52 protein-coding genes, 1 rRNA gene, 1 other RNA gene, 1 pseudogene and 1 riboswitch are annotated in these 57,671 nt (G+C 37.9%); of the genes and pseudogenes, 13 read left to right on the top strand and 42 right to left on the bottom strand.

All coding sequences use genetic code 11. The features are described 5' to 3' along the window. From OS138_RS01565 to OS138_RS01575, 3 genes are all read right to left on the bottom strand, one after another. Positions 1 to 1,040: ribosomal RNA gene (locus OS138_RS01565) — 16S ribosomal RNA — on the bottom strand; the annotation flags it as partial. A 698-nt stretch (positions 1,041 to 1,738) separates the two neighbouring features. Then, a complete protein-coding gene (locus OS138_RS01570; RefSeq protein WP_002287172.1) occupies positions 1,739 to 2,101 on the bottom strand; it encodes a hypothetical protein in 363 nt (120 codons plus the stop codon). 73 nt (positions 2,102 to 2,174) lie between these two features. Next, complete coding sequence (locus OS138_RS01575; RefSeq protein ID WP_002287231.1) at positions 2,175 to 2,555, bottom strand: CvfD/Ygs/GSP13 family RNA-binding post-transcriptional regulator; 381 nt, start codon at positions 2,553 to 2,555, stop codon at positions 2,175 to 2,177. An 81-nt stretch (positions 2,556 to 2,636) separates the two neighbouring features. Between OS138_RS01575 and OS138_RS01580 the strand changes: the two genes are divergently transcribed. Continuing rightward, positions 2,637 to 3,812, top strand: a complete 1,176-nt coding sequence (locus OS138_RS01580; protein WP_002296072.1) for a MalY/PatB family protein — start codon at positions 2,637 to 2,639, stop codon at positions 3,810 to 3,812. Between the two features lie 76 nt (positions 3,813 to 3,888). Here the strand turns inward: OS138_RS01580 and OS138_RS01585 are convergent, their stop codons facing one another. Next, positions 3,889 to 4,473 carry a peptidylprolyl isomerase gene (locus OS138_RS01585; RefSeq protein ID WP_002287167.1) on the bottom strand — a complete coding sequence of 195 codons (585 nt, stop codon included), beginning with the start codon at positions 4,471 to 4,473 and terminating at the stop codon, positions 3,889 to 3,891. Between the two features lie 200 nt (positions 4,474 to 4,673). On the opposite strand from OS138_RS01585, the gene OS138_RS01590 reads away from it, so the two are divergent. Continuing rightward, positions 4,674 to 5,672 (top strand): NAD(P)/FAD-dependent oxidoreductase, encoded by a 999-nt coding sequence (locus tag OS138_RS01590; protein WP_002296073.1) that lies wholly within the window; start codon positions 4,674 to 4,676, stop codon positions 5,670 to 5,672. Positions 5,673 to 5,783: 111 nt separating this feature from the next. Then, positions 5,784 to 6,293 (top strand): phosphatidylglycerophosphatase A family protein, encoded by a 510-nt coding sequence (locus tag OS138_RS01595; RefSeq protein ID WP_002287163.1) that lies wholly within the window; start codon positions 5,784 to 5,786, stop codon positions 6,291 to 6,293. A gap of 29 nt (positions 6,294 to 6,322) precedes the next feature. On the opposite strand, the gene OS138_RS01600 is transcribed toward OS138_RS01595, so the two are convergent. The 6 genes from OS138_RS01600 to tadA all read right to left on the bottom strand — a co-directional run bounded on the left by OS138_RS01600 (position 6,323) and on the right by tadA (position 10,687). Continuing rightward, a complete protein-coding gene (locus OS138_RS01600; protein ID WP_002317806.1) occupies positions 6,323 to 6,982 on the bottom strand; it encodes a TIGR01906 family membrane protein in 660 nt (219 codons plus the stop codon). Between the two features lies 1 nt (position 6,983). After that, positions 6,984 to 7,748: a TIGR01457 family HAD-type hydrolase gene (locus OS138_RS01605; RefSeq protein ID WP_002287159.1), complete on the bottom strand. Its 765-nt coding sequence runs from the start codon at positions 7,746 to 7,748 to the stop codon at positions 6,984 to 6,986. A gap of 7 nt (positions 7,749 to 7,755) precedes the next feature. Further along, a complete protein-coding gene (locus tag OS138_RS01610; RefSeq protein ID WP_127821274.1) occupies positions 7,756 to 8,433 on the bottom strand; it encodes a YutD family protein in 678 nt (225 codons plus the stop codon). A gap of 36 nt (positions 8,434 to 8,469) precedes the next feature. Continuing rightward, positions 8,470 to 9,855, bottom strand: a complete 1,386-nt coding sequence (locus OS138_RS01615) for a bifunctional metallophosphatase/5'-nucleotidase (protein ID WP_002307275.1) — start codon at positions 9,853 to 9,855, stop codon at positions 8,470 to 8,472. Between the two features lie 208 nt (positions 9,856 to 10,063). Next, positions 10,064 to 10,150: signal recognition particle sRNA small type (gene ffs / locus OS138_RS01620), an RNA gene on the bottom strand. A gap of 21 nt (positions 10,151 to 10,171) precedes the next feature. Next, entirely contained in the window at positions 10,172 to 10,687 is a 516-nt protein-coding gene (gene tadA / locus OS138_RS01625; RefSeq protein ID WP_002298962.1) for a tRNA adenosine(34) deaminase TadA, read from the bottom strand. 106 nt (positions 10,688 to 10,793) lie between these two features. Here tadA and OS138_RS01630 point away from each other — a divergent pair, with 106 nt between their 5' ends. Continuing rightward, a complete protein-coding gene (locus OS138_RS01630; protein ID WP_002298960.1) occupies positions 10,794 to 11,651 on the top strand; it encodes a helix-turn-helix domain-containing protein in 858 nt (285 codons plus the stop codon). An 80-nt stretch (positions 11,652 to 11,731) separates the two neighbouring features. Here OS138_RS01630 and OS138_RS01635 read toward each other — a convergent pair whose 3' ends face one another. From OS138_RS01635 to OS138_RS01645, 3 genes and pseudogenes are all read right to left on the bottom strand, one after another. Next, positions 11,732 to 12,067 carry a hypothetical protein gene (locus OS138_RS01635; RefSeq protein WP_002287147.1) on the bottom strand — a complete coding sequence of 112 codons (336 nt, stop codon included), beginning with the start codon at positions 12,065 to 12,067 and terminating at the stop codon, positions 11,732 to 11,734. Positions 12,068 to 12,133: 66 nt separating this feature from the next. After that, positions 12,134 to 13,504, bottom strand: a complete 1,371-nt coding sequence (locus tag OS138_RS01640) for an RsmF rRNA methyltransferase first C-terminal domain-containing protein (RefSeq protein WP_325069602.1) — start codon at positions 13,502 to 13,504, stop codon at positions 12,134 to 12,136. A gap of 77 nt (positions 13,505 to 13,581) precedes the next feature. Continuing rightward, positions 13,582 to 14,115 (bottom strand): annotated as a pseudogene (locus OS138_RS01645) (TetR/AcrR family transcriptional regulator). A 309-nt stretch (positions 14,116 to 14,424) separates the two neighbouring features. Here OS138_RS01645 and OS138_RS01650 point away from each other — a divergent pair. After that, positions 14,425 to 15,906: a helix-turn-helix domain-containing protein gene (locus tag OS138_RS01650; protein ID WP_325069603.1), complete on the top strand. Its 1,482-nt coding sequence runs from the start codon at positions 14,425 to 14,427 to the stop codon at positions 15,904 to 15,906. 102 nt (positions 15,907 to 16,008) lie between these two features. Here the strand turns inward: OS138_RS01650 and OS138_RS01655 are convergent, their stop codons facing one another. The 7 genes from OS138_RS01655 to OS138_RS01685 form a co-directional block, all read right to left on the bottom strand. Next, positions 16,009 to 16,716, bottom strand: a complete 708-nt coding sequence (locus OS138_RS01655; protein ID WP_002287139.1) for a zinc metallopeptidase — start codon at positions 16,714 to 16,716, stop codon at positions 16,009 to 16,011. 78 nt (positions 16,717 to 16,794) lie between these two features. After that, complete coding sequence (locus OS138_RS01660; protein WP_002287137.1) at positions 16,795 to 17,133, bottom strand: zinc ribbon domain-containing protein YjdM; 339 nt, start codon at positions 17,131 to 17,133, stop codon at positions 16,795 to 16,797. Positions 17,134 to 17,243: 110 nt separating this feature from the next. Continuing rightward, a complete protein-coding gene (locus OS138_RS01665) occupies positions 17,244 to 18,206 on the bottom strand; it encodes a DHH family phosphoesterase (protein ID WP_325069604.1) in 963 nt (320 codons plus the stop codon). 14 nt (positions 18,207 to 18,220) lie between these two features. Further along, entirely contained in the window at positions 18,221 to 19,552 is a 1,332-nt protein-coding gene (locus tag OS138_RS01670; RefSeq protein ID WP_002287134.1) for a DRTGG domain-containing protein, read from the bottom strand. Positions 19,553 to 19,559: 7 nt separating this feature from the next. Then, complete coding sequence (locus OS138_RS01675) at positions 19,560 to 20,240, bottom strand: metal-dependent hydrolase (RefSeq protein WP_002287133.1); 681 nt, start codon at positions 20,238 to 20,240, stop codon at positions 19,560 to 19,562. Positions 20,241 to 20,458: 218 nt separating this feature from the next. Next, entirely contained in the window at positions 20,459 to 20,938 is a 480-nt protein-coding gene (locus OS138_RS01680; RefSeq protein WP_002287132.1) for an aminoacyl-tRNA deacylase, read from the bottom strand. Between the two features lie 126 nt (positions 20,939 to 21,064). Beyond that, the gene (locus OS138_RS01685; RefSeq protein ID WP_142652107.1) at positions 21,065 to 22,744 is read right to left on the bottom strand and encodes a ribonuclease J; all 1,680 of its coding nucleotides are present in this window, start codon (positions 22,742 to 22,744) and stop codon (positions 21,065 to 21,067) included. Positions 22,745 to 23,291: 547 nt separating this feature from the next. Here OS138_RS01685 and OS138_RS01690 point away from each other — a divergent pair. Then, complete coding sequence (locus OS138_RS01690; RefSeq protein ID WP_325069606.1) at positions 23,292 to 24,794, top strand: ABC transporter permease; 1,503 nt, start codon at positions 23,292 to 23,294, stop codon at positions 24,792 to 24,794. Between the two features lie 12 nt (positions 24,795 to 24,806). After that, complete coding sequence (locus OS138_RS01695; protein ID WP_002298949.1) at positions 24,807 to 25,469, top strand: ABC transporter ATP-binding protein; 663 nt, start codon at positions 24,807 to 24,809, stop codon at positions 25,467 to 25,469. A 99-nt stretch (positions 25,470 to 25,568) separates the two neighbouring features. Here OS138_RS01695 and OS138_RS01700 read toward each other — a convergent pair whose 3' ends face one another. From OS138_RS01700 to OS138_RS01765, 14 genes are all read right to left on the bottom strand, one after another. Beyond that, a complete protein-coding gene (locus tag OS138_RS01700) occupies positions 25,569 to 25,772 on the bottom strand; it encodes a CsbD family protein (protein ID WP_002287127.1) in 204 nt (67 codons plus the stop codon). Positions 25,773 to 25,882: 110 nt separating this feature from the next. Next, a complete protein-coding gene (iadA, locus tag OS138_RS01705; RefSeq protein WP_002287126.1) occupies positions 25,883 to 27,067 on the bottom strand; it encodes a beta-aspartyl-peptidase in 1,185 nt (394 codons plus the stop codon). Positions 27,068 to 27,224: 157 nt separating this feature from the next. Further along, positions 27,225 to 28,964, bottom strand: coding sequence for a putative basic amino acid antiporter YfcC (gene yfcC / locus OS138_RS01710; protein ID WP_002294022.1), 1,740 nt, complete (start codon positions 28,962 to 28,964; stop codon positions 27,225 to 27,227). Between the two features lie 771 nt (positions 28,965 to 29,735). Continuing rightward, entirely contained in the window at positions 29,736 to 30,350 is a 615-nt protein-coding gene (locus OS138_RS01715) for an SIS domain-containing protein (RefSeq protein WP_087626461.1), read from the bottom strand. A 606-nt stretch (positions 30,351 to 30,956) separates the two neighbouring features. Next, positions 30,957 to 31,334, bottom strand: a complete 378-nt coding sequence (locus OS138_RS01720; RefSeq protein ID WP_087626460.1) for a hypothetical protein — start codon at positions 31,332 to 31,334, stop codon at positions 30,957 to 30,959. 299 nt (positions 31,335 to 31,633) lie between these two features. Beyond that, positions 31,634 to 32,515: a UTP--glucose-1-phosphate uridylyltransferase GalU gene (galU, locus tag OS138_RS01725; protein WP_002287122.1), complete on the bottom strand. Its 882-nt coding sequence runs from the start codon at positions 32,513 to 32,515 to the stop codon at positions 31,634 to 31,636. 42 nt (positions 32,516 to 32,557) lie between these two features. Then, positions 32,558 to 33,577 (bottom strand): NAD(P)H-dependent glycerol-3-phosphate dehydrogenase, encoded by a 1,020-nt coding sequence (locus OS138_RS01730; protein ID WP_038809857.1) that lies wholly within the window; start codon positions 33,575 to 33,577, stop codon positions 32,558 to 32,560. 632 nt (positions 33,578 to 34,209) lie between these two features. Beyond that, entirely contained in the window at positions 34,210 to 35,214 is a 1,005-nt protein-coding gene (locus tag OS138_RS01735) for an SIS domain-containing protein (RefSeq protein ID WP_127821280.1), read from the bottom strand. 12 nt (positions 35,215 to 35,226) lie between these two features. Next, entirely contained in the window at positions 35,227 to 36,276 is a 1,050-nt protein-coding gene (locus OS138_RS01740) for an SIS domain-containing protein (RefSeq protein WP_127821281.1), read from the bottom strand. A 16-nt stretch (positions 36,277 to 36,292) separates the two neighbouring features. Continuing rightward, positions 36,293 to 37,114 carry a PTS system mannose/fructose/sorbose family transporter subunit IID gene (locus OS138_RS01745; RefSeq protein WP_002327235.1) on the bottom strand — a complete coding sequence of 274 codons (822 nt, stop codon included), beginning with the start codon at positions 37,112 to 37,114 and terminating at the stop codon, positions 36,293 to 36,295. Then, complete coding sequence (locus OS138_RS01750; RefSeq protein ID WP_002299096.1) at positions 37,101 to 37,880, bottom strand: PTS mannose/fructose/sorbose/N-acetylgalactosamine transporter subunit IIC; 780 nt, start codon at positions 37,878 to 37,880, stop codon at positions 37,101 to 37,103. Before OS138_RS01750 ends, OS138_RS01745 begins: the two co-directional genes overlap by 14 nt. A gap of 16 nt (positions 37,881 to 37,896) precedes the next feature. After that, entirely contained in the window at positions 37,897 to 38,367 is a 471-nt protein-coding gene (locus OS138_RS01755; protein ID WP_002287114.1) for a PTS sugar transporter subunit IIB, read from the bottom strand. 11 nt (positions 38,368 to 38,378) lie between these two features. Beyond that, positions 38,379 to 38,798 carry a PTS sugar transporter subunit IIA gene (locus OS138_RS01760; protein WP_127821283.1) on the bottom strand — a complete coding sequence of 140 codons (420 nt, stop codon included), beginning with the start codon at positions 38,796 to 38,798 and terminating at the stop codon, positions 38,379 to 38,381. Positions 38,799 to 38,877: 79 nt separating this feature from the next. Continuing rightward, positions 38,878 to 41,655, bottom strand: a complete 2,778-nt coding sequence (locus OS138_RS01765) for a sigma 54-interacting transcriptional regulator (protein WP_325069608.1) — start codon at positions 41,653 to 41,655, stop codon at positions 38,878 to 38,880. A gap of 190 nt (positions 41,656 to 41,845) precedes the next feature. On the opposite strand from OS138_RS01765, the gene OS138_RS01770 reads away from it, so the two are divergent. The 3 genes from OS138_RS01770 (at position 41,846) to OS138_RS01780 (ending at position 46,330) form a co-directional block, all read left to right on the top strand. Beyond that, positions 41,846 to 42,070, top strand: a complete 225-nt coding sequence (locus OS138_RS01770; RefSeq protein WP_002294014.1) for a hypothetical protein — start codon at positions 41,846 to 41,848, stop codon at positions 42,068 to 42,070. A gap of 778 nt (positions 42,071 to 42,848) precedes the next feature. Continuing rightward, complete coding sequence (locus OS138_RS01775) at positions 42,849 to 44,564, top strand: ABC transporter ATP-binding protein (RefSeq protein ID WP_002294013.1); 1,716 nt, start codon at positions 42,849 to 42,851, stop codon at positions 44,562 to 44,564. A gap of 2 nt (positions 44,565 to 44,566) precedes the next feature. Further along, complete coding sequence (locus tag OS138_RS01780; RefSeq protein ID WP_087626455.1) at positions 44,567 to 46,330, top strand: ABC transporter ATP-binding protein; 1,764 nt, start codon at positions 44,567 to 44,569, stop codon at positions 46,328 to 46,330. A 39-nt stretch (positions 46,331 to 46,369) separates the two neighbouring features. Here OS138_RS01780 and OS138_RS01785 read toward each other — a convergent pair whose 3' ends face one another. Together OS138_RS01785 and mgsA are read right to left on the bottom strand one after the other, a co-directional pair. Next, positions 46,370 to 46,906, bottom strand: coding sequence for a folate family ECF transporter S component (locus tag OS138_RS01785; protein ID WP_325069609.1), 537 nt, complete (start codon positions 46,904 to 46,906; stop codon positions 46,370 to 46,372). A gap of 37 nt (positions 46,907 to 46,943) precedes the next feature. Beyond that, positions 46,944 to 47,042, bottom strand: a riboswitch (THF riboswitch). A gap of 186 nt (positions 47,043 to 47,228) precedes the next feature. After that, a complete protein-coding gene (gene mgsA / locus OS138_RS01790) occupies positions 47,229 to 47,651 on the bottom strand; it encodes a methylglyoxal synthase (protein WP_002291069.1) in 423 nt (140 codons plus the stop codon). Positions 47,652 to 47,859: 208 nt separating this feature from the next. Here mgsA and OS138_RS01795 point away from each other — a divergent pair, with 208 nt between their 5' ends. Beyond that, positions 47,860 to 48,969, top strand: coding sequence for an ABC transporter ATP-binding protein (locus tag OS138_RS01795; protein WP_002289507.1), 1,110 nt, complete (start codon positions 47,860 to 47,862; stop codon positions 48,967 to 48,969). A gap of 121 nt (positions 48,970 to 49,090) precedes the next feature. On the opposite strand, the gene OS138_RS01800 is transcribed toward OS138_RS01795, so the two are convergent. The 5 genes from OS138_RS01800 to OS138_RS01820 form a co-directional block, all read right to left on the bottom strand. Next, on the bottom strand, positions 49,091 to 49,720 hold the full coding sequence (locus tag OS138_RS01800; protein ID WP_002294011.1) for a hypothetical protein: 630 nt from the start codon (positions 49,718 to 49,720) through the stop codon (positions 49,091 to 49,093). Positions 49,721 to 50,170: 450 nt separating this feature from the next. Further along, a complete protein-coding gene (gene rsmA / locus OS138_RS01805; RefSeq protein ID WP_086325022.1) occupies positions 50,171 to 51,055 on the bottom strand; it encodes a 16S rRNA (adenine(1518)-N(6)/adenine(1519)-N(6))-dimethyltransferase RsmA in 885 nt (294 codons plus the stop codon). Then, the gene (gene rnmV / locus OS138_RS01810) at positions 51,048 to 51,617 is read right to left on the bottom strand and encodes a ribonuclease M5 (protein ID WP_081156722.1); all 570 of its coding nucleotides are present in this window, start codon (positions 51,615 to 51,617) and stop codon (positions 51,048 to 51,050) included. Before rnmV ends, rsmA begins: the two co-directional genes overlap by 8 nt. After that, a complete protein-coding gene (locus tag OS138_RS01815; protein ID WP_002294001.1) occupies positions 51,610 to 52,386 on the bottom strand; it encodes a TatD family hydrolase in 777 nt (258 codons plus the stop codon). The genes rnmV and OS138_RS01815 overlap by 8 nt, the downstream gene beginning before the upstream one ends. A gap of 154 nt (positions 52,387 to 52,540) precedes the next feature. After that, the gene (locus OS138_RS01820; protein WP_002319648.1) at positions 52,541 to 53,863 is read right to left on the bottom strand and encodes an APC family permease; all 1,323 of its coding nucleotides are present in this window, start codon (positions 53,861 to 53,863) and stop codon (positions 52,541 to 52,543) included. A gap of 174 nt (positions 53,864 to 54,037) precedes the next feature. Between OS138_RS01820 and OS138_RS01825 the strand changes: the two genes are divergently transcribed. Next, a complete protein-coding gene (locus OS138_RS01825) occupies positions 54,038 to 54,625 on the top strand; it encodes a hypothetical protein (protein ID WP_127821284.1) in 588 nt (195 codons plus the stop codon). Between the two features lie 483 nt (positions 54,626 to 55,108). On the opposite strand, the gene metG is transcribed toward OS138_RS01825, so the two are convergent. Further along, the gene (metG, locus tag OS138_RS01830; protein WP_002289325.1) at positions 55,109 to 57,118 is read right to left on the bottom strand and encodes a methionine--tRNA ligase; all 2,010 of its coding nucleotides are present in this window, start codon (positions 57,116 to 57,118) and stop codon (positions 55,109 to 55,111) included. 267 nt (positions 57,119 to 57,385) lie between these two features. Here metG and OS138_RS01835 point away from each other — a divergent pair, with 267 nt between their 5' ends. Then, positions 57,386 to 57,664: a hypothetical protein gene (locus OS138_RS01835; protein WP_002289337.1), complete on the top strand. Its 279-nt coding sequence runs from the start codon at positions 57,386 to 57,388 to the stop codon at positions 57,662 to 57,664. The last annotated feature ends 7 nt before the right edge of the window (positions 57,665 to 57,671 follow it).

Raw genomic sequence — 57,671 nt, forward strand, 5'->3', positions numbered from 1 at the left:
CTCTATCTCTAGAGTGGTCAAAGGATGTCAAGACCTGGTAAGGTTCTTCGCGTTGCTTCGAATTAAACCACATGCTCCACCGCTTGTGCGGGCCCCCGTCAATTCCTTTGAGTTTCAACCTTGCGGTCGTACTCCCCAGGCGGAGTGCTTAATGCGTTAGCTGCAGCACTGAAGGGCGGAAACCCTCCAACACTTAGCACTCATCGTTTACGGCGTGGACTACCAGGGTATCTAATCCTGTTTGCTCCCCACGCTTTCGAGCCTCAGCGTCAGTTACAGACCAGAGAGCCGCCTTCGCCACTGGTGTTCCTCCATATATCTACGCATTTCACCGCTACACATGGAATTCCACTCTCCTCTTCTGCACTCAAGTCTCCCAGTTTCCAATGACCCTCCCCGGTTGAGCCGGGGGCTTTCACATCAGACTTAAGAAACCGCCTGCGCTCGCTTTACGCCCAATAAATCCGGACAACGCTTGCCACCTACGTATTACCGCGGCTGCTGGCACGTAGTTAGCCGTGGCTTTCTGGTTAGATACCGTCAAGGGATGAACAGTTACTCTCATCCTTGTTCTTCTCTAACAACAGAGTTTTACGATCCGAAAACCTTCTTCACTCACGCGGCGTTGCTCGGTCAGACTTTCGTCCATTGCCGAAGATTCCCTACTGCTGCCTCCCGTAGGAGTTTGGGCCGTGTCTCAGTCCCAATGTGGCCGATCACCCTCTCAGGTCGGCTATGCATCGTGGCCTTGGTGAGCCGTTACCTCACCAACTAGCTAATGCACCGCGGGTCCATCCATCAGCGACACCCGAAAGCGCCTTTCAAATCAAAACCATGCGGTTTTGATTGTTATACGGTATTAGCACCTGTTTCCAAGTGTTATCCCCTTCTGATGGGCAGGTTACCCACGTGTTACTCACCCGTTCGCCACTCCTCTTTTTCCGGTGGAGCAAGCTCCGGTGGAAAAAGAAGCGTTCGACTTGCATGTATTAGGCACGCCGCCAGCGTTCGTCCTGAGCCAGGATCAAACTCTCATAAAAAGTTCGAACAATCTTGCGATTGTTAAGCTCAATTTGTTTGCTAGCATATTGCTTGCTTGTTAAAAATGTTTGTTGCCTTGAATTGAATCAAGACGCCCTACACATTTGGTTTGTCTTACTTTGTTCAGTTTTCAAAGGTCTACTTCATCGAGAGTATTTCCCGATTCATTTTTGGCTGCCGTAGCAACTTTTATATCATATCAGAGAGACAAGTAATTGTCAACTCTTTTTTAAAAGTTTTTTTCGATTTCGTTTCTCGAAATCTTTCAGCAACTCATTTATCATAACTTATCGTTTGTTATTTGTCAAGAACTTTTTTGAAGTTTTTTTCGATAGAATCAAGCTTCACAAGTGGTCCTTTTTTAACGACTCAGTTATCTTATCATGTCATTTCTAACATGTCAACAACTATTTTTTAAATTTTTTTAGAAATGTGATATAACATCCACTTCAGAATCAACGCTGTTAAATTTATCATGTATTTCTTCCTTGGTCAACTATAAATTAAGCATTACTTTGTGAAATGATTTTTCGATCAATTATTATTATTCGTTATACAACCGTTTTTAACATATTTTGAAAATAAAATGCACTAAAAAACTATCTTTAGCAGAACATTTCATTGTATTTTTTGGACCAAACAATAAAAAAAGAAGTTTGAAAAAAATTCAAACTTCTTTGTTCGCTTAATCTGTATTTTAGAAGAAAGGCACTCCCTCTACTTCGTAAGTTCCAAGAACAGAGCGCATTTGACCTGGTTCTTCCCAAATATATCCTTCGCCTAATTCTTCTCTTTGATTCTTTTGTTCAGTTTCAAAGACAAACAACGGAACATTTTCCTCTTTAATATGTGTATTTGTCAATTCCATCAAACTAATCTTGCTAACATCGATATGAACTATTTCTTTTAAGAAATTAAGTATATTCGCTAAACCAGTCTTTCCTTCAGAAAGTTCCGCTAACGCAAATTCCAACTTGTCATCAATTGAATGGACCAAAAATTTTTTAGTACCATCCTCCAAATGCAACATAATTGTACCAGCAACTCTTTTGCTTGCCAAAATTTCCACCTCGATCAACTTGTTCTATGGCTTACATAAAAATTCTAGCACATTTTCAGAAAAAATACACTTTTTATTTCTTATTTTCTTTCCGTTCTAGTTCAGATAATGCTTCTTCTATCCAAATAGGTAACTGCTCCGCAATAGTGGTAAATCCGATCTTACGATTTTTATTCGTGAAATACCTTTTTCTGCGATATGGAACAGCTGGATTTGTTTTTTCTAACGTTCTTAAAGATAAACTGATTTTTTTGGAATATTCATCAATGTCGATGATCTGAACTGTTACTGGCTGCCCGACTTTTAACAATGAATGGATATTTTTCGTATAACCGGATTGTACTTCCGAAACATGAATAAGTCCTTGCGTCTCGTTATCAAGAGAAACGAATGCGCCATAAGGCTGTATCCCTGTCACTTTTCCTTCAATTATTTGTCCAATTTTATAAGTCATCTACTTCCCTCTCTTCGCATTTATCATTATACTGTAAATAGCTCAAAAAAAGAAGCGACGAAAATGACTGGAGGTCTTAAGATGATCGAATTTGATAAACAGATTTCAAGAAAAGATACAGAAAGTGTAAAATGGGACGCAATTGCTGAGACATATCAAATGGATGACTTACTTCCTTTGTGGGTAGCAGATATGGACTTCTTGTCTCCTGGTGGGGTAGCTAAAGCGTTTAGTGAATACATCAAACATGGAATCTTTGGTTATGCCACTCTGTCTGATAAACTATATCAGGCTATCATTCATTGGGAACGCCAACACCATGCTGTGGAGTTGACGAAAGAAAATATCGTTTTTACAAGTGGTGTGTTAACTAGTTTAGCTGCAGCAGTACAAACTTTTACAAAACCAGGCGATTCTATTTTGATTCATGACCCAGTTTATCCTCCATTTTCCTCTATTATAGAAACAAATCAACGTCACATCGTTCGAAGCTCTTTGCTAGAAAAAAATAATCATTTCATCATGGACTTGTCTGACATGGAGAAAAAAATCGAAGAAAACAATGTAAAAGCAATGATTTTATGCAATCCTCACAATCCTGGAGGGCGTGTTTGGAGCAAAGAAGAATTGAAACAGTTAAGCGAATTGTGTTTAAAACATCAAGTGATTCTGTTTAGTGACGAGATCCATCAAGATTTAACTTTATTCGATCATACATTTACTTCCATGCTAACGATTGATCCTAATTTAGATGATCTACTAGTTGCTTTTACTTCCGCAACCAAGACTTTCAATCTAGCTGCAATCAAAAATTCAATGGTATTTATCAAAAATCCAGAGATGAAAGCTGATTTTGAAAAACATTTAGTGATGAACCAACAGCACGAAATCAACACTTTTGGACTGATTGGAACCCAAGCGGCTTATGAGACGGGTGGAGAATGGTTAAGCCAACTGATTCCTTATCTAGAAAAAAATGTTCAAACAGTTAATCAGTTTTTTGAACAGTATCTTCCGAAAGTGAGAATAATGAACCCTGAAGGAACTTACTTAATGTGGTTAGATTTTACCGCCTATATTTCAGACGACCAAGAATTGGAGAACACTCTTGTTCGGAAAGGAAAAGTCGTATTAAATCCTGGCATCACGTTTGGTCCTTCCGGTCATGGGCATATGCGCTTGAATATTGCTTGTCCAGAAGAAACTTTACTGGAAGGACTTAATCGAATCAAGTATGCTTTAGAGACAATCGATTAAATCATTTATTCAAAATAAAAGGACGAGACCTTACTAGGTTTCGTCCTTTTTCATAATTACTCCGTACCATACCAAACTATTCTGAAATTTCAATTGTTTCAATCACTACATCATGTACAGGTCGGTCTTGTGGACCACGTTGTACATTTGCGATTTCATCTACTGTGTCCATCCCTTCTAGTACATGTCCAAAGACTGTATGTCGGAAATCTAGCCAAGGAGTTCCGCCACCTTTATACGCTTCAATGATTTCTGATGGGAATCCAGCACCTTCTAGTTGTCCAAGCATATTAGCTGGCACATTTGTGTTATTTACAATAAAGAATTGGCTTCCGTTTGTGTTTGGACCTGAATTTGCCATAGATAAAGCTCCGCGAAGGTTGAACAGTTCACGACTGAATTCATCTTCAAAACTTTCGCCATAAATACTTTCGCCACCCATTCCTGTTCCAGTTGGATCGCCGCCTTGGATCATGAAATCAGGAATAACGCGGTGAAAAATCACGCCATCATAATAACCTTTTTTGGAAAGTTCAATGAAATTTTGAACCGTCTTCGGTGCTAGTTCAGGGAATAATTGAACAGTAATGTCACCACGGTTTGTTTTGATAACAGCTTTTGGTCCTTTTTCACTTTTTAAATCTAGTTGTGGGAATGCCATATTGTTTCCTCCTAATATTTGCATACTTCATAATAATAATAACATAATACCTAACCTCTCGTAAAAATACTAGATTTGTTTTCTTTTATTTTTCATCACTAGATACATTCTATAACTTACCGTTTCGATTTCGAATTCAAACATTTTTGAGAAGCATTCTCAATTAAATTCTGCTATAGTGTGAAAAGGGAGGAATTTTTATGGAAATCTATGACATTACAATCATCGGTGCAGGTCCTGTAGGGATGTTTGCCGCTTTTTACGCAGGAATGCGCCAAGCTAAAACAAAAATCATTGACAGTCTACCTCAACTTGGTGGTCAATTAGCAACTTTGTATCCCGAAAAATATATTTACGATATTCCTGGGTATCCAGCAATAAAAGCAAGTGAATTAATCGATCAATTAGAAAAACAATTAACTACTTTTAACCATACATTCCATTTAAAAGAAGAAGTTCTCTCGCTTACTCGTGAAGACGAAGTTATCGAGATTACTACAAATAAAGGCATCCATTATTCCAAAGCAGTCATTTTAGCTTTAGGAAATGGTTCATTCCAGCCAAGAAAATTGAATTTAGATAATGCTGAATCATTTGAAAACCACGGATTGGATTATTTCGTGAATGATTTGATGAAGTATGCTGGAAAAAAAGTCGCTATTGCTGGAGGTGGTGATTCTGCTATCGATTGGGCGTTGATGTTAGAGCCTATTGCAAGCGAAGTTTACTTGATTCATCGTCGCCCGGAATTTCGTGCGCACGAACATAGTGTATCACGCTTGAAATCTTCATCTGTCAACTTGCTTACTCCCTATCTCATCGATGGATTATCAGGCAATAATGGGGAACTGACAGATATCCGGTTAAAAAAAGTGAAAAGTGACGAGACGATTGATTTGATGATTGATTCTCTGATCGTCAATTATGGATTCTCTTCTAATTTAGAACATCTTTCTTCTTGGGGACTTGATAGTACCAGAAATGCCATTACTGTAAAATCAGATATGTCTACTTCTATTCCAGGCGTTTATGCAGCTGGTGACATCTGTACCTATGAAGGAAAAGTGAAACTGATTGCTACTGGGCTCGGTGAAGCACCTACTGCAGTGAACAATGCTTTACACTATATTAATCCAAAGGAACGAACTCAGCCTGGTCACAGCACAAGCTTATACGATAAAAATCTTCGTCCTAGTTGATTTTTTATATCTCTTTGCATTTCAAATTAAACCCGAAAGCAGTTTCTTGCATTTTTTTCATGTTCCGTTAACATGAAATAGAGAAAGAAAAAATAAAGGGGGAGCAATAATATGGTCGTCAAAACTGAGACTTTAGAAGAAAAGGCAAGAGAACTATTGAAGGAACGTGGCGTAACTGTAGAAGATATCGCACAACTTGTCATGTTTTTACAAAAAGACTATATTTCTGATTTGACTTTGGCGGATTGTACTGAAAGTGTCAACAGCGTGCTAACAAAGCGTGAAGTACATAACGCCATTATCACTGGAATCCAATTAGATATATTAGCAGAAAAGAAAAAATTGATGAGTCCGTTGCAACATATTATCGAAGATGACGAAGGCCTTTACGGTATCGATGAGATCCTAGCCTTGTCAATCGTGAATGTTTACGGTACGATCGGCTTTACGAATTATGGTTATATCGACAAGGTGAAACCTGGTATTTTAAAAGAACTAAACAGCCACGATGGCGTTCATGTCCATACCTTCTTAGATGATATCGTCGGAGCGATCGCCGCTGCTGCTGCCAGTCGATTAGCACACAAAGAACCAGAAAAAAGAAGTCGCCTTACTCAATAATTCAACAAAAAAAGAAAGAAAACGTCTATTTAGACGAGTTCTTTCTTTTTTGTTTGTTTCAAGCTATTTTTTCCTAAGAAAAGAAAAACAGCAAAAAATAATTCTAATAATACAAAAAATAAGATAAAGCTATGCATGAAAAATTCTTCTGGAAGTACATTGATGATTGGATCAGTAACGGGATCGAATAACCAGTCATCGTTGTTGAAAAACGTTTCATGAAAAAGGATAAAAAAGCGATCAAATCCTACCATCATGAAAAAACCGAAAACAACTGGCAGTAACATGCCGATTTGAAACGGACGAATCAACCGCCAAAGCCGATCATTCTTTTGCAAATATTTGATAAACAAAATACTCGGGATCAAAGTGATGAAAAACACAGCATAATCCACTAAAAACAAAATTTTCACTTCATAAAAGTGATGGGCTCCGCTAGCAGAAACTGGGAAATCTGGCAAGCTGAGGATGGTTTTGAAGGGATTATTGAGATAATTCATTAGGTGATCAAAATTTTTCAGTAATGTCTCTTGATCTAAAGAAGTATAATCCAAAATTTGCAAATGTCCGATATCAAATACGTATAGTGGTCGAAAGTTGATCGTCACACCAACTGCCAGACTGATCAGTGTCAGAAATAGGCTGAACAATCCAGCATATTCCATCCACTGCCATCTCGAATTTTTCATATTAGAAGCTCCATTCATCCAGTGATTGTTTCACATAAGTAGCTGGGATAGGCAACCCAGGTACATCTTCTTCTTTTGTAAAACCTGATAAAACGAGCAAAGTATCTATATTATTGCGTATCCCAGCTTGGATATCTGTTTCATAGTTATCTCCAACCATGATTACTTCTTCTTTTTGCAGTCCTAATACTTCAACGGCTTTATCCATAATGATGGCTTCTGGTTTTCCGATGTAGATCGGCGGCGTTTGGGTTGCTGTCTCTACAAAAGAGATGACTGACCCTGCTCCAGGAAGAAGGCCGCGTTCAGTAGGTATATTCTTATCTGGGTTCGTTCCAATGAAAGTAGCACCTTTTTGAATAGCAAGTGTTGCTTTAACTACTTTTTCATAGGTCAGATAATTATCTAAGCCTACCACTACATAGTCAGGAGCCTCTTCTTCCCATGTAAATCCGGCAGCTAAAATCAAGTCAATCAATCCTGCTTCTCCGATAACATAGACTTTTTTCCCTTTTCCATCTGCTTTCATAAAATCGATTGTTGCCAAAGTAGCTGTGTAGACTGTCTCTGGAGCTACATGAATGTCAAACTCATCTGCTAGACGATTAGCTACTGTTTCTGGTGACTTAGTCGTGTTATTGGTAACAAACAAGAAAGGTAATTTTCTTTTTTGCAATTCTTCCACAAATCGTTTACCGGCCGGTATGGGTTGTGTCCCACGATAAATCGTTCCGTCTAAATCAATTAAATATCCTTTATAGTCCATTCATCCACTACTCTTCCCTTTTTCTTATCGTAAATGCTGTTTTTGTTTTTTCTACTTGTTTAGGTTGTTCTTGTTTTTTTACTTTTTCAGAGGTTTTTGCTGACTCTGTTTTTCGATTTTTAATAACCGGTTTTTTGCGATTAGATGCGACTGGTCCTTTTTTCTCATCGATATACGCACGATTATGGTTTTTTTTCTTTTTTCGGCGCTGATTTGTCTTTTCTTTTTTACCGCCGATTCTCTCGATGACAAAATACGCACAACCAAAATTGCAATATTCGTAAAGATAGTCTTCCAAGGAATCGATTCGCTGATCTGGATGCGCCCGTCGATTATCCGCTTGGAAAAATCCTTTTAGGCGTAGTTGTTCATAACCCCAATCTCCTACGATATAATCATATCGGGCTAGTACATCACTGTAACGTTCTCCAAGCTTTTCTGCATTAAATCCTTCACGATAATCGGACACAAGCCGATAATGTCTTTCGCCTATCAAAAAATTACTGTCATCTAACAGTGTCACTAGCTCGCCTTTGACTTTTTCTGCTTTAGGCTCCTCAACGATTTCTTCCAAAGCAGCTGTCAGTTCTTCGGTGACTGTTGTTTCCTGTTCAGCTGATGATTTTTTCTTAGCAATTTCTGTTTTATGCTCAACGTTCTGCTGTTCATTTTGTTTTGCAGACATGCGTTCACCACCTATCTTTTTTATTATACCTTGTTTTTATTTGATTGGGTAGTGAGCTTTCAAGTAATCTCCTACCACACTTCGGATAAATTCAGGGAACAAAAATTCATTTTTTCCAGCAATCTCAATCGTTGGAAAAAATGGAACAAACATCAAATGATCTACGGTAGTAAAAGTATAATTTTTATTCAGATCGATTGGCTTGTTCTTCCAAAAGACTTGATGGTTAATAGAATCATATGTGATTCCATTATAGACCATCTGCCCAAAAATCTTACCGCGAAATCCCATTCCCTTCATAGGATAGTTACGTAAAAAGTTACGATTTTTTTCTATTTCTAAAACTAAGCGAATCAGATCATTTCCACCCAATGTGACATTTAACAAGTGCATCGGATGCGGCAACGCAGTGTGAAGCTGATCCTGATTGACCCGCCCTTTTGGAATTTCAGTTAAAAACAGACCACTGTTTAATATTGCTGCTTCCGTCTTTCCTCGTTCTTTCACCGCCTCAAGGGCTACTTGGATAAACGAATGCTCATTGAAGATATCTAGACTCAGAGAAAATGGCAAATCTGCTACTTCTTTTTCTTTTAATAATTCATGCCCACGTTCTAGATAACTATTTATTTCTTGTTCATCTTCTGTAAAAGCTGTCATTGTTTCGGTAGGGATGGCTTTGGCTGAATGCTTAAGGATTTTTTTCTCTTCATCGATGGTTAAATGGACTTCACCGACATACTGCCCGTACTTTCCAGCGGCTGCTATTTGGACATCATTGATTACGTGACCTTCTCTGAATAAATGATGGGTGTGCGATCCTAAAATAACATCAATTGCTGGTATTTCTTTTGCAATTTGGAAATCATCCTGAATCCCGAGATGACTCATCAAAACTAAAACATCCACTTGTGAACGTAAATCTTCGACTAATTCTGGCAAAATATCATAAGGATTGCGTATGTCCCAGCCATTCGGATTATAAGTAAGCGGAAATGGAGCAGTAAATGCAATTAGTCCGATTTTCGTCTGGTGTTTCGTTGTAATAATTTTATATGGTTTCGTCCATGCCGGTGGCTGGAGCGTATTTTTATCGAATAAGTTATCCAGGATGATATCAAACTCAGCATGATCGTATAAATGATTCAGCTCTTCTTTGGAATTTCCTACGCCTTCATTGTTTCCTATCGTCGCTGCATCATAACCAACTTCATTCATCAGCAAGATATTTTCCTGTCCATTCGTTGCTTCTGACAATGGATGCCAACGATCCACAAAATCACCTAGATCTACTGCAATCGTTGTCGTTTTTTCTTTCTTTTCGTTTTCTCGTTTACGTTGATCCAAAAACCTTCTGATCCTTGGCCAATTTTCTAAATGAGAATGCAGATCATTCGTATGTAAAATCACTATTTTTTCCATGTACCCTCTCGCCTCTCTTTATCTTTATCATACCATAGGCAGCTTTTTCTTCCATTGAAACAAGCTCTATTTCAGAGTTTTTCCTGCCTTGAAGCAAATTGTATAAGTACAATATTCGATAAATCAGTCTGGCTAAAAAATCAGGAACATTCATTTTTACAGTACTATAAAAATAAAAAAAACAGACCCGAAAGTCTGTTGTCGTTTCATTATAATCAGACACATGGCGGAACCTGCTTAGTGCTGCTTCCTTCCAGACCTGACACGCTTCACAAGCCCACCATTGTCCTAGCCTTTCGGCAAAGAATAGTATACCTTATTTTTCATTCGTTGACCAGTCTTTTTTTAATTTCTTTTTTCGCTGGCGGAGCTTTCGGAAAAAGTCAGTCAAAATCATCCCACATTCGTCTTCTAAAATGCCACCTTCTACATATGCTTGGTGGTTAAACCGCTCGTCCTCCAAAAGATTCATCAAGGTACCGGCTGTTCCGCCTTTTGGATCATACGCACCGAAATAAACTTCTGCTACACGAGACAAAATCATCGCGCCGCTGCACATAGGACAAGGCTCTAAGGTAACAAAAAGTGTGGCATCTTCCAAGCGCCAGCTTCCCACTTTTTCACAGGCTTCCTTGATTGCAAGCATTTCTGCATGTGTAGTAGCATCTTGCGTGGTTTCTCTAAGGTTATATCCTCTTCCAACCACTTTTCCATCCAATACAACCACTGCTCCAATCGGAACTTCATGAAGCATTTCTGCTTTCTTTGCTTCTGCCAATGCAAGGCGCATCCATTTTTCTTTTTCTACTGCATCAAGATTTGTATTTACCAATTACCCTTCCCTGCCTTTGTTTTTTCTTGTTTTACTTTAGCATATGATAAAAAGGCTGTAACTAACTTTTTTTTCTATGGTAAAATAAATACAAGAGGTGAACAAGATGAAAATGGATAAATTACTTGCTCTTTACCCACAAGCACAGAAAAAAAACTCTCCAGCATCAGAAGCGGATATCCTTTCTTTTGCAATTGATGATGCTTTTATCTGGATCAAACAAGATTCATTATCTCAACAAGAAACCAGCCTTTTGAAAGCGTTATTCCCTGTAATCAACGATCAAAAAAAACACCCATGGTATCACTATCTTTTTAAAGATGCTTCTTGTGTTCAAGAAAAAAGCTTTCGTTTGATCCAGCTTCACGTCGAATCAAAAGGAGAATTCTTAAAAAAAGAATGGCAAGATACTATTTTGGAATTATTTCGCTATTCTGCTGATTTCTTTTTTTATACAGACACAGATGCGCTCTTAGTCGAACAAATAAACCGTGATTATCTTGATGCTACTGAAATCAACGGTATTTTTCTATCTTTAGATGCTGATTTTGATACGACAACGTCTGTATTCGTTGGTTCTTTCCATTCACCTGGCACCGACCTCGTCCCTTTGTTTGCTGAAGAAAGAAAAATTTTTTTAACAGAGCAAAACAATCTTTATACTCACAGCCGTACTTTTTCTATGCAAGATGTGGCTTTACATTACTATACAAAAGATACTGTAAAAGATAGTAAGTTGATCAAAAGTTACATAGAACTGATCAAACAAAATGAAATGGAAGTGATCATTCAAGAATTATGGAATGAATTAGGCAATGTCAGCTCTGCTGCAAAAACACTGTTTCTTCATCGTAATACTCTAAAATATCGAATCGAAAAATTTCAAGAACAGACTGGTTTCAATCTAAAAAAAGCCAACGATTTACTGTTTTGCTATCTTTTATTGATTCATGAACATAATTAAAGATAGATTAAAGGGGTTGTGACAATAATTTTGTCACAACCCCTTATTTCGAATGAATAGTGTTCAAAAGCTAGTTTCTCTTACATCATTTTTTCAACAAAATGCATTAGCCGATCTTTTACATCTTCGGTTGAATCTTTGATCGAATCACCATAAACAGAGATTTTCTTTTTTCCTGATTTGATTTTTGCTAACATTCCCATCAAAGAATCCAAGTCACTATCTGAAAGACCATCTACGATTTCTAGTAATTTTTCATTTCCATCAAATTTGTCATAGACGAATTTTTTTACTTTCGTCCGAGTAGTCATATGATGGATCTTTTCCATTACTTTTCCCGATACAACGACTGCTGTCGCTACACTGGCAGCGGCTGCTACGCTTAATCCGATTGTTACTTTTGTTGATGTTTTCATAAGTATCAGCTCCTTTTTATCTATCTCCATCATAGCATAGACAAAAAAATAAACGAACTAATCCACTCAGTGAAATCTCAATCCTTTAGGGAAAAAGTTCTTTACTGTTCCTTTTACTTGTTTCCCAAATCCGACAGGTATCTTATCTAATACTAGCAAAACCCATCCTTGATTCCCATCACGTTGAAATGTTTCTCCTGCTGTGTAAGATTGCCATTCCTTTTGAGTGATCGGCAAGCAAGGTATATTCTCTATCTTTTTTGTAGCAAGCGCTAATGCATAGCTAGGTTCAAATCGATTCTTTTTGAAATCTCCTAAATGCAAACCTGTACGTACGACTTTTAAACCATCAAGAGAAGGGGCTAACTCAGGAACTTCCCAAAGATGGTCGTTGAACACTAAAAGTCTTCCAGTAGCTTCATAATGAAAATCATTTGAAAACTCCGTCCAGAGTTTTTCCTGCTCTTTTGTCATTTGCACTTTACTTTTTTTTCGTGTCTTCTTTTCTTTATGCATCTGATTTTGTCCATGAAAAGTCAGCTTTGCAACAAAATGTCCTTCACCCTGATCTTTATGAGGCCATATACGTATTGTTTTTTCCAAACCAGCTACGCTTCCCCATTCAGACCGTCCTGAACTAACGGATTGAGTCAAAGGAATCTCCTCAATCGTTACTGGATAATTTTCTACAAGCCAGCTAATGATCTCTTCATTTTCTTCTGGTGCAAACGTACAAGTCGAATAAATCAGTTGTCCTTTATTTTTTAGCATTTTTATTGCTGAAGACAAAATCTCTTGCTGACGTTTTTGACAGTATAGCGGAGATTCTTCTGTCCACTCTTTTATTGCATTTGGATCTTTTCGGAACATTCCTTCTCCTGAACAAGGAGCATCAACCACGATCCGATCAAAAAAGCCCGAAAAATGAGGGACAAGTTCTGCGGGTGCATGATTTGTCACTATTGCGTTCGAAACTCCCCATCGTTCTATATTTTCTGATAAAATCTTCGCACGTTTCGGAAAGATCTCATTCGTCACTAATAACCCTTTCCCCTTCATTTGAGCAGCTAATTGGGTTGATTTACCACCGGGAGCCGCACACAAATCCAAAACTTTTTCACCGGGTTTTGCTGCAGTAGCTGTTCCAACGATCATTGCACTTGGTTCTTGGCTATATTCATACCCAGCTTGATGGAGGAAAGACTTTCCATTGACAGTGCCAAGAAATCCCTCATTGCTGTAGGGAGCGGGTTGTAATTCTTCGCTATGGTAAGTTTGGACCATGTCCAATCCTGCCGGTTTTAGTGGATTCCACCGAAATCCTTTTTTCACGCTTCCTTGTTCAAGCGCAGAAAAAAAATCGGATGCTTCTTCGCCTAAAAGAAGACGATATTTTTTGATAAATTGCTGTGGTAACGTTGTCGCTTCCTCCTTCATTCCAATGTTTCGTTAGACATTTTACAATCTTTTTTACGAAAAATAAAGGTGGCTGATCTACTTTTTCATGTTGCTGCCTAAGGTGACTGTTCCTTTAAGATATTTTCCAAGTATTCATCCGTCACCTCGTTTTTATCCCAAACAGCGTTCATCATTTCAAGAAAATCTTGAGAAGAATCATCTGAGCGCAAACTTCCCAATGCATTAAGCCATACCAATTCAAGCGACTTTTCTTCTTTGATCTTCGTGTGACCTTTGACATATGAGAAAAATGGCCGCTTAAATAGCGAATCCATGTCTAAATCAGATTTTGCAATGATTTCACGAATACTTTCATGGATAGAAAAAAATCTTTCAATAAGTAGACAATGCTTAAAACATCATCGGAACTGCATTCAGCTAAGTAGTTTTCAAAATAAACAGTGATTTCTTCTAATATCTTCTCTTTTAACGCTGATTGATTTGAAATGTGTATAAATCGGGTATGTAGAACAACCGCAGAACTCTGCTAACTCTCTTGCAGTAATTGACTTCATTCCATATTCTTCCACGTATACCATACTTTTGAACAGCAAATATTCTTTACTATAATTTGTTACTCTCCCCATCATTCTTACCTCCATCTCTTTTCATCTACCCATAAATAAATAACATAAATAATTCTAAAAATATGTTTTGATAATTATCAAAACATATTTAGTTATATCCATTAAAAATCAATTTTTTCGCCTTAAAAACAAGAATATCTTGACAAAATGCCCTAGGAAATAAACAATAGAATAAACAAGGTAACAAAAAAATTAAATAACGTTATATAAAAAAGAAGGCGACACTCTGTGAGAATAACACAGACTGAAATGACTTTCCACTCACAGTTTTTGTCTAACTATATACAAAAACAGAATAAAAAGGAGGTATTTATGCTAATTGAAGCAAGAAAAAAAGAGTTACTTGTTCTACAAATGGTCATTCAAAAAAATAATTGTTCTTTACAAGAATTATCCAATGACTTACATATTCCAAAACGGACAATCAAAGAACTGATCCGAAAAATAAATGTATCACTCAAGCAATTTTTATTGATTGATGAATTTATTTATTCTAATCATAAAGGAGAGATCCAAACCAAAGAAACCGGTCAAACTAAAAAGTTAGCTGTTTTTTCTAAGTTAAAATTATGCTACCTAAAAGAATCCAATCGTTTTAACTATTTGATGTTACTAATCAATTATCCACAAACTGCTGTACCAAAAAAATATTTACTTGAACAACTTTATATATCGCCCTCCTATCTCGAAAAACTGACAAAACAGCTCAATCATTCCTTAAAAAAATTCCATTTACGGATCCTATCTGTAAAAAATTGCTGTACTCTTGAAGGAAATGAGTTATCTATCCGTCTCTATCTTTACTTTTTTCTTTCAGATACATTTGGAGGTAACGATTGGCCATTTTCCTCACTTGAATTAAATGCACTAAAAATGAACAGTACAGATGAGCAAATAGAAAAAATTTCAAAACAAGAAAAAAATATCTACTTGCTGTTAACTTTATTCATATTACGAAACAAACAACAGGCATATTTTCCAAAAACTTCTTCTGAAATCACTGAATTGATGGACTTATTGCAGCATACACATGATTATTCAGAATACTTTACTTCTTTTTCAGTGAGTCGCCCTTGTGAAGAGACAGAAACAGAGAGGGCCTACTTTAATTATTTTTTCTATTGTTTTTTTCCAAATCAAATCTCTTTTCGACAAAAACAGGAGATTGGTTTCTTATTTTCCACAAGCAAAAACCTTATTTGTCGACAAGTCGGTCAATTGATGACTTACTTAACTCAACAGTTTCCTCTCAACCATTTAGAAAATAAAATACCAATTTATTTTTATTTTCTTGTGTTGGCAGTTGTTTTTTTCGAACTGTTGGGTGAATCCAGCAGTAGTTTTTCTACACTTTGCTTTCCAGAAGCCACGTCCAATCATTCTAGTTCTTTTATACAGGAAAAGAAATTAAGAGAAAAAATCGATACAATTTTTTCAAAAAATGGGGAAAGAAACCAAATCAGTCAATACCTTAGTCAATTGATCCAACACTTACTACAAACAGAAACGAAAGAGCAGTTACTCATCCATTTGCAGATAACCAAACAGTTTACAGGAAATTATCATCTTCAAAGCCATTTGCAGCAGTTATTTCGCAAAGATGCTGTTAAAATTACCGCATATTCAGAACATGCTGATTTGATCATTACAGATCAGCATGAGAAAATTTCAGATGAAACGGAGACTTTCTATCTGGATACAACGCACAATACAGTGTTATTTGGCGAGTTAATAAAAGCGGTTCATGAACTGTATATGAAAAAAAGTTATGAGAACAAAACAAAGAGGATGTGACAAAATTCTTGTCACATCCTCTTATTCCAAATAAATGGTATTCAATCAGCTAACTCTCGGTATTAGCTCAGATCAAAGCGCTGATTTCACAACTTCTTTATTTTAATCTCTTCGGTTACCGCCGAACAATAAGATCAAGCGCAACAGCTGCAGGAATGTCGAAAGTGCTGCTGCAACATAAGTCAGTGCTGCTGCAAATAATACGTGTCTTGCCATCGGTACTTCTTCTTCCGTCAGTAGTCCGCCTTCACTCAAAATTTGGATTGCTCGCCGAGACGCGTTAAATTCGACTGGTAATGTCACCAATTGGAACAGTAACGCTAAAGAAAAAGCGAAAATCCCGATATTGATTAACGTAGAGTTCCAGCTAAGCAATACACCTACCATAATCAATGGGAACGAAATCATCGAACCAAAGTTAGCTGCTGGAACAAGTGCTGCACGAATCTTCAATGGGACATAACCCGAAGCATCTTGCACCGCATGTCCGCATTCATGAGCTGCTACACCTATCGCAGCAACTGAAGTAGATTGTGCAGTTGCTTGAGACAAACTCAACATCTTATTACCTGAATTGTAGTTATCTGTGAGATCTCCGGCAATTTGTTGAACACCGACATTATTTATCTGTTGACTTTGTAATATATATTGTGCTGCTTGTGTACCAGTCACATTGTTTTTGCTTCTCACTTGATCGTATTTTCGGAAAGTACTATTGACGTACGCTGACGCAATTCCGGAAATAACTAATCCAAGAATGACCAAAAGAAATGTCGGATCTAAAAAACCATACATTCCATAACCATACATTGTCGTTTCACTCCTTTTCGTTTACTTTATTTTATCATTAGTAGTAGGAAAAGAATGTGAAAAGACCTTGAATATTCTTTAATTCTTTTTCACAAATTCCGATTTCAGTTTCATCGGTCCAAATCCTTCTACCTTGCAATCGATATTATGATCGCCTTCTACTAAACGGATGTTCTTGACTTTTGTTCCTTGTTTAATGGCACCTGACGCACCTTTTACTTTCAAGTCTTTAATCACTGTCACGCTATCGCCCTCTAACAGACGGTTTCCATTTGCATCTAATACCACTAATCCGTCTTCTATGACAGTTTCTTGTTCTTCTTTGTTCCATTCGTTCCCGCATTCTGGGCAAATCAACAAGCCTCGATCTTCATATGTGTACTCTGAGCCACATTCTGGGCAATTTGGTAATGTCATCTTCTTTCTCCTTTAAAATCTTTAGTGAGCACTATTGTAACGGAAAAAGAAGATCTTGAAAAGATACATTTGTGATTTTTACTACAAAAGGCACGTTTTCGAACGAAGTATCATTCTGTTTTTCTGCTCTTATACGATTGGCATATATCTTGGATCTCTTTATAGATTTCCTCTACTTCTGCTAAATCTTTTGCATTCGCACCACTTGCTAATGGATGGCCTCCTCCATGATGGCGTTTAGCCAATTCATTGATGATCGGCCCCTTAGAACGTAAGCGTACGCGGTAATACCCTGAAGGCTGCTGAACAAAAATCCCCCAAGCCAGCACTTCGTCAATCACTCCAGGAAGTGAAACGATCGAAGCTGTCTCTGAATCATCGATTCCATATTTATCAAGAATTTCTTGCGGAAGGATAATTCTTCCTGCACCATTTTCATCCACCTGGATATTTTGATAAAGATAACCAGAAAGTTTAGCGACTTTCATCGGCATTTGTTCAATCTCTCTGTTCAAAGCACTTGCATCAAATGGATAATTTCTCAATATCGAAGCAATCTCTAATGTACGGGACGTCGTGGAGGGATACAAAAAGCGCCCTGTATCTCCGACGATTCCTGCATAAAGTAACCGTGCAGCCTTAACGTTCATCTTTAAAGATTCAGGAAACATCAAAGCAAATTCTGCAATCATCTCACTACAGCTACTTGCTTTTGTATTTACCCACATAAGATCTCCATAAGGGTCATCATTGGGATGATGGTCGATTTTGATCAGTTTTTCTGCCAACTGATATCTTTGATCACTGATTCTGGGTGAATTAGCTGTATCAGTCACGATGACTAGCGCTCCTTGGTAGAAGACATCTTCAACTTCTTGCATTTCTGCTAAAAAGCGAAGCCCTTCAATCGTTTCACCTACTTGACGTATTTCTTTTTCTGGGAAACTTTCCCGTAATAGTTCGGCTAATCCTACTTGTGATCCTAATGCATCAGGATCAGGGCGCAAATGCCTGTGGATAATGATTTTATCGTATTTTTTTATTGTATCTACTATTTCTTGCTGTACTGTCATTTCACTCCTGCTTTCTAAGAACGTTCCATTACTTGACAAACAACGATTGCTTTGGAAACGATGGTGTTTTCAATAAACACTTCGATATCCAGTTTAGCGGAACGTCTGCCGATTTCCAATACACGTGGACGAATGTCTAATTCGCTTTCCAATTGGATCAGCCGCAAATAATGTAGGTTCACTTGTTCAATCAAGATATTTCGTTTTTGGTTCATCACCATTGTTTTTTGTGCGACATCAGAAATGATTTCGCTAAGTACGCCAAAAGAAATGGTTCCAACGCCATTGACCATTTGTGGTGCTACTACGAATTTGAACTTAGGGTTTTCCAAACGATTTCCTTCACGGTCAGTATCAATCGTATGGATATTTCCAGATATCTGATCCGAAATCGTATCTGCAATCTGCGGTTGTCGCTGGACAAGCTGCATCGCTTTCATTACATCTTGCCGGGTAATCAAGCCTTCCAATGTCAAGTCATCGGAAACGACCGGCATGACTTCTAGCCCATCCCAGATCATTTGATGGCTAACAGAGGCAATACTCATTGTTTTCTTTACACTGATTGGTTCTTTCGTCATCACCCGATCGATGATCTGGTTTGGCGATTTCCCTAAAACATCTTTTGCCGTAACAATCCCCATCAAACGATGATGGCGGTTGACGACTGGAAAACGCGAATGCTGCGTTTCTTCTGACAAACGCTGATAATCAGAAATCGTATCTGTCTGCTGCAAATAATGAGTCTTTTCAGCTGGCATATAGATATCACTGACAAGCATGATATCTTTTTTGATCAATTGGTCGCTTAACGCTCGGTTGATCATGGTTGCGACTGTAAATGTATCATAAGAGGTGCGTAAGATCGGCATTTCAAGATCATCAGCTAGCTTTGCAATCTCAGCAGTCGTATTGAATCCTCCTGTGATCAATACTGCGGCGCCATCTTCCAATGCTAATTTTTGGACTTCCGCCCGGTTGCCGACGATCATTAGTGATCCTGGCGTAATATAGCGTTCCATGGCATGTTTAGTCATCGCGCCGATGACGAATTTATTCAAGACCTTGTCTAATCCTGCCGCCCCGCCTAAAACGTCCCCTTCAATGATCCTGACGACCTCGCCAAATGTCAAACGTTCAATATGTTTTTTTAATTTGCGTTCGATACGGATGGTCCCTACTCGTTGAATTGTTGAAACTAGTCCGACATTTTCCGCATCTTTGATTGCACGGTACGCTGTTCCTTCACTGACATTCAATTCTTTTGCGATGCTTCTTACAGAAATTCGATTGCCAACAGGTAAACTTTCAATATATTCTAAAATCAAATCATGTTTTGTCGCCATTTTCTGCCTACACTTCCAGCGTTTCCGAGACGCTCATTATTTTTCCTTCACTATCTTCCAGTAACTCTACAAAAGATTCGGGATCTTGTTCAATGACAGGGAAAGTATTGTAATGGATTGGAACTACTTTCTTGGCACGAATTGTTTGCGCAGCCTTTGCTGCATCTTCTGGCCCCATCGTATAGTTATCGCCAATCGGCAAGAAAGCGACATCAATATCGAATTCTTCTGCAAGCAATCCTAGATCACTGAAATAAGCAGTATCCCCTGCATGATAAATCGTTTTTCCTTCTGCTTGAATAATAATTCCGCTAGGCTCGCCCATATACTGAACGATACCGTCTACTTCATAGCTTGAGCTATGCTGTGCATGTACGAATTTTACCACGCCGAATGGAAACGCATGTTTTCCACCGATATTCATACCGAATGAATCTACTCCTCTGCTGTTCGCATAATCAGCAATCTCAACAATACTGATAATTGTGGCTTGATTTTCTTTTGCAATAGGAATCATATCTCCTATGTGGTCACTATGACCATGAGTAATCAGCAACCAATCTGTCTTTACTTCTTCTGCAGTTAAGTCTGTCAATGGATTTCCTGTAATAAACGGGTCAATCATCACGCGTTGGCCATTTTCCATTTCAATTGTTAAACAGGAATGTCCATGATACGTAATTTTCATATTTTACACCTCGCGTTTTCTCTGTATCTTTTTTATTAAAAACGATTTCATCACTTGCACATCAATGAAAAAATATAGCTGCTAAATATATTTTCATTGGATTGATAGTACAGTATGTACAAAGCAATTGTAACAGATAATACAGGATGCACCAAGTACCAAGCAGATATAATCTCAAGTTTGAGGTCTCTGCTTTGCTTAGCTTCTCTTCTCGTCCCTTAACTAATTAAATCAGCGTAAATAGGATGGACGATCTTTTCTAAATCGGCTACTTTTATCCGAAGGCTTCTCCCGATTTCACCGCTTGACACAATTACTTCTTCTTTTTCTTTTAAAGAACTGTCTGCTAAAAAACAATAATCAGGATGTGCGAGTTTTATTCCAATAGGGGTGTTTGCTCCGTGGGGATATCCTGTATGCATTAATACAAAATCCATTCCAGGAAAACCAACTTTACGATCTTTTGTCACTTGTCTCGTTTTTTTGTAATCTAAGTGATCGTTCAAAGGAATCAATGCGATGATCACCCCAGTTTTGTTTCCTTTCACTACGAGAGTTTTACATATCAAAGCTGGATCAATCCCTCTTTTTTGTAGTTCTTCTGTGAAAGATTCTTCTACCACATGACTAAAATCAAGTGGTTGATAGCTGATCTTTTGTTCTTCTAAATAACGTTCGACTTTTGTTTGACTCATCATTGATTCACTCCCTTTATTCTATCGTTTATTATAAAGCGAGGGATGCTGTATTCAAAAATTATTTGTTTTTCGCAAAAAAAGAGCAAGACGAGCACTCTATAGAGAGGTTCATCTTACTCTTTTTGTTTATTTTTTATTTCGACGTTGAGTAGCTTCCATAATGACTGGCAAGATCACTGGGCGGCGTTTTGTTTGTTCAAATAAGTAACGGCCTAATTGATCTCGGATGTCTTGCTTTAATTTGCTCCACTCAAAATCATTGCTTTCTAAATGTTTCTCAACGATTGCTTCAATCATATTGCTGCTTTCTTTCATCAGATCACGGCTAGCTTTTACGTAAACGAATCCCCGTGAAGTAATTTGAGGTTTTGAAATGATTTTCTTTTCTCGCCGACTGATAGTGACAACCGCTACGAAAATCCCGTCTTCTGACAAGATTTTTCGATCACGTAAAACAATGTTTCCGATATCACCTATGCCTAATCCATCAATCATTACATTTTCTGCACTTGTAGTTCCTGCAACACTCATACGCTTGTTCTTATATTCCAGCACGTCTCCGCGTCCAGTAATATAGATATTTTTGTATGGCATCCCTACTGCATGAGCCAAATCTGCATGAGCAGCTAATTCACGATACTCTCCTTGAACTGGCACAAAATATGTTGGTTTCATCAAATTGATCATTAATTGCAAGTCATTAGGATTGGCATGACCAGAAACGCGCATATTCTCAGAGATCAACTTCACTGTTCCACCAGCTCGATAAATGATATCTTCCGTTTTCGCCACGATGGTTTCCATCGCGATGCTTGGCGTAGTAGTGATATAAACCAAATCTCCTTCTTCAATCTTGACATTACGGTGTGTACCGTTTGCCATTTTTTGCAGAGACTTGATGGGTTCACCCATTCGGCCAGTTTCTAAAATGATCAGTTCTTCTGGATCATAGTTTTTCATGTCTTTCAACGTAACAAGCAGATCTTCACTTGGTAATTGAAGTTTTTCTAAACGCATCGCTGTGCGAATAATTCGTTCGAAATCTTGACCAGTCAAGACAACTTTTCGTTGTGCTTTTTCTGCTGCATCCAATACTTGTTGCACTCGTTGCAAATTACTTGCTACACAAGCGACGATGATACGCCCTTCCCAATATTTGATCGTATCAAATACTTCATCTGCTATTTGGGCTTCAGAAGCTACAGGCTGAGGATTTTCTGCATTTGCCGATTCACTTAGTAAGGCTAAGACTCCTTCTTTGCCGATTTCCGCCAATCGTGCATAATCTGTTTGATACATTGGGATAGCCGTTTGGTCAAATTTAAAATCTCCCGTATAAACGATACTACCTTCTTTTGTTTTCAGATTGATCCCCACTGAATCTGGTATCGTATGAGTGGTACGGAAAAAGCTCACTACTGTTTCACCAAAGTCGATTTCTGTATGCTCATCTACCACATGGAAATCCTTAAATCCTTTGGCTGCTTCATTACGACTGACATTCAATTTTGCTAACTCGATCGTCAACTCTGTCCCGAATACTGGTACAGAAATTTTTGACAACAAGTAAGGAAGTGCCCCGATCGCATCTGCATGTCCATGTGTTAAAAAGACACCAGCTACACGATCAATGTTTTCTTCTAAATACGTAAAATCAGGGATTACGACGTCGATCCCCAACAACTCATTTTCAGGATATTTTAGCCCACAATCTAAAATAAAAATATCCTCGCCCACTTCTGCGACATACATGTTTTTTCCATTTTCACGAACGCCGCCTAATGGGATAATTTTAATGGTACTCACAAACTTCACCTCTTCTTATGACATCCAAGTTTAAAGATGTCGATTTTCTTCTTTATCTAAATATATGAGCCATTCCAATGAAGCATATGCAAAATTACTATTTCTCAACTTATGGAGAATCAGCAGGAAAATTACCATCACATCCGCGTTCTAACAGTTGGATGGGCATTTTATTTTGGATATACTTCTTTAACAAAATGGATCTTTTGCGAAACGCTATAGCCAGAATACTTATATAAGTATTCAGCTGTTCCCCATTATTATACAACAAATAAACTAAATCGCTAGTATCAGCAATTGTTAGAACAACTATGCACGTAAAAATCCCTCTGTAGCATCTAGGATTTCTTTTGCTATTCCTCTTTCATTTCTTCTTCGTCGGTTTGAAACATACTTTTTTCATTTTACCACATTTTTTGCAATAACTATAGTGACTTTTGATATATACAGAACCTCATGTTGATGGTGTGCAAACAGCATAAGATTTAAGTTAGCTTTAAGATAGGTTATCTATTATCAAATGCATCTACTAGGAGGGATGCAAAATATGAATTTTATGAAACGTGCATGGAAAAGTACAAAAGTAAAATGGGGACGTTCATTGTTATTGTTTGCCGTGTTCACAGCCATTCTTATTTTTGTGCTAGCTGGCCTTACGATTCGAAGCGCTGCAGAAGAAGCAGCGAATCAAGCACAAAAAGAAGTTGGAGCAACAGTGACTTTAAGTGCCAATCGAGAAGCTTCATTTAAAAAACAGGAACAAACTTCTTCAAGCGGTTCTACCACTGAAGAACGTCCAGATCCAGGCAGTTTTTCTCTTACACCAGTTTCCTTAACGGACGCGGAAAAAATAGCTGAATTAGATAATGTAAAGAGTTATTCCTTTGAAAGTTCCGCCTCAGCTATGGCAAAAGATGGAATAACTGCCATCACTAGTTCTGATTCAAGTGAAGACAGTTCAGAAACTACCGATGCAGGCGGTGAACCTGCCGGAGGAATGGGCGGGAATCCGCAAATGACTCAAGCAGACTTTCAAATCAGTGGTGTGTCAGCAACTGCACAAAATAGTAATTTTTCTGATGGAACAGCAAAAATCACGGATGGTGAAGGAATAGATGACAGCGACAAAGGCACAAACAATGTAGTCATTGATTCTACTCTAGCAGAAACAAATGACCTGGCAGTCGGAGATACTTTCACAATCACGAGTACTGAAGATGAAGATACCACTTATGAAATGACGATCAAAGGAATTTATGAATCCAGCGAAACAAGCAGCAGTATGGGTATGAAATTCAACTTCATGAATCCGTCGAATACACTTTACACTTCTTACACTTTTGCAAATGAACTAAATGGGACATCTGACGATAACACGATAGATTCTGCTGTTTACACTCTATCTGATCCAGATAAAATGGATGAGTTTCTCAAAGAAGCTGAGAAGCTGATCGACACAGATACATTTAGCTTACAATCAAATGATTCCATGTATCAGTCAATGTTGGAACCTTTAAACAACGTGGCAAGTTTTTCTAAAAATGTTGTTTTACTAGTGGCTGTAGCCGGTATTATCATACTTACTCTGATCATTATGATTACCATTCGGGAGCGTCGGCATGAGTTAGGCGTCTTGCTATCTTTAGGAGAATCCAGAAGTAAAATCATTCTCCAATTGTTTACCGAAGTGGCTATTTGTATGATTCTTGCATTAGGAGTTGCTTCGATTAGCGGAAACGTCGTCGCGAATGCCGTGGGACAGCAGCTACTTGACCAACAGACAGAAACCACGACACAAAACCAGCAAGCTCCTGGCGGTGGACAAATGCCAGGTAACAGACAAGAACAAGGCGGTCAACGCGGTGGTCAACAAGGAACCCCGAATAATCCATTTGCTGTTTCTGATCAAGTCAGCGAATTGGAAATCAATGTCAAACCTGCACAATTGGGACTATTAGCCGGAGTAGCATTTGGAATCAGTCTGTTTTCTGTCTTTTTAGCTTCTATAGGGGTATTAAGATTAAACCCAAGAAAAATCCTATTAAACTAAAGGAGGAATTTGATGTTACGGACAGAACAATTGGGATTTTGGTATCAAGATCCGCAAGATGCGCTTTACAAAGATGTAGAACTGAATTTCGAAGCTGGAAAAATGTACGCTATTTTAGGAGCAAGTGGTTCTGGAAAAACGACTTTTCTTTCGCTTATTTCTGGACTAGATACACCAAAAGAAGGAAAGGTATACTATCAAGATCGTTCACTGAACAAAATCGGGTTAAGAAGTTATCGTAAAAATGATGTCTCGATTATTTTCCAAGCTTACAACTTGCTTCCTTATTTATCGGCTCTAGACAACGTCATAGCAGCAATGGAAATCACTAAGACCAAGCAAGAGAATTATCGACAAGTTGCTTTAGATCGACTGGCTCGTGTAGGAATTGATGAAATATTAGCAAAAAAACAGGTGACCAAACTTTCGGGAGGTCAGCAGCAGCGAGTCGCTATCGTTCGTGCTATCTGCTGCGAACATCAACTAATCGTAGCGGATGAGCCTACTGGAAATCTAGATGAAACAACTTCACAAGATATCGTCAAACTTTTCCAAGAAATCGCCCATGAACAAAATCGCTGTATTATCATCGTGACTCATGAGATTGAAGTAGCAAAAAGCTGTGATGAAGTCTTTGAACTAAAAAATAAAAAATTTCAAAAAATCGAAGTTTAAAAAACAGGATAATGATCAAATAAAAAATCCGAAGCATATCTGCGAGACAGATATGCTTCGGATTTCTATTTGCTTGATTCAATTAGTAATAAGTGGTTTTTATTTTTTTTCGTCTTTTCGAGAAAACTTGTCTTTGACTTCGTCGCCTAAATTTCGAGCTTTTTCTTTGATGTCAGCACCTAGTGATTGTGCTTTTCCTTCTGTTTCTTTGCTCTTGTCGTCTGTTGCTTTGCCGTATGCTTCTTTTCCTTCACCGACTACTTTATCTTTCATATCTTTAGAACGTCCTTTTAAATCTGCCATTGTGCTTCCTCCTCTTAGTTTGTTTATTGATCTACCTTCAGGGTAACATCAACAACAGATACAGACAAACAGAACGCTCGTTTTCTAAAAAAGATAGTTAGAGCTGTTGATTAAAAACTTTTTTCGAAAGTCCCCCATACTTTGACTTCTTTTTCTTGGACCATTATTTCTCCTTTAGCGATAACTGTATCAATATCAAGCGTTTCTTTATCCAAGATACACAGATCTGCATCAGCACCAATTTCGATTTTTCCTTTTTTATCCAATTTCAATATACGTGCTGGGTTACTGGTTATAGCTCGTAAGGCGATTTCCAAAGGGATACTTTCTTTTTGCACAGCTTCTTTGATCCCTACTAGCAATGCCTTGGCACTTCCTACTCCTAACCCTAGGAAATGATTGTTTTCATCAAAATAAGGCAAGCTTCCTTGTCCATCTGAGGTCATCGTGAAATTATCTAAAGAAACATCTTCCTCGATCAATCGTTTCAGTGCTTTGCTGAAGCGAACTTCACCATCTGTCTTCTCCCAAAAATCAGGATCTTCGCTAGCAGTGAAGTCAATCGTGCCACCACGTTTGGCAAATGCCACGCAAGCTTCAAATAATTCTGGTGTGCGATTTGCATGAGTAGGCAAAAATTGTGTGATCGGAATTTCTGTTTCTTCTACGATTCGTGTCAATAGCTCTAGCTTTCTTTTTCCTCCGCCTAAGTGGACATTGATGATCCCAGCTTTTCCGGATAACATGCCTCCTACACGAGCATCTGCTACTGCACGAGCGAACTCTTCAAAACTTGGCTGAGAAGAACGGTGATCGGATACTGCGATTTCTCCGATTCCGATAATTTTATCAATTGTCAAAAAGTCTTTGATGATAGAATCTGTTACTGTTTTTACCGGCAATCGGTACGAACCTTCGTATACATAAGTGGAGATTCCTTCTGCTTCCAGACCTTTCGCTTTGCTGATCAACGCAGTCATATCTCTACCTTCTCCGTCTGTTCCCAAACAACCGACAACTGTCGTTACACCAGCTGTAGTCAATTGGCTCAATGTGACTTCTGGCGTTCGATTTTGATAGCCGCCTTCTCCTCCTCCACCTAAAATATGGAAATGACAGTCAATGAAACCCGGGGTTAGTACTTTTCCCTCACCTGAAAGTTCTTCTACTTCCACTCCTTCGTAGCCGCCTTCTAGCTGTTCTTCTACAGCCAAAATCTTCCCACCGGCAATCAGTACATCCATTTTTCCTAAGTAATCTGGTGCAAACACTTCAATTTGTCGAATGATTTTCATACATTTTTCCTCTTTCTTTAAGTATAACTGATGATAGGATCTTAAAAAATAATCCAAACGATAGAATCTTTACTCCTTTGATTTTTACCGTAAAATGACGGTTCTTGGAGTCCTTATCTACTGTTTGGATTACTTTTTTATTTACAGGTCTCCAGTACTACTGCAGACCTATTGCAATGGCAATCATGATGAAAATAGTTCCTAAAACAAACAGGAATCCTTGCATCTTGATTTGGAATCTTGCCCATTTTGCCCATTCGATCCGTGCAACACCTAGCACACCAATCAAGCTGGCTGATACGGGTGTAAAAGCGTCCATAAAACCTGAACCAAGCTGATAAGCAAGAACTGCTACTTGTCTGGATACACCTACTAAATCTGCCAGTGGAGCCATGATTGGCATAGTCAAAGCTGCTTGTCCTGAATTTGATGTAACAACCAAGTTGAACAAACTTTGGAAGATGTACATCGCCCAAGCACCAATGACAGCTGGAACACCGGTCAACGCCGTCCCGATCCCATGCAAAATCGTATTCAAAGCTGAAGGAACAGATGCATCAGATCCTCCCAAGACAAGAAGAATCCCTTTGGCCATACCTACTACGATTGCTGTACCAGCTAAATCAGCTGCACCAGATTGGAAAGAAGAAGCGATGTCATTGACTTTCATTCCATCTAATTTGAAAAGAACAGCAATGATTCCAGCAACTAATCCCATCACAAAGAATTGAGAAGCGATTTCTGGAATGTAATAGCCTTTTTGAGTCACGCCCCAAACGATCCAGACAAGGACAACTAACATCTCTAATAAGATCAGTTTATGCCCAAGCATGAATTTTTTATTTTCATCAGATGTCTTTTTGATATGAGAACGGAAATAATCATCTGATTTGTAAGTCAACGAACTTTCTGGTTTTTTACGGATTTTTTCTGCATATATCATCATATAACCAGCGGCTAATGCAGTAACAACTACCCACATAATCAATCGGAATGTCGCACCAGACAACACGGGGATTCCAGCAATCCCTTGAGCCACCGCTACGCTAAACGGGCTCATCCAAGAGGTCGCATTTCCGACTTGAGATGCGACATAAGTCACGGTTACTGCTACGATCGAGTCATATCCTAACGCAATGACAAATGGAACCATCACCATTGAGAATGGAATTACCTCTTCTGCCATCCCGAATGTAGCGCCACCGAATGAAAAAGCAAAGAATAATAGCGGTAAAGCTAAACGCTCCAGTCCCTTAGTTTTACTGATAAACGCATAGATACCTGCGTCGATCGCTCCGGTACGCATAATAATACCAAAAGCACCTCCAACAACAAGGATCAATGCAGCGATCCCTACAGCAGATCCATACTTATCTCCAGATACTAGTCCTTCAAAAACAAAATTTAAGAAACCAAAGCCGCCAAAATCATCTGTTCCCCATATTTTGGCTGTTTTATGCAATTTTTTAGAAGTATCATAGATATTTTCGCCGTACTGATCGTAAAGCACATCATCTGTCAAGGAGATTTCATCTAGTTTTTCCTGCGTAAGATTTTTTTCTCCGTCAGCAATGACTTTTTCCAATCCTTTTTCCGGAACATCCAGTTTTTCACGTTCTGCTGGATGATCTTGCAGTTCTTCTAATTGATCAAACACATACGACTTATCCAGCTCGTAAGCATAACGGAAGGAATCTTGACGTAAAACAGTACGAGTACTTGTTTCGCCATTTGCATCTTTGTATTCAATATCTTGCGTGCTGAACTTTCCTGCTGGAACGACAAAAGTCAGTATCCATGCAAAGATGACTACACCAAAAATAATGACATACGTATGCGGTGTCGATAATTTAGTGAAGTCGCGTTTCGGTTTTCCTGAAGAATTTGTTTTCTTCAAATTTATTTCTTCCTTTCTTTTTTCAGTAATTTTGATGAATAAAAAATGGATAATCAAATGAATTATACAGTAAAAATGACATTTCCACATGAATAATTTATTAGAAAATCACTTTTTTCTATTTTGCTTTTTTCTCCTATGTATGATTATTTTTTTCTCTTTCCATTTATATTAAGTATTTTATTTCTCTGTTTTTCCTTAAAATTCTTTTTTTATTTTTAGATTAGAGAAAATCTCGTCCTTTTTTTTTCATTTTACAATCATTGAAAAATTGAATTTCATTGCAAAAAAAATAATAAACACTTATAAATATCCATTATCTATCCTTCAATTTTTGTGTATTTTCTTTCTATTAGAAAAAGGTATCCTGTTGGACAATTTTGTTATATCAGGTAAACTTCATTGCAATAATGATAACAAATGTACTATAATTACTTTGTAAAGAGTTTTGGGGAAGACTCTTTCATCAACGTGTATTAAGAGACAAGAAAGAATCCATATGGATTCTTTCTTGTCTCTTTTTCCACTACTTTTTATTTTTCTGACACTACATATTCTTATAACTCATTTCTCATAACTGTGAAACAACTTATAAAAATAACAAACTTTAAACAAAACAAGCTTAAAATCAAAGATGATCCATCTTAAAATAACTAAAATAAAAAAAGTAGTCGTTGTTAATCCTCATTAATAATCGTTTTCTTTTTTTCAAACGCTCCATTTTTATGTGGAACATTATTTTTTTAAGGAACTTTGTCAACATGTGGATAACTATTTTCCACTTGTGTCCTGGATTAGCTGTTTTGCTGTAAAATACAAAACTTGCTGCAGCAAAAAGATCGTTGCAAGAGAGGCTGTTCCGCAGATCGCTGGATCTAGATTTGGCAAAGTCAAGACTGCATCATGTAAATTGGCGTGGTTGTCCAAAACCAAATCAGCAAATTCAAATAATCGCAAACCACTGCTATGTTGCGATTTGATACTTCGTGACAAATCAAATCCAGTAACAATGATTAATGGATGACCATTTTCTTTGATCCACTGAGCTAGTTCGATGATTGCCGGGTTTCTTCCTTCATTCGAAAGAAGAAGAAAAATGTCTTCTGATTTGACAGAAAGCTGATCAATAATTGCCTGTCCTGCACCTTCTAGCGTTTCATAGACACCTCCGGCTGGATTTTCAATCAATATACTTGGTACAAGATCCGGGGTTTGATCCCAAAATTCAAATGCTACACCACTTAGTGTGCGGCTAGCATATATCTGCAATCTACCACCTTGATTAATTTGTTTCGCGATCCAAGTGCCAGCTTGAAGCATCAGCGGCTCTTCTATCCTTAATTTCTCTTCCAATTGGTGATAATAGTCAAAATAACATAAACTCATTTATCTCTCCCGCCTAGCTATACTTGACATGAATAGAAACAGCTGCCTAATCTAAGGAAGTACATAAAAAAACAGTAGTTAGACAGTAACACATGTGGTCTTTGCTGTTTCAAACACAAAAAAGGCATTGAACGAATACGCCCAATACCTTGACATAGCAAATAAAACAACGTGCAGACCATGGAAAATATCTACATAGGGGTAGAATTTTCACCCTAGATTAGGTACAATAAATTAGGTCGATGCACTGCATTGACTATGGCAAAATGATCGGTCAGGATGTATGTGTGTGACTGGTCATTCCCTGATTCTTAGCGCCAACTAAGGGTCAGGGAGCCTTTTTTTATTCAGCTGTTTCTATCTGAATTTATTGTAAGTAATCTCTTATCCAAGTGCAAGCACGAAAATACAAAAAAACATTGGTATGATTTATATATATAAAAATAACATAAAAAAAGGAATGGCTTATCCCGATACAACAAGCATTCCTTAAAAAAAGATTCTTTTATATAAGTGAAAAAAGCTTTTTTTCACCAATTAAATAAATCTCTCATCTCAATAGTTTATCCATTATTTTATCTTTTTTTTGCGTATACCTACTAAATATTACCGTCTTCTTCTCGTTCTTCTACTTTGTTCGAGAGAATCTGTACTAGAAAAAGTAGTTGTATGTTTACCTTTTCTGCCTATCCGAGACTTTCTTTTCATATATGGGATATAAATGATTAGATACAGTACAGCAAAAAATAAAGCAAATACGCAAGCTTCCCAACTACCTAACGCCAATTCAACCATCAAGGTAGCAACCGCAACGGATGCTGCATACCAGATAAAAATCAGAAACGTTTCTTTTTTTCTGACCATGCGAAACATGATAAATAGACTAATAAGCAATAGTGGCAACACAAATATCCAATTGCTTCCTTCCATCAGCCACTTGAGTATATCAAGCAGCGACTGTGCAACAGCGACTAATTTTCCCATAGTGAACACACACCTTTTTTTATAATTAAAAAATTCGCCTTTTTATTCTACTATGAATCTTCTGGCTTGGCTTTCATTTCTCTTATGTAATCATTTTCTTTTATACAACTTAAAAAAAAATTAAACCATTAGCAGAATATTTTCTGAATCTATTCACGAAAGTCTTTTTCTATCTTTCGTTTTCCACGACTCAACTGATCTAGAGTCAAAAAACTAAAACGACAGTTGCGCAAATGACGCACAAGCTGCCGCTTTAATAACAAATAGCCTTTCATTTTCAGCAGGCCACTTATTTCCAGTTAACTTTCTGTTCTTAGCTTTTTACTCAACTGGATAATATATGCACTTAATGAAGTCCCAATTTCCGAATGTTGAAGTCCATATTCAATATTTGTCTTCATATATCCTAACTTATCGCCTACGTCGTATCTTTTTCCTTTAAACTCTCTCGCATAGACCGCCTCTGTCTGGTTAAGAGTCTGAAGTGCATCCGTTAGCTGTATCTCGTTTCCTGCTCCTGGTTCTTGAGTTTCTAATATCTCAAATATTTTAGGAGTCAGTAGATAACGTCCGATAATGGCTAAATTACTTGGTGCTTTTCCCATTTCAGGTTTTTCTACAAACCCTTTTACTCTGCAACGACCCTTTTCGCTATCTGTTTTAGGATCAATAATTCCGTATTTAGATGTTTCATTTTCTGGTACACGCATGACGGCAACAGCGGAAGCTTGTGTTTCTTCATAATCCATCATCAATTGTTGAGTCAATGGGATATCATCTTTCATCAAATCATCCCCCAGCATGACGACAAACGGTTCATTTCCTATAAATGCTTTTGCTTGAAGCACGGCATCCCCCAGTCCTCTTGGATGAGATTGACGGATGAAGTGAAGATTGACTTGAGTCGTTTCTTCAACTAAAGCGAGTAATTCTGTTTTTTCCTTTTCCCGCAAATTGTTTTCCAATTCGATATTTGCATCAAAGTGATCTTCAATGGGTCTTTTTTCTTTTCCCGTTACGATCAAGATATCTTCGATTCCCGAATCCAATGCTTCTTCCACAATAAACTGGATCGTTGGTTTATCCACGATTGGAAGCATTTCTTTTGCCATGGCTTTTGTTGCCGGCAAAAAACGTGTTCCTAGCCCAGCGGCAGGAATGACTGCTTTTTTGACCTTCACTTGCTGTTCCTCCTAAACGACGATTAACTATTGATCATCTATTTAACGAAGAGAAAATTCATTCTCCATTTTTCCGTCACGTAACATGATTTCTTTTGCTGCTTTTTTGATATCTTCTCCATTATACAAAACATTATAGATTGTTTGAGTAATTGGCATCTCAACACCTAGCTGTTGAGCTAGCTCTACTGCTGCTTTTGTCGTTGCCACACCCTCAACGACCATTCCCATGTTTTCTAGAACTTCTTCCAGCTTATGTCCCTGTCCTAACAAGTTACCGGCACGCCAATTGCGAGAATGAACACTTGTACAAGTAACGATCAAGTCCCCCACACCACTCAAACCGATAAATGTCAGAGGATTGGCACCCATCGCGACACCAAGACGGCTGATTTCTGCCAATCCTCGAGTCATGATTGCTGCTTTTGCATCATCTCCGAATCCTAATCCATGGATAGCGCCGGCACCAATTGCAATGATATTTTTTAATGCTGCGCCAGTTTCTACACCAATCACATCATTATTTGTATAAATCCTGAAATAATCATTCATGAATAATTCTTGTACATAAGCAGCTGCTTTTTGATCAATACTTGCAGCTGTAATTGTTGTGATATCATGTACTGCCACTTCCTCAGCATGGCTAGGACCAGATAATACAACAATTGCCTGTCTTTTTTCTTCTGGAATTTCTTCAGCCAAAACTTCTGAGATCCGTTTATGCGTATCTTGTTCTAGGCCTTTACTTGCATGGATAATGACGGGCTTAGTATTCATTTTACCAATAAGTTCCTGTGCGACTGAACGAATCGCTTTTGTTGGAACAACAAATAAAATAGCATCTGCGTTATCCACTGCTTCTGCCAATTCTTTATATCCGATAATCGATTCTGGGATCGTCAAATCAGGTAAAAAATGCTGATTTGTATGATACTTATTGATTTCATCAATCTGTTCAGGTACATTTCCCCAAATACGGACATCATGCCCGTTTTCTGCCAATGTTTGTGCTAAAGCAGTGCCCCAAGATCCAGGACCAAGAACTGCGATTTTTTGTTTCATGGATATTCCTCCAAATAAATAATTGATAATTTCCATTATAGTATACATTTCTTAAAGTTGGGACTAATTTCCATTGTTTTTAAGTGTTTGTTTACTTCTTTTATCGTTTTTACTTGAAATAATCAATGATATGTTACAATAGTCTACATTTTATTTTTACACTCGTTATGCTTTGCTTGTTCCTAAGAGGAAGCAGTTTTGACAATGTTACTACCAGCATTACTATTAGGAGGTTAGGAAACTTCTCCTAGTGAGTATTGATTTAAAATACATAAGAGACAGATTGAACATTTCTAAATCTGTCAGGTCCTGCAACGGACAGATTGTCTCTGTTGACGGTTGACATAGGAACTTTTGTTTTAGTCAACATTCTGGATACAAAACGCTATGTAAACTGGCGCAACTCGTTGTACTTGGACTTTTACTACGGATCCATGCAACAACAAAATAGTACTATTGCATAACAAAAAATGGTTGGCACCCACATGTCCCATTAAACAGATTATAAGTTGAACTGTAGATAATGCAAAAAATGTGTTTTATAACGTAATTGATGCCAATATTTTAAAAAAATAAAGGGAGCAGTTATCGCTGCTCTCTTTATTTTTTATATTCTTTTTATCCAGTCTATCCTAATAATCAAACTGACGATAGTAGCGGCGTATCTCTAATGGATGGCAGTTCAACTGCTCCACATGAGCATCGATGCGTTGTGTCACTACATGCATCAATAAGAAAGACAAAACACGTCCGCGATATTTTTCACTGATACCTTCTACTGGATAGTCTTTTGTGTCTATCAATGTATAATTGCTGCAAATTTTTGGCAAAAGTTTAGCCACACGTTCAGATAACACTCTCTGTTCATCTTCGCCTAAAAATAATGTGACTGGGGTTGTTTCTTCTACGATCTCTAACGTCCCGTGAAGAAACTCGGCAGCATGGATAGATTTCGATGGAAGCCAGCTTTGTTCTTCCCAGTAACACATGGCATATGAATAAACAGCTCCCCATTGATTCCCTGCTCCGATAAAATAATGCATGCTATCACGTCGATGTTTTTCTGCAAATAATAAGCCAAATGCATCTGCTTTTTTCTCTGCTTCCACTAACCCTGTTGGTAAATAACGTTCGAGCTGTTCATAGTATTCTGAATAATCTTCGAATTCTCCATTCAAATACATCAATCGATCTGCTGCCATAAAAAATTTGATTTGTTCTGTTCCAGGAGCTGGATAAGTGACCACAAAATCGCATAGCTGAGACAACTTACTGTTCGCTTTATCGATAAATCCAATCAGTGTCGCTCCTACTTTCTTGATTTCTTCTACTGCTTTCACTACTTCTTGAGTTGTACCGGTAACAGAGGACAAAATAACGATAGAATCTTTTGTTAATCTTTTGTTTCCAGTAGTGTAATATTCTGCAGCATGCTGTACAAAGACAGGCAAGTTGCTTTTCCCATTCATATAAGTGACAGCTTGCATCGAGGAAGCATACGTTCCACCGATTCCTAGATAATAGACAGCGTCAAATTTTTCCGCATAAAGTTTATCGATGATTTCTTCTACTTGCGGACGTAAAGCTAGTGCGCCTTTTATTGCTTTGATTTGTTCTTCTTCATTGAATTTCAGCATGATTTCCACCTCTTATAATTTACTTTTCAAGACTGTATCAAAGTCTTCAAAAATCTTTTTGTTCAAGTCAATACCTTTAGCTACTGCGGTTTTATAAGCGAATAGTTGAAACGGAACGACAAGCGCTAATACAGACAGATATTCATCACATTCTATTGCTAATCCAAGTGTTTTCTCGTTTCTTGCTTTTTTTGTGGTAATGGTGAGAGTCTCTCCAACGTACCGACTCATATATCTTTGCAACTTTTGCGAACGTTCCTTATTTACACTTTCCCCTTCAATAAAGAATAGCAAATGCGAAGCATCTGCCTCCAGGTATGGGCCGTGCATATAAGCTTCTAACTCAAATCCTTGTGACGGAACGCGGATTGTTTCAGTCAATTTCGTCTCTGCTTCTTTAGCTGTTCCCCAGTTTGGGCCATATCCAATGGTGACGAAACGCTGTGCTAAACGAAATAAACTTTGATATCCATCAAAAAATTCTTCCGTTTTTTGAATAATCGCTGGTAAATGGTTGATTATTTTGTGCAACTGTTGCATGTAGTCTTGTTCTATTTTTTTGCTGATTTTATTTTTACTTATTCCAATTCCTATCCCTAAGAGTAGTAACTGTAAAACAGTCGCAGAATAGCCTTTTGTAACGAAGCCTACTGATTCTACCCCGGCACCTAAATCAATAATTTGTGCAGCTTCTAAAGCAAGTGGACTTTGCACGTCATTTGTGATAGCAACAACAGGTAACCCTTGTTTTTGTATCATTTTTACTGCTTCAACAGTAGAAGCACTTTTCCCGCTTTGTGACACAGCAATCACAGTATCGATTGAAGGAGAAAGTTTTCCATAATGGGTAAAATAAAAAGGTTCTTGAATATCGACAGTAAGATCACCATAAGATTCCAATGCTGGCTTCGCTGCTAAACAAGCGTTATAAGATGAACCCGTTGCTAAGATCAGTAAATTCACTGTTTTTTTCATATGTTCTCTTGTCGAAAAATCATTCTTTTTCAAGATCGTACTTAGTACTTCCTTTTCTTCATAGATATAATCTTGCATCGTAAACATTTTCTCTGCTCCTTTTTTAAAAAATCCCTATCCACGAACCAAAAATTCCAAAGAAAGCTAGTCCGATCAAGATCGTTAATGGTTTCATTTCTTTCTTCAATAGATAAAACACTATGCCAAATGCTCCAAGACATAAGATATTTGGAACGATATCATCAAAAATACTTTGAACAGTCACAGCATTTTCTCCTGAACCGATTTTTAAAGGAATATTGATGGTGATCATCGTGGCAGTCATTGCTCCAACGACCATCAGCCCAATAATAGACGCGCCTAATGTCAAACTTTCCATCATACCGTTTGCCTGGATCTTTTTCAAAAAACCCGTTCCTAAGCGATATCCCCAACCTGTTGCTAGATAGCGAAACAGAATGTGCGGAATATTGAAAATCAAAATGAACAAGATAGGGCCTAAAATATTTCCTTGCATGGCTAAAGAGGTACCCACACCTGTGGCAATCAATCGCAAAGTTCCCCAAAAGAAAGAATCTCCTAACCCTGCAAGAGGTCCCATCAAAGATGTTTTGATACTATCGATCGCGGTCACATCAAATTCAGGATCATCCTTATTTTCTTCCTCCATTGCAGCCGTGATTCCTAAAATCAGTGTAACGATATGTGGGGTCGTGTTGAAAAACTCTAGATGCCGTTTCAAAGCTGCTGCCATTTCTTCTTTCGACTGATATAACTTTTTCAAAATCGGAATCATTGCATAAACATAAGCCATATTCATCTGACGTTCATAATTCCAAGAAAACTCCATTTGAAAAGAACGCCAAAATACGTGATTTAGCTCTTTTTTCGTTATTTTGCTGTTTTTGATCTCAGAATTCTTCATCTTCTTCTACCTCCCCTGCAGTTGTTTGAAGTGGCAGTTGACGAACATTCATAATATTGACTACCACAACTGCTAAAATCGCACCAAAAATAGCTACTCCGGTCACAGGAATCTCTAAGTAAGAAGCTATAGCAAAACCTAAGAAAAAATATGGTGCAACTTGTTTGTTGATCAGCAAACGAGCAAGCATCGCAAAACCAAGAGCTGGAATCAACCCTGTAGCTACTGACAACCCCTTTTGAACGAAGTCAGGAATCATATTTAATAGATTTCCGATCGTATTGCTTCCCACCATATAAGAAACCATTACCACAACACCAAGCATCAAGGAAAGACCGATACCGGCAAGCAAATGCATATGCTCAACTCCTTTATAATTTCCTTCTTCTGCATAACTGTCTGCTTTGTGGTTCATAATTGGAATCAAAAGCCCTAAGTAAATATTTTTCAATATCAATGTCAACGTAGCAATCGGCAACCCTAGTAAAAGCGCGGTTTCTGTACCGGCTCCAGCTGTAATAGCAAAAGCCGTCCCTAAAATCCCACCGGTCACAACATCAGGTGGAATCGAAGCACCTACTGAGAACGATCCGATAAATGCTAACTCTAAAGTTGCGCCCATAATGATCCCAGTTTTTACATCACCTAACACGATTCCTGTAAACAGCCCCGTCACAATCGGACGAGAAAGCAACGATGTCCCTAGTGCATATTCTGATTGTGCGACAAATGCAACAATTCCTAATAAGACTGCTTGTACAATCATTGAGGTTCTTCCTTTCTTACAAAACTTCCCTTACATCCACTTTTTTATCTGCTGGTACTTGACGGATCTCTACTTCTATTTGTTTGTCAATCAATCGTTTCAATCGTTCCTCCTCTTCTGGTAAAATATTTACCGCTTTTCCGATGCTGCGAGTACCAGGTTTTGCCTTGATCCCTCCTAAGTTGATGGTTTTGATTTCTGGATACGCTTCTGCCAGCTTATATGCATCCTCAATCGATTCCACTACGATGAATAACTTATATTTATCTGTCACCCCGCTTTTCAACGCGGCAATCGAGTCATCAATTGATTTGATCACTAGTTTGACTCCTTGTGGCTTGGCTAATTTGATCGTTGTCTTTCGTATCTCATTCGTAGGTACATCATCATTAGCAATCAAAATACAGTCTGCGCCTATTGTTTGTGTCCATGAAAAAGCTACTTGTCCGTGTAATAACCGATGGTCGACTCTTGTCAATACAATCATTTTTCTTCCTCCTAAAATTCGTCTTCTTCTATTTTCTGATGGAGCCGCTCGTTACAAAACTGGATCATTTTTTTTGAATCAGTTAGCACCTGCTGGATCAAAACAGTTGTCTCTACTTCAGCGTCCAACTGAGATACTAGCTCAATCAATAGTGGCAAATTCAATCCGGCAACGAGATAGACATGATCCTGATTGATATATTGTAAGAATTCGTTGTTGACACTTCCGCCAAAAAGATCCGTCAGAACAATGATTTCTTTATCTTTGTACCTCATAAAAAGCTGGCTTACTGTTTCCGCTAAATCAAAATTCTCATCAGTATAGCAATCCAATACAGTAATAGAATGATTTTTCCCATAGATCAGCTCTAATGAATCTAATATTCCTGAAGCAAATTTTCCATGGGAAGCTAAGATAATTTCTCTATCCACTTTTTCATCTCCTCTTTTCACTTACACATACTAATAAGCAAGTTGCATGCCAAAATTAGTGGCAACAACTTGCTTATGTTCAAAATTCTTCTTCTGTTGAGAGAAACTCTGTATCTTCACTCAAAATATCATAGATATAGGCAATCTCAGAATTGGGGATCATGACACTATAGTGCTCTTCAATGACACTAAAAGCAGATTTAATAGCAGATAACCCTTCTTTTTGACACTGCTTCCATTTCTCTAATCCTTGATAGGTTTCGATTGGCATTTGTCGGATCAATCGTTCAATGAGACAGCTCACATGGACATACAACGCTAATTTTTTGGGATTGCTGATGCTTCGATTCAACTGCACCTCTAATTCTCTCATAAAATGATCGATTTCTCCCATCACCTTCTCTGTATCTAGAATAGTCACGGAATCCAGTACTTTTTCCAATGAAAAATTACGAATGATGCGCTGATTGAATATTTCCTTCTCTGAAGCATTCATAGTAGTGTCCAACCATTCAGCTAGTACAGACATCTTTTCCCCCGAGATGAGGTCTTCTAATGAAAGATAGTTGATATTGGTGATATCAGGATCTGTGGTGCCAATCATTCCTACGACTTCGTATATGGAAAATAATGGGTCACTGTTTTTCTTATCTTTTAATTGCTGATATTCATATGGGATGATTTTCAACTGACAAGCCGTAGGTAAGCTTTTTTCTAGCAGTTCACTTAAGTGAACCGCCGTACCGATTCCAGTGAAGCAAGTAGTAATGAGTGCTTTGGGTTTGTTTTCCTCTGGATAGAGCAGTCGCCATTCTGGCTGGATCTGTCGAACAGTCTCTTCTGCTATCTCTTCTAATGATACATTTTTTTGCAGGCATTCCCCTACTGTGATTGCTAAAGGTGTCGTCACATTATTCAAAATCAAAAGCGGTACGGATAACTGTTTTTTAAAAAACTGATGGATTTCTTTCAGAGATCCCATGTCTACTAATATGATCAATCCATTTGAAACATCGCTGTTTTCGCAATAATCAAGGATTTCTGAAGCAATCTGCTGTGGTGTGACATCTAGTGGCATATCAAATGATTCAAATAGATCCTCTTGTAATAAACGATTTACTACATTTGCCATACTGCTAGCAGTTGCATAACCGTGAGCAGCAATCATCGCTTTTGGCAGTCGTTTTTCTTTTGACCATTTCGCTTTTTTTAGATAGATCGTCAGTAAAATCCGATCCATACTTGTGTCTTCAATATCTAATTTGATCTTACTTAATTCCAGAATTCGTTGGACATAGTGATAACTAGATGGATAAGACTGAGAAACTTGTTGTTCTAATTCTTTGATTAGTTGGATAATATCATGTTCTTCCGGTAACCATTTGATAGTGCTTCGCTGATAGAGATAGTAACTCAAGGCATAGACACTGTTTCCATCGAATTTGATTTGATAGGCAGTTTCCATTTGTCGAAAGGTCTCTCGGATAGATTGTGTCCAATAAACCAGCAGCTCGTGTTTTTCTTGTCTACTGGTCTCAAACAGCAAAAAATCAAATAATTGAATCACTTCTTGCTTTAATTTTCCTTCGCAAGAATATAGCAGACAGTTATTTTTCTTGAAATCAAGTAGGATTTGCTCAAAACTTTTAACGATTCGTTGCTGTTCAGGCTGTTGCTTCTCCATTAATTGCTCTAAGGTCTGGTCTTGCGTAATATAGATTCCTTGCTGTGCTGTATTTTTAGTAATAGGCTGCGCAAGTAGTTCTTTTTGCAAATGATGGATCGTGACATGGATTTCAGGCTGTTCACGCTGTTCAGCATATGCTTTTGCTGCTGAAACTTTGACGATATTTTTCAGCTCTCCTATGTTTCCGGATAATTTCTGACTTGTTAAAAGTGACAAAGCTGGTCCACTGACTGACAAAGGGCTCCCCATTTTTCTTTGTTCTTCGAGAAAAAAAGAGTAAATCAGTTCTAGCCGTTCATTACGACTACGCTGATTAAGTGCAGGTAGTTCGATTCGGATAGGTATTCTTCGAATGAAAGTTGTTAAGAAATGACTAGTAATCTCTTCAGTCGTAGCAAAAAAGAGACGTGTTTTGATCCGGCGTGACAAATTAGGTTCTCCCATACGATAAATCACACCTTGATCAAGATAGGTGAACAGTTTTTCCTGACCTTCTGGTGTTAAGCGATGTACCTCGTCTAAAAACAAGATCCCACCATCTGCTGCTTCAAAAGCCCCTTTTTTATTTTCTTCTGCACCAGTGTACGCTCCCTTAACATGTCCAAACAAATTGCTAGTCAAAAGTTCAGGATTATCTGCATATTGTGCACAATTAAAAGTGATGAATGGTGCAGAATCTTCTAGCAGATCATGAAGCAGACAATACTGATAGACCAAATTAACTAAATAACTTTTACCTGTGCCACTTTCGCCTGTAATCAAAAGTGGTAATCCGCCATCTGGATAGTAAAGAGTTGTTTTGATTTGTTCGATACTTTCTTTCAAACTGGCGTCGTATCCGATCATAAAAGAGAATAAGTCTTTTGGTTGCGCGAAAAAAGGCTGTTCCTCTTTGAGATCATCGATAGAAAAATAAAAATTCGTGCGTAACTTAAAAAATTGTTTTTCAAAAGCTTCTTTGTGGAAATAAATCACTGGTCGAGAATTGATTTTGACTAGTAGTTGCTCATCATTTAACTGGTTCAAATAATGACTGACTGTGTTTCTTTTTACCCCAAAATGATCAGCTAACCTTTGTGCTGTAAAGACCTCGTTCATATGTTCTAAATCGAAAAAGGCTGTCTGGTTCTCTAAGTAACATAAAATTTCCTTCTTCAACAACTTATTCACCCCTCCTCCATCATAGAAAACGGATTCATTTTGTCAATAAAATCTTTAATAAAGAATTGAAAAATATATCTTATTATAGACAGCAGCCTACTTATCCCTTATAATTTTTATTCTAAAAAACGTACAGTTCCTTCCAGTTTTTATACTGGAATTTCAACATATGAAAGAATAAGGAGGCTATGACTATTCAATGAAATCGGATAAATATAAAAACAGGAAACATACTTCCTGGAAAACTTTTCGAGAAATCATCGGATCTTATCTCGCTGTAGTTGTATTTTTGCCTTTGCTTTATATGGCTATGACAGAACAAACTCGTTTTATTGGCGTAGATACGCAATATATAGCCGAAACAGGATTTTTATTCATCTTTATCTTGATTTTTGCGTTCTATAAATCCTTCCATACAAAATAAGATTCACAGATTTCAACTTTCCTGTCTGTTTTTAGCTATTACAAATCCTTATATGTGGTATAACAACAATTTATTGGCATAATGAGGAAAAACGAGTTATGATGCTTTCAGAGAGTAAAGAGGTACTGTTGTCACCATTCTTTTTATTGATTACGTACACCACTCTTAGTTTTTTCCCATTGATTACGAAAACAAGGTAGAAACATTGATGTTCCTACCTTGTTTTCTTTTTTTATTTTCAGATCAAAATCTCAAGTAGCTTTTGACTTGATGTCGGGAGGTTGTCTTCGTTCCATCAAACCTGATAGAATCTGCGCCAAACCATAGTTTTCTCCACTATTATTTATTCCTCTAAGATAGTACCCACAATAAACGAATAAATATTTTTCTCATTTTCATACTCCTTCTTTGAAAATCAATTAGATTTCTCTCAACCCACTTTTTTACAAAAATTACGTAGCAAAAAAGATTGCAAGAACAAATTAAAAAAGAAGTAAATAGAGTTTCATCTATAAACATTTACTTGATATATTTTTTATGCAGAATTCATTTATAGAAAAATTAAGTAAAATAGACGTTCCTATGAATGAAGAGACTGGCATGTTTTCTCATTTTCTTTTTTTTAAAAAAAATAGTCTATTCAATTTCTAAAGCTTCTTCATAATAAAACTTTCATTTATGAAAAGGCTTGTTCTCTTTTCATTCTAAATTTCCTAAGCTACAATGTGGTAGTACTTGTTTTTTCAATTGTGGACAAATAAATAATAGGAGGAATCATATGATTCAGTTATTACGTTATGCAAAAGACTATCGTAAGCAAATCATTTTGGGCCCGTTCTTCAAATTTCTTGAAGCTGTCTTCGAACTTGTCCTGCCTTTAATGATGGCTTCCTTGATCGATAATGGACTAAAAATGAATGACCGAGGAAAAATCATTGAAATGGGCTTATGGATGGTCGCTATGTCTGTGATTGGTCTGATTTGTGCTATCATTTGCCAATACTATGCTTCAGTAGCTTCACAAGGATTTGGTACAGAGTTACGTAATCAGCTAATCAAAAAAATCAATACTTTCTCTCACAACGAGTTGAATCATTTTGGAACAGATACCTTGATCACCCGAATGACAAACGACATCAATCAGCTTCAGCTAGCTTTAGCAATGGTCATTCGTTTATTGATCAGAGCACCGTTTTTAAGTATCGGGTCAGTGGTCATGGCTTTTGTGATCGACTGGGAAGTAGGTCTGTTTTTCTTAGCATTATTGCCTATTTTCTCAATCATTTTATTTTTTATCATCAAAAAAACCGTTCCTCTCTACCAAAAAGTGCAAGAAAAACTAGATCAGCTCAATGAACACGTTAGTCAGAATCTTAGCGGTGTTCGTGTCATCCGCGCATTTGCGCAGACAAAAAAAGAAACAGAGAAGTTCGATAAAAGCACAAATGATCTAGCGAACAATTATTTACGTGTTTCCAATATCTCTGCCCTATTATCACCTGCTACAACCTTGATCATGAATGTCGGGATCATCTGTTTGCTGACAGTTGGCGGGATCAAAGTAAATATTGGTAGCTTGCAACAAGGACAAGTTCTTGCTTTGATCAATTATATGAATCAAATGCTTTTGGCACTGATCGTTGTTTCAAACCTCGTCGTGATCTTCACACGTGCCGAAGCTTCAGGAAATCGGGTGAAAGAGGTGCTAGACACAGAAAATTCGATTCTTGAAGCTGAGGTCAGTACTACTCCCGATTTTTCTTCTGAAGCAATTATCGCTTTTGACCATGTTGACTTCCGTTATACTCCTGATTCTGGTCTTTCTCTCCAAAATATTACATTTCAGCTGAAGCGAAATACAGTCCTTGGAATCATTGGTCCAACCGGAAGCGGGAAAACGACTTTGACACAATTGATTCCGCGTTTCTATGATGTCAGTTCCGGTACAGTTATAATGGACGGAATGGATGTTCGTTCTTGGCAGCTGGATCATCTCCGTCAGCAAATTGCTCTTGTTCCCCAAACTTCTGTACTATTTACCGGGACTATTCGTGAAAACCTTCAATGGGGTAAGAAAGACGCCACAGAAAAAGAATGTTGGGAAGCTCTGAAAATCGCTCAGGCAGAAGAATTTGTCCGTCAGCTTCCAAATGGTTTAGATACAAAAGTCATGGAAAATGGGAAAAATTTCTCTGGCGGACAAAAACAGCGACTGACGATTGCAAGAGCTTTGATTGCCAAGCCAGCATTACTGATTTTAGATGACTCTTTAAGTGCGTTGGATTATCAAACAGACTTGGATTTGCGTAAGGCGCTACAGACTTATCTTGGCAGTACAGTGATTATTATCTCCCAACGTGTCCGCTCTATTCAAGAAGCACATCATATCTTAGTGATGGATCAAGGTAAGATTGCTGCTCAGGGTACCCATGAAGAATTACTTGCTCAATCAGCAGAATATCAGGAAATCGTCGCATCACAGGAGGAAGAATAGTTATGAAAGTAAAAAAATTATCCTTGCAGACGCTCCGCCGATTCATTCCTTACCTTACTGCCTATGCAAAAGACATTTGGCTAGCTGTGCTACTAGGAATCATCAATGGGATTGCAACAGTTGTGATGACGTTACAAATTGGTCAAAGTATCGATCAAATGATTGGAGAAGGACAGGTCCGCTTCAATCGACTGTTCCATTTACTTATTCTATTCGGTGGTATCGTTTTAATCAACGTAGTCAGTCAATGGCTCATCCAAGTGTTAAGCAATCGGTTAGCTTACTTATCCGTTGCAAAATTAAGAAAAGATGCATTTGCTCATCTGAATCGATTGCCACTTCGTTATTATGATCAAAACTCCCACGGAAATATCGTCAGTCGATTTACAAATGATATGGACAATATTTCCATTGCAATTTCTGCGACCTTCAATCAATTATTTTCTGGAGTGGCAATCATCATTCTTTCGTTTATTTTTATGATGCGTCTAAGTCCACTTCTGACATTGGTCGTTCTTTGTTCCACACCGATTATTTTCCTTGTGAGTTGGATCGTTGCTCGCGCTTCACAAACAAATTTCGATAGACAGCAAAGGATTATTGGGGATATCTCGGGCTTTGTGACCGAACGAATCGGTAACCAGAAAATCGTGAAAGCTTTTCAGCAAGAAGAAGCTAGTCAACAGCAATTTGAACTGCTAAATGCTGATCTATATGAAAAAGGACAACGGGCACAATTTTCTTCTTCCTTGACAAACCCGTCTTCTCGTTTTGTAGATCACCTTGCTTATTTATCGATTGGTTTAGTTGGCGGCCTATTGGCATTGAAGAGTGGTTCGTCAATCACTGTTGGTGTGATTTCCAGCTTTACGATCTACTCAAGTCAGTTTTCTAAACCATTTATCGAACTTTCTGGAATCACGACACAACTGCAAACCGCTTTTTCTGGTCTAGAACGAGCATTTGATTTGATCGATCAACCAGAAGAAAAGCCTGATTTGCCAGATGCCTATGCCTTGGAACCCAAAAATATCAAAGGAAAAGTCTCTTTTGATCATGTTTCTTTTTCTTATGACCCCAAACAGCGTTTGATCGAAGATTTCAATTTTACTGCTTATCCAGGTCAAACCATTGCTATAGTAGGAAAAACAGGGGCCGGAAAATCCACACTTGTTAATTTGCTGATGCGTTTTTATGACACAACAAAAGGAACAATTACAGTCGATGACCATGACATCCGCTCTATCCAACGTGATACATTACGTAAAAGTTTTGGAATGGTGTTACAAGATACTTGGCTATTTGACAGTACATTGCGAGAAAATCTTCGTTTTGGGAATCCGGAAGCAAGTGACGCAGAAATCAATGATGCCCTAAAAGCCTCTTATATGTATGAATTTGTAGAACGTTTGCCGGAAAAATTAGATACTAAGATTGGCGGTCAAGGGTTAAAGATATCAGATGGACAACGCCAACTGTTGACGATTGCTCGAACGATGATCAGTAATCCCCCTATGTTGATCTTAGATGAAGCTACCAGCTCAGTCGATACATTGACAGAGAAAAAAATCCAACAAGCCTTCTTAGCAATGATGGAAGGAAAAACCAGTTTTGTTATTGCCCATCGCCTGTCCACAATCAAAAATGCGGACCAGATATTAGTGATGGATCAGGGAGCCATTGTCGAAATGGGCACCCATGATGAGCTGCTTCAAAAAGATGGTTATTACCGACGGCTCTATCAAGCACAATTCACAGCACAATAAAAACAAGCAGTCTTCTGGGATGGGAAGACTGCTTGTTTTTTATTTAGCGTGGATCGCTAAACTTCTTAAAATTTTTTTGTAAGGAATACTACGTCCTACGTAATAAATGGCAATTGATTGAATCGGTATCCATATTACTGTTTTTAACAGGCGGGGCGCCCAAACGACCCAGCTGAACAATGGCACATGGTACATCAACGCAAGCCATAATGGTGTCAAAAATAAGTTGATGATCAGCGTGACACTAAGCGTAGCCAGAATGGCATTTTTCCAAGTGATCTCTTTTCGATAGAAAAAGAATCCGTAGATTGCTCCTTCAATAAATGCATTCAATGTAAATCCAATAAAGAATGCAGATTTCGAGAAGAGGGCCATTCCTACTAAATCAGCTAAAACTGCGCCTATCCCTGACCAAAAAGGACCAAAAAGAATGCCCATGATCACTTGTGGAATAAATGTGACACTGATTTTAATAAATGGGGTCTCGATTGCTACCAGTCGGGACAAAGTGACCATCAATGCAATCAATAAGCCCATAATAGCAATCATACGTGCGTCTAACCGGTGTTTCTTCATTTTTAGCATCTCCTTTAAGAGCTGCTACATCGTATCATGCAGCGAATGCGAAAATAAAACCGCGAACATTACGTCCTTCGTCCAAGAGGCAACATCCCATCCTCTTAGCACTTAACGCTTTATTTTCTACTCTGTATTATTTTTGGGATCTTTTCCCACAGAAACTATAGCATATTTTCACATTTACTGCAAATACGAAAAACTAATATTATTGTTTATATTATCCAATACGTTCGTATTATACCGCATATTATCAGTTTGTTTAGCTTTTATAGCTAAATATAGGCGAACATTAAACGTTATTTTTCCATACACTTATCCATCAAAATGAAAGTGGACGCTTGTCTATTTCATGGACGATTCTTCGAAAATCTAGGAAGCCGGCTTCCAGTCCTCTTAGTAGCACCTCAGCTGTTCCGATATTCGTAGCTAACGGAATCTCATAGACATCAGATAAACGGATAAGTGCTGTTACATCTGGTTCATGGGGCTGTGCAGCCAGCGGGTCTCGAAGAAAAATCACCAAATCTAACTGATCCTCCGAAATCATGGCTCCAATTTGCTGATCCCCGCCTAACGGTCCGGATTTAAACCGATGGATCGGCAAGCCGGTTGCTTCCGTGATCCTCTGCCCAGTCGTCCCGGTAGCAAAAAGTTCATGTTTTTCCAATATTGTTTTATACGCTGTTGCTAATTTCACCATCATAGGTTTTTTTCGGTCATGAGCGATCAAAGCGATTTTCATAAGAGACACTCCTTTTGATATTGTTAACATACTTATTTACTCCAGTGTATCAGTTTTTATTTCTTATGGATATTTATTAAAGCTTAAAACTAGCACATTGACAAAAAAAAGAAAAAATTCTTGTTCAACATGACATTGAAGTTAGTTAACGCTTTCATTTATACTTTAAATAGTTAATAAAACTAAAAAAGAAAGTGTGGAACGTATTATGGTAGAAATGGCTCTGAAAAACGTATATAAAAAATATGACAATGCAGAAAATTATTCTGTAACTGATTTTAATCTATCAATCAAAGACCGTGAATTTATCGTTTTTGTTGGTCCTTCCGGTTGTGGAAAGTCAACTACTTTGCGAATGATCGCGGGACTGGAAGATATCTCTGAAGGAGAACTAAATATCGGCGGAAAAGTCATGAATGACGTGGCACCTAAAGACCGTGATATTGCCATGGTTTTCCAAAACTACGCATTGTATCCTCATATGACTGTTTTTGATAATATGGCTTTTGGCTTGAAATTACGTAAATATGATAAAGCAGACATCAAAAAACGTGTGGACAATGCAGCAGAGATCTTAGGTCTGACAGAATACTTGAAACGAAAACCAGCTGCTTTATCTGGTGGACAACGCCAACGTGTGGCATTGGGACGGGCAATCGTTCGGGATGCAAAAGTCTTCTTAATGGATGAGCCATTATCAAATTTAGATGCTAAATTACGTGTAGCTATGCGTGCTGAGATTGCCAAACTTCACCAGCGTCTTGAAACAACGACCATCTATGTTACTCACGATCAGACAGAAGCGATGACTATGGCTGACCGAATCGTTATCATGAAAGACGGATTTATCCAACAAATCGGTACACCGAAAGAAGTTTATGATACACCCGTCAATATGTTCGTTGCCGGCTTTATTGGATCTCCTGCCATGAATTTCTTTAATGTGACATTGAAAAATGGTGTTATCACAGATGGACATGGGCTTAAGCTTCGTATTCCTGAAGGGAAAAACAAAGTATTAGTTGAAAAAGGTTATGAAGGAAAAGAAGTTATCTTCGGTATTCGTCCAGAAGACATCCACAGTGAACAAGTAGCCCTTGAAGCTTCACCTGAAGCCGTAGTCAAATCAGAAGTTGTCGTTTCCGAATTACTTGGAGCTGAAACGATGCTTTACACAAAAACTGGTTCTACTGAGTTCATCTCAAAAGTAGATGCAAGAGATTTCCATAAACCAGGCGAAATAGTCGACCTTGCCTTCAATATCAGCAAAGGCCACTTCTTTGATAAAGAAACAGAACAAGTCATCAAACTTCCATAAATTGCCCCCTGTTAGAGCTGTGCCAGAAGATGTTGGTGCAGCTCTTTTTAGGACAAAAAACTCTCATCTTAGAGGATTTATTATCCATTACTAGATGAGAGTTTTTTTTGAGAGATCATGTCTAATATGTCGTTTTCTTCGCGTACCCTTGAATCGACTCTTTCCGATTTTCTTTTTTTGCTGCCGTAAATACGGGGATATCAAAATATTTGCTGAGTGTTCCTGCTATAAAATAAGCAATATTATAATCAACTAAACTGTGGATGAGCCCACCAATCCCCATCAAGATGAATACTGTATAAAAATATCCTTGAGAATAATATGTTTCAGGCATATTACCAATAAAGTAAAAGATGCTGACTACTAGCATTTCTGCTAAAGAATGAATCACACCGATCACAAAATTGAACCCTTGGAAACGCCAATTAGCAAAAGTAAACTGTCCATTTTTTAAAACGATACTCGGATGCTTTTGCAAGTACCAAGCCCCAATCAACGCAAACACAAGATGTGACAATGCTCGCAATGCGATGATAACCGGCGTTGTTAAAAAGAAACCAAATGTCGTACCTAGCGCAACAGCCACTGCAACTCCTGGTGTAAAAAACATCGCAATAAATAATGGCACATGAGACGCCAAAGTAAAGGAAGCTGGTGGAATCATGATTTTAGGCATGACCATTGGGATAATGACCCCCATCCCAATCAATAAAGCAGAAATCGTTAGTTTTCGAACTGAATTTTTTCTCATTTTTTCTCTCCCCTAATATGTCTTGACACATAAATGTCGACTTAGTATAACTCACTTACTAATAACTGTCAAGACACATATTCTTTTCTAAATCCATACAAAATGAGTGTGAGTATCAAGTATAAGAATTTTTTGATCAAGAAACAAAAATAGGAGATGTGACAACATTTGTGTCACGTCTCCTTGTTCGGCATAATAGTGGTCAAAAGCTTGCATCAAGTAATAAGACCAACTAACTCAAAAACATGAGAAGCTGTTTTTTGAAATTGTTCCTTGTGACTTAGAGTTAAACGGCAGGCCCACAACCTCTTTCTTAAACGGTGTTCAAAAGCTTGCATCTGCGGTAATAAGCCCAAACAAACGAAAAACATGAGGAACTATTTTTGTTTGGTTGTTCTTATTACTTGATGCAGGACAGCTTTTTCACAACTTCTGTCACAACCTCTTTTTTTACTGCATATTTTCTGACATCGCATTGCTTAATGCAGCAAATTCTTGTAATGACAAAGTCTCTCCACGACGTTTTGGATCGATTCCAGCTGTTTCCAAGCTTTTTGATAACCATGCTTTTGTCTGGTCATCTTTGCCATACGAATGCTGCAAGTTATTCCAAAGCGTTTTTCTTCTTTGCTGAAATGCCGCTTTTGTCAATCGGAAAAATGCTTTTTCGTCTGTCACTTCGACTGCCGGTATATCTCTTCTTGTCAGTTTCAAAATCGCTGAATCTACATTTGGCTGAGGGACAAATACTGTTTTTGGTACGATGAATGCTAAACTGGCTTCCATATAATATTGAACAGCAATCGATAATGAACCATAAGCTTTCGTTCCTGGTTCAGCAGAGATACGATCAGCTACTTCTTTTTGCATCATGACGACTAGTTCATCCACAACCAAATCTGATTCAAGAAAATGCATCATGATCGGTGTCGTAATATAGTAAGGTAAATTCGCTACGACTTTTAACGGAAGCTCCTCATGAAATGTTTCTCTAACAGCTGTTGACAAATCGGTCTTTAAAATATCTTGATGTACAATAGTCACATTGTCATAGGGTTGCATCGTATCAGCCAATACAGGGATCAAACGATCATCGATCTCAAATGCTACGACTTGTTTTGCATGCTTGGCTAATTGTTCCGTCAATGCACCGATTCCTGGTCCAACTTCGATCACGTTCGTATGTTCATCTATTTGCGCAGTTTCTACGATTTTCCTTAAAATATTTGGTTCAGTCAGAAAATTTTGTCCTAAACTTTTTTTAAATGAAAAACCATGTTTCAATAAAATCTCTTTTGTTCTAGAGGGTGTCGCAATTTCACGATATTCACTCATGTTGTTCCTCCACTATTTTCATTGCTTGGGCGAGTTCTTTCGGCGTAATACGAAACATCTTCAAACGTTTTTCCAATTGTTTGCCGTTCGTGTAACCGATGCGCAACTCGTCACCTAGTTTTTCTCGTTTTTCTTTTGCTTGTGCCCCAGCTATTAAACCATAGTCTAAAAGGTCTTGTCTAGTGATTTCAGAAACAGCCGTTTGGGAAATGTCTGGCGTCACGACCTTTTTCAATGCTTCTAAAATAGCAGCATTACTTGCATGCTCAACACCAAGGCTTCCCTTTTTCTTTGGTTTAGCTTGTGTGCGCGGCAAAAAAGCATGTTTTGCCTGAGGAACAGCTTCCATAATGATTTTTCTTATTTTTTCTCCTGAAAAATCAGGATCGGTAAAAACGATCACCCCACGAGTCTCTTGGGCATGTTCAATTTGCATCAGGATCTCTTCATTGATTGCAGACCCTATTGTTTCTATCGTATCTGCATCAACTACTTCCCGCAGCCTTCTTGTATCGTCTTTTCCTTCAACGACTATAATCTCTTGGATCTTCATCTTATCCATGTTCGCTTAGACCAAATAATCGGTGCGCATTTGTCCATGTTTGGGCAGCCACTTCTTCTGTCGGAAGATTCCGAAGTTCAGCAATCTTTTCTACTGTATAACGAGTATAGCCTGGTTCATTTCGCTTTCCTCTAAAAGGAACTGGTGCCAGATAAGGGGCATCTGTTTCCACAAGTAATCGTTCGATTGGTACATTTGCTGCAGCCTCTTGGACGTCTAATGCTTTTTTGAAAGTGACGACACCGCTAAATGAAATATGCATCCCTAAGTCAAGAAATCGTTTTGCCCATTCATAATCACCACTGAAACTATGCATGATTCCACCGATATCTCGAACATCTTCTTCTTTTAGGATTTGATACGTGTCTTCAAGTGCTTCTCTAGTATGAATACTGATTGGTAGGTTCATTTCTTTTGCGATAGCAATCTGTCTGCGAAATACTTTATCTTGGACTTCTTTCGGGTCTTCCATCCAATGATAATCCAAGCCAATTTCCCCTAATGCTACAACCTTTGGTAAAGTCAATTGTTCTTGTAATTTATTTTCGATTTCTTTCGTATAACTGCCAGCCTCTGTCGGATGCCAGCCGATAATACTGTATATATTTGGATAGTCATGGCTTAATTGCAAAGACTTTTCAATCGTTGGCGTATCGAAGCCCACGACCGCCATTTTCGTTACCCCCATTTCTTGTGCTCGCTGAATCGTTTCTGGAATATCTTCATTGAACTGTTCAGCATTTAAATGGGTATGAGAATCAAATATCATGTTTATCTCTCCTTTTCATTCTTACTTTAGCACATAAGCACTACTTGCAGAAGTAGCAAAAATCAAAATAGAAGAACTTGTTTTATTGAAATAGAAAAAGCACGAAGATCTAGAGGACCTAGTTCGTACTTTTTCTGTCTGTTGTTGAAATATTTTACTCTTCTGAGCGTTTTTTCTTTTTTTGATAATAGACTGGGATACCTATCAAGGTAACACCTATACCGATCAATGCTAATTTCGTTTGCGTCATCATCGTCATACCTAAAATGAAAATAGCGCCGAGAATCGCAATAATCGGAACGATTGGATAAAGTGGTACTTTATATGGACGTGGCAATTCCGGCGCTTTTTTTCTTAAAATAAAGACACCGATAAAAATCAGTAAACTGAATAGCCACATCACAAAAATCAACATGTCTGTTAAAAAGTCGAAAGAACCAAGGCTCATCATAATACAAGCTACTGCTAACTGGAAAATCGCAGGAACATAAGGAACCGTAAACTTCTTTGAAAGCTTTGTCAGCTGTTTACTGAAAGGTAGCTCGTCTTCTAAAGCCATCGCATAAGGCACGCGGATCCCAGTTAGTGTATAACCGTTCAATGCACCGTATACCGAGATCAAGATCCCAATAGTGACCAGCTTTCCACCGATTCCTCCAAAAATGACGTCTGATGCTTCAGAAGCTGCATTCAAATTACCGGCAAGATGATCAATCGGCAAAGTTTTCAAAAAAACAAAATTGATCAATAGATAAACGACTGTTACAAAACTCAAACCAAGAATAATTGCTTTAGGCAAATCTTTTTCCGGCCGTTTCATTTCCCCTGCCATTGCACCGACACCTAACCAGCCGTCATAAGCAAACAACGTTGCTAACAACGCACTGCTCAATCCTTCGACAAAAGTAACATCTTTTCCAGCTTCGATTGGAAATAACTGGACAGTTCCTTGTCCTGGGGTCAATAATCCCCATATGACAATCACAGCAATTGGTATTAATTTAACAATCAACGTCACTGATTGTACAGAAGCACCGACTTTTGTTCCTAACAAATTCAACCCTGTCACAGAAACAGCGGTGATCACTGCAATCAACAAAAGATAATCGGTAGATAATTGTAATAAGTTCGTCAATTGTGTCGCAAAGATAATCGATAATGCAGCAATATTAGCAGGAAAATAAATCAAGCTTTGCGCCCATCCTAATAAAAAGCTGGGCAATTTTCCATACGCAGCTTCAATATATTTTACAGCTCCACCAGTTTCCGGGATTGCTGTAGCTAATTCAGCCACTGTCAATCCAGCACAGATCGTTAAGAAACCACCCAAAAGCCAAGCTAGCAATGTCAAACTTGTAGACTGAGTACTAGCAGTAACAGCAGCAGTTTTGAAGAAGACGCCTGCACCGATCACGGTTCCCATAACGGTAGCTAATGCGCCAAACAGATTGATTTCTCGTTTTAGTTTGCCTTTCATTCCCATCCTCTTTCTTCTTTGAAATTTGGTATAATTTTCAGTATAACTGAGAATATTTTAATTTACCATTCTTTTTTCTCCACTTTCAGTGAAAAACTCCCTCTTAAGACGGATGTATTTCTTTTTTATTTTTCGTATACTAAACCTACCTTTTCCACGAAGGAGGAACAGTTTATGGATTTTAAGCGTTCTTATCCAAAATTAGCAGATTATTTATCCAACCGGGTCGATTTTTCCCGTAAAGAACAACAGCAGTCCCGTTGGCATTGGTTCACATTAATTTTATTTGGATTAATGACTGTTGCAACGTTATCACAAAAACTAATATTGCTGACTGTGTTCATCGCAATCGTTGCATTGATCAAAGGTCCTGTGATGATCTTGTGGGGGATGTTGTATTCCTTTTTAGTTGGGCTTTTTCCGCCTATCGGTATTTTGCTTTCAGCGATTTTCTTTTTATTGAATATCGGAACATTTACAAAGAACTGGCGGATGACCTTAGTCGGGATCTATTTTTATTTCTATCCTTTTGGAGTGATGGCACTTAGTGAAGTCATGCATTGGGATAATCCTTGGTTTATAGCTGGCTCCTTGCTTTTAGGGTTGATCTTGTTACACGTGATGTTGACAAAGCTCTATCAACATTATGGTATCGGTCGTACGATTTTCTGGTATGTCTTTTCGATCCCATTTGCATTGCTTACTGCTCTCTTACCAAGCCGTTTGAAGACAAAAATAAAAGGTTACCATAAAATCAAGTGATAGGATTTTTACAAAATAAAGAAAACAATCATCGAAGTCAAAGCCGATGATTGTTTTTTTATCTATATTTTCAATCACACATATAAGAACACAAACTAATTGAACATAAAGTGATAGAACTTAGAATTAACACATCAACGCTACTGTTAGATATAAATATAGATGTAATAAAGTCATTGCATTCAAACTTTATGAATGTAAGGACAATAAAAAAGAGTACCAGATGAATCAATTAAAATCTGTCCGACCCTTTATCATTATGCTTTTTTTCTGTTTTTACGATTCCTATCCTATTAGTATTATTCTAAATTAACAAAAATCAGCGAAGCTCGTACTTTTTTTTCTAGGATTTATTTTGGATAGTTCTCTGTTTCTGTATTATATGATTGGCTTCAAGTAATAAGAAGGAATTTACGAAATTTGCTTCTCAAATTTCGGAAAAAGGGGGTATGACACAACTAATGTCATACCCCCTTTGAATTTCTATGCGATTTCTGAGCCATTTGGCATGGATTTTGGTGCTTCGATCACTTGTAAAGAGCCATCTGGTGCTTCTGCAGAAAGGATCATTCCTTGACTGATTTGTCCACGCATCTTTCGTGGTTTCAGATTTGCTACAATGACGACTTTTTTCCCGATCAATTCGCTTGGATCAGGATAAAATTCAGCGATTCCTGACAAGATTTGACGGTCTTGGCTGTCTCCAGCATCTAGTCGGAATTGCAGCAACTTATCTGCCCCTTCTACTTTTTGGCAGTTGATGACTTCTGCTACTTTTAGTTCTACTTTTTCAAATACATCAAATTTGATTTGTTTTTCTTTCGTTGAAACAAGTTCTGTTTCTTCTGGATCCCATTTGACTGTATCTTCGTTTGTTTGAGTACCTTCAGACATTTTTTCTTGAATAAAAGCAACTTCTTCTTCCATATCTAAACGTGGGAAGATTGGTGTACCTTTTGCAACTACTTTTGTTCCTGAAGGAAATTCGCCAAAGTGTAATCCTTCAAGATTCATTGTTTCAGAGTCCAATCCTAGTTGATTGAAGATCTTCTCTGGCGTTTCTGTCATGATTGGCTGAAGTAATATCGCTGCGATACGCAAAGATTCAGCTAAATGGATCATGACACTATTCAATTCAGCTTTCTTTTCTTCGTCTTTTGCTAATACCCATGGTTCTGTTTCATCAATGTATTTATTTGCACGAGAAATCAGCACCCAGATTTCAGCCAACGCTGTATTGAATTCCATTTTTTCCATTGCATCATGGTAACGTCCGACAACGTTAGCAGCCGTCGTAGACAGTTCACTGTCAAATGGAGTGACAAGTGAGGCATAATCAGGAACGAGACCATCACAATATTTGTTGATCATAGCAATCGTACGATTCAATAAGTTCCCTAGATCATTTGCCAGATCATAATTGACACGAGAAACAAAATCTTCTGGCGTAAAGACGCCATCTGACCCAAATGGCACAGCACGAAGCAAATAATAACGGAGTGCATCTAAACCATAACGTTCCACAAGCATTTCAGGATAAACGACATTTCCTTTTGATTTAGACATTTTTCCGTCTTTCATCAATAGCCAGCCATGCCCAAATACTTTTTTAGGTAGAGGCAAATCAAGAGCCATCAACATGATTGGCCAATAGATCGTATGGAAGCGAACGATTTCTTTACCGACCATCTGAACATCTGCAGGCCAGTATTTTTCGAATAGACTTTCATCTTCGGAGCCATATCCTAGTGCAGTAATATAATTGGATAATGCATCGATCCATACATACACCACATGTTTCGGATCACTCTTGACTGGTACCCCCCAAGTAAAGGTTGTTCTTGAAACTGCAAGATCTTCTAATCCTGGTTTGATAAAGTTGTTGATCATTTCGTTTTTACGAGATTCTGGCTGGATGAATTCGGGATGTTCTTCATAGTATTCCAACAGACGGTCTGCGTATTTGCTCATGCGGAAGAAGTATGATTCTTCTTTTACCAATTCTACTTCGTGTCCACTTGGCGCTTTACCACCGATCACATTACCTTCGTCATCTTTGTACACTTCTGCAAGTTGTGTTTCTGTAAAAAATTCTTCATCAGAAACAGAGTACCAGCCTTCATATTCACCTAAGTAAATATCTCCCTGTTCTAATAAACGATCAAATATTTTTTGAACAGCTGCTTTATGGTAATCATCTGTCGTTCGAATGAATTTATCATAACTGATATCAAGCGTTTTCCATAATTTCTTGACATCAGCCGCCATTTTATCTACATATTCTTGCGGTTTTACACCTAGTTCTTCTGCTTTTGTTTCGATTTTTTGACCATGTTCATCCACTCCAGTGAGATAAAACACATCAAAGCCCATCAACCGTTTATAACGAGCAATTGCGTCACATGCAATCGTAGTATACGAGTTGCCGATATGAAGTTTGCCGCTTGGATAATAGATTGGCGTAGTGATATAAAAAGTTTCCTTTTCTGCCACGGGGCTCTTCCTCCTTTATCGCATGATGCGAATTCGTTTCCTTGCTAGTATACCATAAAAAAAGCATGCTGTTAGCTTTTTTTCAAAATGAAAAAGACTGGATAAACGACTTCTATCTACGTTCAATCTATCCTTTAAAAGGATGAATAGGTTGAATAAATGCGGGTTTTTGTTTTGTTTCATATCTAGTAAAAAACGGCTTTTTATTTCTCCTCTCACACGTGGTATAATAAAGACTATCTATCTTAGTAAGGGACTGGAACAATCATGCAGAAGAAACATCTTTTTTTTACACTTAGTATTGCTTTTCTTTCATTAGCACATTTAATATTCAGCTATTTTTATATTCGTATGTATGGTTATTTTAACCTCCATGGGCATTTGAACAGTTTTATGACAGCAGCTTGGATTTTGCGTTTTATCATTGACGTATATATCGTTATTTGTGGCTTCTTTGCCATTCGTGAAGAGCGGTATAAAGTATTGCCGTTTTATCTGCTTTTCTTTTTATTCAATCTCATACTTCCATTTATTTTTCATATTTAAATGATAA

It is taken from the genome of Enterococcus sp. E5-37, assembly GCF_035726925.1.
Classification (GTDB): domain Bacteria; phylum Bacillota; class Bacilli; order Lactobacillales; family Enterococcaceae; genus Enterococcus_B; species Enterococcus_B faecium.

What these genes read in the sequence shown, in the direction of transcription:
- OS138_RS01700 (WP_002287127.1), bottom strand. Translation starts at nt 25,772, where the DNA reads ATGGCAGATTTAAAAGGACGTTCTAAAGATATGAAAGATAAAGTAGTC.
- OS138_RS01770 (WP_002294014.1), top strand. Translation starts at nt 41,846, where the DNA reads ATGAAATCGGATAAATATAAAAACAGGAAACATACTTCCTGGAAAACT.
- OS138_RS01575 (WP_002287231.1), bottom strand. Translation starts at nt 2,555, where the DNA reads ATGACTTATAAAATTGGACAAATAATTGAAGGAAAAGTGACAGGGATA.
- OS138_RS01585 (WP_002287167.1), bottom strand. Translation starts at nt 4,473, where the DNA reads ATGGCATTCCCACAACTAGATTTAAAAAGTGAAAAAGGACCAAAAGCT.
- OS138_RS01640 (WP_325069602.1), bottom strand. Translation starts at nt 13,504, where the DNA reads ATGAAGGAGGAAGCGACAACGTTACCACAGCAATTTATCAAAAAATAT.
- OS138_RS01615 (WP_002307275.1), bottom strand. Translation starts at nt 9,855, where the DNA reads ATGGAAAAAATAGTGATTTTACATACGAATGATCTGCATTCTCATTTA.
- OS138_RS01715 (WP_087626461.1), bottom strand. Translation starts at nt 30,350, where the DNA reads ATGAGTTTATGTTATTTTGACTATTATCACCAATTGGAAGAGAAATTA.
- OS138_RS01595 (WP_002287163.1), top strand. Translation starts at nt 5,784, where the DNA reads ATGGTCGTCAAAACTGAGACTTTAGAAGAAAAGGCAAGAGAACTATTG.
- OS138_RS01755 (WP_002287114.1), bottom strand. Translation starts at nt 38,367, where the DNA reads ATGATTGTATTGACAAGAGTCGACCATCGGTTATTACACGGACAAGTA.
- OS138_RS01655 (WP_002287139.1), bottom strand. Translation starts at nt 16,716, where the DNA reads ATGTATGGTTATGGAATGTATGGTTTTTTAGATCCGACATTTCTTTTG.
- OS138_RS01680 (WP_002287132.1), bottom strand. Translation starts at nt 20,938, where the DNA reads ATGATGAGTCAAACAAAAGTCGAACGTTATTTAGAAGAACAAAAGATC.
- OS138_RS01720 (WP_087626460.1), bottom strand. Translation starts at nt 31,334, where the DNA reads ATGGGAAAATTAGTCGCTGTTGCACAGTCGCTGCTTGATATACTCAAG.
- OS138_RS01630 (WP_002298960.1), top strand. Translation starts at nt 10,794, where the DNA reads ATGAAAATGGATAAATTACTTGCTCTTTACCCACAAGCACAGAAAAAA.
- OS138_RS01745 (WP_002327235.1), bottom strand. Translation starts at nt 37,114, where the DNA reads ATGAAGAATTCTGAGATCAAAAACAGCAAAATAACGAAAAAAGAGCTA.
- OS138_RS01800 (WP_002294011.1), bottom strand. Translation starts at nt 49,720, where the DNA reads ATGAGAAAAAATTCAGTTCGAAAACTAACGATTTCTGCTTTATTGATT.
- OS138_RS01835 (WP_002289337.1), top strand. Translation starts at nt 57,386, where the DNA reads ATGCAGAAGAAACATCTTTTTTTTACACTTAGTATTGCTTTTCTTTCA.
- OS138_RS01780 (WP_087626455.1), top strand. Translation starts at nt 44,567, where the DNA reads ATGAAAGTAAAAAAATTATCCTTGCAGACGCTCCGCCGATTCATTCCT.
- OS138_RS01660 (WP_002287137.1), bottom strand. Translation starts at nt 17,133, where the DNA reads ATGACATTACCAAATTGCCCAGAATGTGGCTCAGAGTACACATATGAA.
- OS138_RS01600 (WP_002317806.1), bottom strand. Translation starts at nt 6,982, where the DNA reads ATGAAAAATTCGAGATGGCAGTGGATGGAATATGCTGGATTGTTCAGC.
- OS138_RS01815 (WP_002294001.1), bottom strand. Translation starts at nt 52,386, where the DNA reads ATGATATTTGATTCTCATACCCATTTAAATGCTGAACAGTTCAATGAA.
- OS138_RS01665 (WP_325069604.1), bottom strand. Translation starts at nt 18,206, where the DNA reads ATGACAGTACAGCAAGAAATAGTAGATACAATAAAAAAATACGATAAA.
- OS138_RS01605 (WP_002287159.1), bottom strand. Translation starts at nt 7,748, where the DNA reads ATGGACTATAAAGGATATTTAATTGATTTAGACGGAACGATTTATCGT.
- OS138_RS01735 (WP_127821280.1), bottom strand. Translation starts at nt 35,214, where the DNA reads ATGCTGAAATTCAATGAAGAAGAACAAATCAAAGCAATAAAAGGCGCA.
- rsmA (WP_086325022.1), bottom strand. Translation starts at nt 51,055, where the DNA reads ATGAGTGAATATCGTGAAATTGCGACACCCTCTAGAACAAAAGAGATT.
- OS138_RS01825 (WP_127821284.1), top strand. Translation starts at nt 54,038, where the DNA reads ATGGATTTTAAGCGTTCTTATCCAAAATTAGCAGATTATTTATCCAAC.
- mgsA (WP_002291069.1), bottom strand. Translation starts at nt 47,651, where the DNA reads ATGAAAATCGCTTTGATCGCTCATGACCGAAAAAAACCTATGATGGTG.
- OS138_RS01740 (WP_127821281.1), bottom strand. Translation starts at nt 36,276, where the DNA reads ATGTTTACGATGCAAGATTATATCTATGAAGAAAAGGAAGTACTAAGT.
- OS138_RS01650 (WP_325069603.1), top strand. Translation starts at nt 14,425, where the DNA reads ATGCTAATTGAAGCAAGAAAAAAAGAGTTACTTGTTCTACAAATGGTC.
- OS138_RS01590 (WP_002296073.1), top strand. Translation starts at nt 4,674, where the DNA reads ATGGAAATCTATGACATTACAATCATCGGTGCAGGTCCTGTAGGGATG.
- OS138_RS01820 (WP_002319648.1), bottom strand. Translation starts at nt 53,863, where the DNA reads ATGAAAGGCAAACTAAAACGAGAAATCAATCTGTTTGGCGCATTAGCT.
- OS138_RS01675 (WP_002287133.1), bottom strand. Translation starts at nt 20,240, where the DNA reads ATGAAAATTACGTATCATGGACATTCCTGTTTAACAATTGAAATGGAA.
- OS138_RS01580 (WP_002296072.1), top strand. Translation starts at nt 2,637, where the DNA reads ATGATCGAATTTGATAAACAGATTTCAAGAAAAGATACAGAAAGTGTA.
- OS138_RS01775 (WP_002294013.1), top strand. Translation starts at nt 42,849, where the DNA reads ATGATTCAGTTATTACGTTATGCAAAAGACTATCGTAAGCAAATCATT.
- OS138_RS01785 (WP_325069609.1), bottom strand. Translation starts at nt 46,906, where the DNA reads ATGAAGAAACACCGGTTAGACGCACGTATGATTGCTATTATGGGCTTA.
- OS138_RS01635 (WP_002287147.1), bottom strand. Translation starts at nt 12,067, where the DNA reads ATGAAAACATCAACAAAAGTAACAATCGGATTAAGCGTAGCAGCCGCT.
- rnmV (WP_081156722.1), bottom strand. Translation starts at nt 51,617, where the DNA reads ATGGATAAGATGAAGATCCAAGAGATTATAGTCGTTGAAGGAAAAGAC.
- OS138_RS01730 (WP_038809857.1), bottom strand. Translation starts at nt 33,577, where the DNA reads ATGAAACAAAAAATCGCAGTTCTTGGTCCTGGATCTTGGGGCACTGCT.
- OS138_RS01695 (WP_002298949.1), top strand. Translation starts at nt 24,807, where the DNA reads ATGTTACGGACAGAACAATTGGGATTTTGGTATCAAGATCCGCAAGAT.
- OS138_RS01690 (WP_325069606.1), top strand. Translation starts at nt 23,292, where the DNA reads ATGAATTTTATGAAACGTGCATGGAAAAGTACAAAAGTAAAATGGGGA.
- OS138_RS01795 (WP_002289507.1), top strand. Translation starts at nt 47,860, where the DNA reads ATGGTAGAAATGGCTCTGAAAAACGTATATAAAAAATATGACAATGCA.
- OS138_RS01750 (WP_002299096.1), bottom strand. Translation starts at nt 37,880, where the DNA reads ATGATTGTACAAGCAGTCTTATTAGGAATTGTTGCATTTGTCGCACAA.
- OS138_RS01610 (WP_127821274.1), bottom strand. Translation starts at nt 8,433, where the DNA reads ATGTCTGCAAAACAAAATGAACAGCAGAACGTTGAGCATAAAACAGAA.
- iadA (WP_002287126.1), bottom strand. Translation starts at nt 27,067, where the DNA reads ATGAAAATCATTCGACAAATTGAAGTGTTTGCACCAGATTACTTAGGA.
- OS138_RS01670 (WP_002287134.1), bottom strand. Translation starts at nt 19,552, where the DNA reads ATGGCGACAAAACATGATTTGATTTTAGAATATATTGAAAGTTTACCT.